This window comes from Salicola sp. Rm-C-2C1-2, assembly GCF_040196175.1.
Lineage (GTDB): Bacteria > Pseudomonadota > Gammaproteobacteria > Pseudomonadales > Oleiphilaceae > Halospina.
The window spans coordinates 1-56608 of sequence record NZ_JBEFNF010000003.1 but is presented as its reverse complement, the minus strand read 5'-3'; the positions used below and the strand labels follow the sequence as shown (position 1 = coordinate 56608).

The 56608-nt window shown below is 60.0% G+C and carries 54 protein-coding genes (1 of these 54 cut by a window edge); 40 read left to right on the top strand and 14 right to left on the bottom strand.

Annotated features, from left to right (window positions below):
- The 3 genes in view from AAF659_RS07410 to AAF659_RS07400 are tightly spaced (at most 26 nt apart) and all read left to right on the top strand, a layout consistent with a single transcriptional unit that may run on beyond the window.
- Positions 1 to 682: the 3' portion of a hypothetical protein gene (locus tag AAF659_RS07410; protein WP_349751088.1), read on the top strand. 377 nt of this gene lie to the left of the window's left edge; the window shows 682 of its 1059 coding nt (coding positions 378-1059); its start codon lies beyond the left edge, outside the window; the stop codon is at positions 680 to 682.
- Positions 683 to 701: 19 nt separating this feature from the next.
- Positions 702 to 1724: a putative solute-binding protein gene (locus tag AAF659_RS07405; protein ID WP_349751087.1), complete on the top strand. Its 1023-nt coding sequence runs from the start codon at positions 702 to 704 to the stop codon at positions 1722 to 1724.
- Positions 1725 to 1750: 26 nt separating this feature from the next.
- On the top strand, positions 1751 to 3814 hold the full coding sequence (locus tag AAF659_RS07400) for a TRAP transporter large permease subunit (protein WP_349751086.1): 2064 nt from the start codon (positions 1751 to 1753) through the stop codon (positions 3812 to 3814).
- Positions 3815 to 3899: 85 nt separating this feature from the next.
- Here the strand turns inward: AAF659_RS07400 and AAF659_RS07395 are convergent, their stop codons facing one another.
- The gene (locus AAF659_RS07395; protein WP_349751085.1) at positions 3900 to 5438 is read right to left on the bottom strand and encodes a phosphoenolpyruvate carboxykinase; all 1539 of its coding nucleotides are present in this window, start codon (positions 5436 to 5438) and stop codon (positions 3900 to 3902) included.
- A gap of 583 nt (positions 5439 to 6021) precedes the next feature.
- Between AAF659_RS07395 and AAF659_RS07390 the strand changes: the two genes are divergently transcribed.
- The 4 genes from AAF659_RS07390 to AAF659_RS07375 all read left to right on the top strand — a co-directional run bounded on the left by AAF659_RS07390 (position 6022) and on the right by AAF659_RS07375 (position 9516).
- Positions 6022 to 7233 carry an MFS transporter gene (locus AAF659_RS07390; RefSeq protein ID WP_349751084.1) on the top strand — a complete coding sequence of 404 codons (1212 nt, stop codon included), beginning with the start codon at positions 6022 to 6024 and terminating at the stop codon, positions 7231 to 7233.
- A 573-nt stretch (positions 7234 to 7806) separates the two neighbouring features.
- On the top strand, positions 7807 to 7956 hold the full coding sequence (locus tag AAF659_RS07385) for a hypothetical protein (RefSeq protein WP_349751083.1): 150 nt from the start codon (positions 7807 to 7809) through the stop codon (positions 7954 to 7956).
- Positions 7957 to 7963: 7 nt separating this feature from the next.
- Positions 7964 to 8953, top strand: a complete 990-nt coding sequence (locus tag AAF659_RS07380) for an NAD(P)H-dependent flavin oxidoreductase (RefSeq protein WP_349751082.1) — start codon at positions 7964 to 7966, stop codon at positions 8951 to 8953.
- A gap of 89 nt (positions 8954 to 9042) precedes the next feature.
- The gene (locus AAF659_RS07375; protein WP_349751081.1) at positions 9043 to 9516 is read left to right on the top strand and encodes a DUF5615 family PIN-like protein; all 474 of its coding nucleotides are present in this window, start codon (positions 9043 to 9045) and stop codon (positions 9514 to 9516) included.
- Positions 9517 to 9630: 114 nt separating this feature from the next.
- Here the strand turns inward: AAF659_RS07375 and AAF659_RS07370 are convergent, their stop codons facing one another.
- Complete coding sequence (locus tag AAF659_RS07370; RefSeq protein WP_349751080.1) at positions 9631 to 10059, bottom strand: organic hydroperoxide resistance protein; 429 nt, start codon at positions 10057 to 10059, stop codon at positions 9631 to 9633.
- Positions 10060 to 10131: 72 nt separating this feature from the next.
- A complete protein-coding gene (locus AAF659_RS07365) occupies positions 10132 to 10581 on the bottom strand; it encodes a MarR family winged helix-turn-helix transcriptional regulator (protein WP_349751307.1) in 450 nt (149 codons plus the stop codon).
- 118 nt (positions 10582 to 10699) lie between these two features.
- On the opposite strand from AAF659_RS07365, the gene AAF659_RS07360 reads away from it, so the two are divergent.
- Complete coding sequence (locus tag AAF659_RS07360; protein ID WP_349751079.1) at positions 10700 to 11335, top strand: class I SAM-dependent DNA methyltransferase; 636 nt, start codon at positions 10700 to 10702, stop codon at positions 11333 to 11335.
- Positions 11336 to 11352: 17 nt separating this feature from the next.
- Here the strand turns inward: AAF659_RS07360 and AAF659_RS07355 are convergent, their stop codons facing one another.
- From AAF659_RS07355 to rsmD, 9 genes are all read right to left on the bottom strand, one after another.
- On the bottom strand, positions 11353 to 14391 hold the full coding sequence (locus AAF659_RS07355) for an efflux RND transporter permease subunit (protein ID WP_349751078.1): 3039 nt from the start codon (positions 14389 to 14391) through the stop codon (positions 11353 to 11355).
- Positions 14391 to 15518, bottom strand: a complete 1128-nt coding sequence (locus AAF659_RS07350) for an efflux RND transporter periplasmic adaptor subunit (protein ID WP_349751077.1) — start codon at positions 15516 to 15518, stop codon at positions 14391 to 14393. The genes AAF659_RS07355 and AAF659_RS07350 overlap by 1 nt, the downstream gene beginning before the upstream one ends.
- Positions 15519 to 15672: 154 nt before the next feature.
- Entirely contained in the window at positions 15673 to 16329 is a 657-nt protein-coding gene (locus tag AAF659_RS07345; protein WP_349751076.1) for an alpha/beta hydrolase, read from the bottom strand.
- 63 nt (positions 16330 to 16392) lie between these two features.
- Positions 16393 to 17241, bottom strand: coding sequence for an Hsp33 family molecular chaperone HslO (hslO, locus tag AAF659_RS07340; RefSeq protein ID WP_349751075.1), 849 nt, complete (start codon positions 17239 to 17241; stop codon positions 16393 to 16395).
- 9 nt (positions 17242 to 17250) lie between these two features.
- Positions 17251 to 17670: an RNA-binding S4 domain-containing protein gene (locus AAF659_RS07335; RefSeq protein WP_349751074.1), complete on the bottom strand. Its 420-nt coding sequence runs from the start codon at positions 17668 to 17670 to the stop codon at positions 17251 to 17253.
- 4 nt (positions 17671 to 17674) lie between these two features.
- Positions 17675 to 18370, bottom strand: coding sequence for a GMP/IMP nucleotidase (gene yrfG, locus AAF659_RS07330; RefSeq protein ID WP_349751073.1), 696 nt, complete (start codon positions 18368 to 18370; stop codon positions 17675 to 17677).
- Positions 18342 to 18674: a hypothetical protein gene (locus AAF659_RS07325; protein ID WP_349751072.1), complete on the bottom strand. Its 333-nt coding sequence runs from the start codon at positions 18672 to 18674 to the stop codon at positions 18342 to 18344. The genes yrfG and AAF659_RS07325 overlap by 29 nt, the downstream gene beginning before the upstream one ends.
- An 87-nt stretch (positions 18675 to 18761) precedes the next feature.
- On the bottom strand, positions 18762 to 19571 hold the full coding sequence (gene mutM, locus AAF659_RS07320) for a bifunctional DNA-formamidopyrimidine glycosylase/DNA-(apurinic or apyrimidinic site) lyase (RefSeq protein WP_349751071.1): 810 nt from the start codon (positions 19569 to 19571) through the stop codon (positions 18762 to 18764).
- Positions 19572 to 19576: 5 nt separating this feature from the next.
- Positions 19577 to 20167 (bottom strand): 16S rRNA (guanine(966)-N(2))-methyltransferase RsmD, encoded by a 591-nt coding sequence (gene rsmD, locus AAF659_RS07315; protein WP_349751070.1) that lies wholly within the window; start codon positions 20165 to 20167, stop codon positions 19577 to 19579.
- A 124-nt stretch (positions 20168 to 20291) separates the two neighbouring features.
- Here rsmD and ftsY point away from each other — a divergent pair, with 124 nt between their 5' ends.
- The 6 genes from ftsY to AAF659_RS07285 all read left to right on the top strand — a co-directional run bounded on the left by ftsY (position 20292) and on the right by AAF659_RS07285 (position 26346).
- Positions 20292 to 21440 (top strand): signal recognition particle-docking protein FtsY, encoded by a 1149-nt coding sequence (gene ftsY, locus AAF659_RS07310; RefSeq protein WP_349751069.1) that lies wholly within the window; start codon positions 20292 to 20294, stop codon positions 21438 to 21440.
- 24 nt (positions 21441 to 21464) lie between these two features.
- Positions 21465 to 22154 (top strand): cell division ATP-binding protein FtsE, encoded by a 690-nt coding sequence (gene ftsE / locus AAF659_RS07305; protein ID WP_349751068.1) that lies wholly within the window; start codon positions 21465 to 21467, stop codon positions 22152 to 22154.
- Entirely contained in the window at positions 22147 to 23127 is a 981-nt protein-coding gene (gene ftsX / locus AAF659_RS07300) for a permease-like cell division protein FtsX (protein WP_349751067.1), read from the top strand. The genes ftsE and ftsX overlap by 8 nt, the downstream gene beginning before the upstream one ends.
- A 110-nt stretch (positions 23128 to 23237) precedes the next feature.
- On the top strand, positions 23238 to 24092 hold the full coding sequence (rpoH, locus tag AAF659_RS07295) for an RNA polymerase sigma factor RpoH (protein ID WP_349751066.1): 855 nt from the start codon (positions 23238 to 23240) through the stop codon (positions 24090 to 24092).
- A 183-nt stretch (positions 24093 to 24275) separates the two neighbouring features.
- The gene (locus tag AAF659_RS07290) at positions 24276 to 24944 is read left to right on the top strand and encodes a winged helix-turn-helix domain-containing protein (protein WP_349751065.1); all 669 of its coding nucleotides are present in this window, start codon (positions 24276 to 24278) and stop codon (positions 24942 to 24944) included.
- A complete protein-coding gene (locus AAF659_RS07285) occupies positions 24931 to 26346 on the top strand; it encodes a HAMP domain-containing sensor histidine kinase (RefSeq protein ID WP_349751064.1) in 1416 nt (471 codons plus the stop codon). Before AAF659_RS07290 ends, AAF659_RS07285 begins: the two co-directional genes overlap by 14 nt.
- Positions 26347 to 26360: 14 nt before the next feature.
- On the opposite strand, the gene AAF659_RS07280 is transcribed toward AAF659_RS07285, so the two are convergent.
- Positions 26361 to 26636 carry a hypothetical protein gene (locus AAF659_RS07280; RefSeq protein ID WP_349751063.1) on the bottom strand — a complete coding sequence of 92 codons (276 nt, stop codon included), beginning with the start codon at positions 26634 to 26636 and terminating at the stop codon, positions 26361 to 26363.
- A 113-nt stretch (positions 26637 to 26749) separates the two neighbouring features.
- On the opposite strand from AAF659_RS07280, the gene greB reads away from it, so the two are divergent.
- The 3 genes from greB to AAF659_RS07265 all read left to right on the top strand — a co-directional run bounded on the left by greB (position 26750) and on the right by AAF659_RS07265 (position 28072).
- The gene (gene greB / locus AAF659_RS07275) at positions 26750 to 27250 is read left to right on the top strand and encodes a transcription elongation factor GreB (protein ID WP_349751062.1); all 501 of its coding nucleotides are present in this window, start codon (positions 26750 to 26752) and stop codon (positions 27248 to 27250) included.
- Positions 27251 to 27336: 86 nt separating this feature from the next.
- Positions 27337 to 27774 (top strand): hypothetical protein, encoded by a 438-nt coding sequence (locus AAF659_RS07270; RefSeq protein WP_349751061.1) that lies wholly within the window; start codon positions 27337 to 27339, stop codon positions 27772 to 27774.
- Positions 27775 to 27799: 25 nt separating this feature from the next.
- Positions 27800 to 28072, top strand: coding sequence for an acyl-CoA-binding protein (locus AAF659_RS07265; RefSeq protein WP_349751060.1), 273 nt, complete (start codon positions 27800 to 27802; stop codon positions 28070 to 28072).
- Positions 28073 to 28082: 10 nt separating this feature from the next.
- On the opposite strand, the gene AAF659_RS07260 is transcribed toward AAF659_RS07265, so the two are convergent.
- On the bottom strand, positions 28083 to 29990 hold the full coding sequence (locus tag AAF659_RS07260) for a serine/threonine-protein kinase (protein WP_349751059.1): 1908 nt from the start codon (positions 29988 to 29990) through the stop codon (positions 28083 to 28085).
- 200 nt (positions 29991 to 30190) lie between these two features.
- Here AAF659_RS07260 and tagH point away from each other — a divergent pair, with 200 nt between their 5' ends.
- From tagH to AAF659_RS07145, 23 genes are all read left to right on the top strand, one after another.
- The gene (gene tagH / locus AAF659_RS07255) at positions 30191 to 31324 is read left to right on the top strand and encodes a type VI secretion system-associated FHA domain protein TagH (protein ID WP_349751058.1); all 1134 of its coding nucleotides are present in this window, start codon (positions 30191 to 30193) and stop codon (positions 31322 to 31324) included.
- Positions 31321 to 31767, top strand: a complete 447-nt coding sequence (gene tssJ / locus AAF659_RS07250; protein ID WP_349751057.1) for a type VI secretion system lipoprotein TssJ — start codon at positions 31321 to 31323, stop codon at positions 31765 to 31767. The genes tagH and tssJ overlap by 4 nt, the downstream gene beginning before the upstream one ends.
- Positions 31760 to 33103, top strand: coding sequence for a type VI secretion system baseplate subunit TssK (tssK, locus tag AAF659_RS07245; RefSeq protein WP_349751056.1), 1344 nt, complete (start codon positions 31760 to 31762; stop codon positions 33101 to 33103). The genes tssJ and tssK overlap by 8 nt, the downstream gene beginning before the upstream one ends.
- Before the next feature lie 23 nt (positions 33104 to 33126).
- Entirely contained in the window at positions 33127 to 34401 is a 1275-nt protein-coding gene (gene icmH / locus AAF659_RS07240) for a type IVB secretion system protein IcmH/DotU (RefSeq protein WP_349751055.1), read from the top strand.
- 15 nt (positions 34402 to 34416) lie between these two features.
- Entirely contained in the window at positions 34417 to 37914 is a 3498-nt protein-coding gene (gene tssM, locus AAF659_RS07235; RefSeq protein ID WP_349751054.1) for a type VI secretion system membrane subunit TssM, read from the top strand.
- A gap of 12 nt (positions 37915 to 37926) precedes the next feature.
- Positions 37927 to 38598 carry a type VI secretion system-associated protein TagF gene (gene tagF / locus AAF659_RS07230; protein ID WP_349751053.1) on the top strand — a complete coding sequence of 224 codons (672 nt, stop codon included), beginning with the start codon at positions 37927 to 37929 and terminating at the stop codon, positions 38596 to 38598.
- A 3-nt stretch (positions 38599 to 38601) separates the two neighbouring features.
- Complete coding sequence (locus AAF659_RS07225) at positions 38602 to 39408, top strand: PP2C family protein-serine/threonine phosphatase (RefSeq protein ID WP_349751052.1); 807 nt, start codon at positions 38602 to 38604, stop codon at positions 39406 to 39408.
- Between the two features lie 14 nt (positions 39409 to 39422).
- Complete coding sequence (gene tssA, locus AAF659_RS07220; RefSeq protein WP_349751306.1) at positions 39423 to 40553, top strand: type VI secretion system protein TssA; 1131 nt, start codon at positions 39423 to 39425, stop codon at positions 40551 to 40553.
- A 64-nt stretch (positions 40554 to 40617) separates the two neighbouring features.
- Positions 40618 to 41136 carry a type VI secretion system contractile sheath small subunit gene (gene tssB / locus AAF659_RS07215; RefSeq protein ID WP_349751051.1) on the top strand — a complete coding sequence of 173 codons (519 nt, stop codon included), beginning with the start codon at positions 40618 to 40620 and terminating at the stop codon, positions 41134 to 41136.
- Positions 41133 to 42623, top strand: coding sequence for a type VI secretion system contractile sheath large subunit (gene tssC / locus AAF659_RS07210; RefSeq protein ID WP_349751050.1), 1491 nt, complete (start codon positions 41133 to 41135; stop codon positions 42621 to 42623). The genes tssB and tssC (AAF659_RS07210) overlap by 4 nt, the downstream gene beginning before the upstream one ends.
- A gap of 77 nt (positions 42624 to 42700) precedes the next feature.
- Positions 42701 to 44212 carry a type VI secretion system contractile sheath large subunit gene (gene tssC, locus AAF659_RS07205; RefSeq protein WP_349751049.1) on the top strand — a complete coding sequence of 504 codons (1512 nt, stop codon included), beginning with the start codon at positions 42701 to 42703 and terminating at the stop codon, positions 44210 to 44212.
- Between the two features lie 72 nt (positions 44213 to 44284).
- Entirely contained in the window at positions 44285 to 45094 is an 810-nt protein-coding gene (locus tag AAF659_RS07200; RefSeq protein WP_349751048.1) for a type VI secretion system accessory protein TagJ, read from the top strand.
- Complete coding sequence (gene tssE, locus AAF659_RS07195; protein WP_349751047.1) at positions 45081 to 45545, top strand: type VI secretion system baseplate subunit TssE; 465 nt, start codon at positions 45081 to 45083, stop codon at positions 45543 to 45545. Before AAF659_RS07200 ends, tssE begins: the two co-directional genes overlap by 14 nt.
- A gap of 2 nt (positions 45546 to 45547) precedes the next feature.
- Positions 45548 to 47362 carry a type VI secretion system baseplate subunit TssF gene (gene tssF, locus AAF659_RS07190; RefSeq protein WP_349751046.1) on the top strand — a complete coding sequence of 605 codons (1815 nt, stop codon included), beginning with the start codon at positions 45548 to 45550 and terminating at the stop codon, positions 47360 to 47362.
- Entirely contained in the window at positions 47359 to 48357 is a 999-nt protein-coding gene (gene tssG / locus AAF659_RS07185; RefSeq protein WP_349751045.1) for a type VI secretion system baseplate subunit TssG, read from the top strand. The genes tssF and tssG overlap by 4 nt, the downstream gene beginning before the upstream one ends.
- Positions 48345 to 50927 (top strand): type VI secretion system ATPase TssH, encoded by a 2583-nt coding sequence (tssH, locus tag AAF659_RS07180; protein WP_349751044.1) that lies wholly within the window; start codon positions 48345 to 48347, stop codon positions 50925 to 50927. Before tssG ends, tssH begins: the two co-directional genes overlap by 13 nt.
- A 43-nt stretch (positions 50928 to 50970) precedes the next feature.
- The gene (locus tag AAF659_RS07175; RefSeq protein ID WP_349751043.1) at positions 50971 to 51318 is read left to right on the top strand and encodes a hypothetical protein; all 348 of its coding nucleotides are present in this window, start codon (positions 50971 to 50973) and stop codon (positions 51316 to 51318) included.
- Positions 51311 to 51766 carry a hypothetical protein gene (locus AAF659_RS07170; protein ID WP_349751042.1) on the top strand — a complete coding sequence of 152 codons (456 nt, stop codon included), beginning with the start codon at positions 51311 to 51313 and terminating at the stop codon, positions 51764 to 51766. The genes AAF659_RS07175 and AAF659_RS07170 overlap by 8 nt, the downstream gene beginning before the upstream one ends.
- A 113-nt stretch (positions 51767 to 51879) precedes the next feature.
- Positions 51880 to 52359, top strand: coding sequence for an Hcp family type VI secretion system effector (locus AAF659_RS07165; protein WP_349751041.1), 480 nt, complete (start codon positions 51880 to 51882; stop codon positions 52357 to 52359).
- Between the two features lie 81 nt (positions 52360 to 52440).
- Complete coding sequence (locus AAF659_RS07160; protein ID WP_349751040.1) at positions 52441 to 54288, top strand: type VI secretion system Vgr family protein; 1848 nt, start codon at positions 52441 to 52443, stop codon at positions 54286 to 54288.
- Positions 54289 to 54319: 31 nt separating this feature from the next.
- Positions 54320 to 55381: a TNT domain-containing protein gene (locus tag AAF659_RS07155; protein WP_349751039.1), complete on the top strand. Its 1062-nt coding sequence runs from the start codon at positions 54320 to 54322 to the stop codon at positions 55379 to 55381.
- Between the two features lie 2 nt (positions 55382 to 55383).
- On the top strand, positions 55384 to 55731 hold the full coding sequence (locus tag AAF659_RS07150) for a hypothetical protein (RefSeq protein ID WP_349751038.1): 348 nt from the start codon (positions 55384 to 55386) through the stop codon (positions 55729 to 55731).
- 357 nt (positions 55732 to 56088) lie between these two features.
- The gene (locus AAF659_RS07145; RefSeq protein ID WP_349751037.1) at positions 56089 to 56457 is read left to right on the top strand and encodes a hypothetical protein; all 369 of its coding nucleotides are present in this window, start codon (positions 56089 to 56091) and stop codon (positions 56455 to 56457) included.
- The last annotated feature ends 151 nt before the right edge of the window (positions 56458 to 56608 follow it).

Genomic DNA, 56608 nt, shown 5'->3' with positions numbered 1-56608 from the left:
GGACGCTCGTTATGCCGCCAGTCGTCATTACCGGGAAGCGGCTCTGCGCTTCCATGAAGCCTGGAAACGCATGAATGAGCATTACGGCCATGTGGGTAACGGCAAGTGCCCCGCAGAACGCCTTGAAACGGAGACGGACCAGTTCATGTTCCTGGCCGGTTTGATTTCCGGCCTGCAGGCCATGAATACCCAGGTGCGCGCGGGCGAACAGCTGGGTATTCCCAACAACATCGGCTCGCGGGTTGCCCGAGCAACGGAGTGTCTGGATGACGATCGCTGGTGGGGCGCTCCGGGTGCTATGCAGGCCGCTGTCTGGGCCATGCTGCCCTCCGCCGCGCCGGATGATGCCGAACCGTTCAAACAGCTGGAAAAAGCCAGCCGCAAGGGCGAAGAAGCCGGCGTGCGGCTTGCCCACGTCTTCCACGCGGTCGCCGCTGAGAATGCGGGTGACCGCGCCATGATGCGGGACGTGATCCGTCGCCATGCGTCGGCCATTGAAGCCAAGCCCGCCGCTGAGGACTGGGTGATGATTGACGAGACGGCGACGCGCCATATTCAGGCCCTTTCAGATCGGCTCTGGACGCGAGCCCAGGGCCATCGTACGCCCACTGGCCAGCTGGGCGAGTTCTGGGATGATCCGGACCCGGAATCCGAAACCATTGACCTGAATGAACTGATGTAACGGGCGTGGAGGAATAGAGATGACAACCCTGAAACGCACACTCATGATCGCGCTGGCTGCCGTAACGCTGGGTACCCCCCTGAGCGCCAGCGCCCAGCAAGACGATGTCATCAAGCGCAGCTTCTGCGTTTTCGATCCCGTGGGCGCCAACGGCCCGCTGTTCGAGTTGATGCAGTCGGCCCGCCCCATGGCGCTGGAACACGGTGTGGAGCTGGATATGCGCGCCTACACCAGCGAGAAGATAGCCGCCGAGGAATTCCGCAACGGCCAGTGCGACTTTGTCCTTCTGACCGGAACCATGGCCCGCGACTTCAACCGCTTTACCGGCTCGCTGGAGGCCATGGGTGCGATTCCGGGCGAGGAGGAGATGCGCATGCTGATGCAGATCCTCAGCCAGGATAATGCCCGCAAGTACCTGCGGACCGACAAGTACGAGGTGGTGGGCGTGCTGCCGGCGGGCGCGGTTTACCTTTTCCTGGATGACCGCGCCATCAATACCGTGGAAGAGCTCCAGGGCAAACGCATCGCCACGCTGGACCACGACAAAGCCTCTATCACCATGGTGCGGCATGTGGGTGCCTCCGTGGTTGGCTCCAGCACCTCCAATTTTTCAGGGCGCTTCAATAACGGCAGTGTGGATGCCGCCTATGCTCCGGCGGTGGCGTATGAGCCGCTGGAGCTCTATAAGGGGCTGGGTGAGAATGGCGCCATTCTTGACTACACCCTGGCGCAGATGAACTTCCAGGTCATTGTGCGGCGCGACGCCTTCCCTGAGGAGTACGTGAGCCAGGTGCGTGACTATGCCTTCAGCCGCGTGGACGAGGCTTATGGGATTATCGAGGACGCTGAGTCCAAGGTTAAGGAAAAGTACTGGATGCAGCCCACGGAACAGCAGCGCCATGAATACGATGCCATGCTCCGTGAGGTGCGTGATCAGTTGCGTGACGAAGGCGAGTTTGACGCGACGGCGCTCAAGCTGATGCGTGGCATCCGCTGTCGGGTGGAGCCTTCACGTGCGGAATGCGCCCGCTCTGAGGGCTGAAGCCACCAACTGACCGGGTCTGCTGTATGGGTCTGCCACGCCGTACCGGCATCGAATGGTTCTCGTCGCTGCCGGCTTGCCTGATTCTTCTTCTGTTTGTGTTCCTGGCCACGACCACGGACTTCCACAATAAGGCACTCCAACTCGGAGAGCATTTCTGGTCCGGCTATTACCAGCTGCGCGAGGACCCGCAGAAGCCGGATTGCAATCCCATGGTGGACGTTGAGTCCAAAGTCGACCGAGTGGCGGAACGCAAACTGGACGACGAGATCGCGGGCCTGCTGGGTGAATCCGAGGTCGACCGCGGGGCCATTCGCCGTTCCGTGATCGCCGCTCAGCGCGCTTGCGAGGCCAGCCATCTCCAGTACCAGGCCACAAAGGAACGGATCACTACGCCGGTAAGGCTGTACCGCAGCATGGAGCAGGGCTTGGCGGAGCTGACGGCGGTCGGCCTCAACTGGCAACGCCCGCTGTTGATCCTGCTGGTCGCCATCTGTGCGGCGACGGCGACGCTGGGGCGCCACCAGATCGCTATCCGGGGCATCGAAACTCGCACGGACTACCGGATCTCCTACAGCGCCCAGACCATTGCCAATGTGATGTTGATGGCCTCTAGCTGGATCTACCGCAACCATGTGCACCAGTCCATGGACGTAGTGCCACCGGCCCGGGATATGCTGAACCTGCTCTGGGTGTTCTGCTTCGCGGTGCTGACGGTAGCCAGTATCTACCGGCTGCTGCGGGAGCCGTTGGGCCTGCGCAGCGGCGGCCGCCTCCTGCCGGCACTGGCAACAATCCCGCTGTATGCGGTGATGTGCTTCATCTCTGGCGCCTACTTCCTGAGCTTTGGTTACATGCAGGGCATCGGCGTCTATCTGGGTGCGCTTATGGAGCACTCGGAGATCTTCGTGAACGTGGCGCTTTACGTCTGGGCGGGTATGATGCTCAAACAGACCCGAGTGGCGACCCTGGTGTTTGACGTCTTCCGGCCCCTGGGCATGCCACCGGAACTACTGGCCACTGTGGCCGTGGTGGTGGCGGCCATTCCCACCGCTTATACCGGTGCCTCGGGTATTTTCGTGATTGCCGCCGGGGCCGTCATCTACCACGAGCTGCGCGCCGCCGGTGCCCGCCGTCAGCTGGCCCTGGCCGCTACTGCGATGTCCGGATCCATGGGCGTGGTGCTGCGACCTTGCCTGCTGGTGGTGGTTATTGCCATGCTTAATCGTGAGGTCACGACGGATGAGCTCTTCAGTTGGGGCGCCATTGTCTTTATGCTCTCGGCGGTGCTGTTCTTAGTGGTGACCATGCTGGTTAACCGCCAAAGCCGGGTGAAGCTGGCACCGCCGGGGCAGGCCATCCCGGAGATGCTCCAGGCCCTGCGGCCGCTGATTCCGTACGCGCTGGTCGTGGCCGGTGTCGTCCTGGTCTACAGTTGGGGGCTGGGCGTGACTCTGGATGAATTCTCCGCACCACGTATCCTGCCGGTGATGTTGCTAAGTGTGCTGGTTTTTGAGGCTATCCGCTTCCGGGGTCGGGAGCTGCTGCAGACCGCTGGTGGCCAGGCCAACAGTGGCTTCGAGGCCAGCCTGCGCCACGCTACCAGTGATACCACTGCTGAAATCGGTGCGCTGTTGTTGCTGTTCGGGCTCTCCATCAGTCTGGGCGGTGTGATCGAGCGCGCCGAGCTTATGGCATTGTTCCCGGACAGCGTGGCGAGCCCCTGGCTGGCTATGGGCCTGATGGTGCTGTTGTTGGTGGGTCTGGGGATGATCATGGACGCCTTTGGTGCAGTCATCCTGGTGAGTGCCACCGTGGCCACCTTCGCCTACCAGAGCGGCATTGACCCGGTGCACTTCTGGATGGTGACGCTGGTGGCGTTCGAGCTGGGCTACCTGACGCCGCCCGTTTCCCTGAACCACCTCCTTACGCGGCAGGTTGTGGGGGATCAGGAAGTGCGCCTGGCGCAGACGGAGGCCAGTGGCGGCAGCTTTTATCAACGCCATGAGCGGATTCTGATGCCCATGCTAGTGATGGGAGCGGCGCTCGTGCTGGTTGCTTTTGTGCCGCTTCTTTTGTACGCCCTTTAACCAAGCCCCAACGCAAAAAAGCCCCGGCGTGATCACACCACCGGGGCCTTTCAGGGTAAGCGCCCCGACGGGCGCTTGAGCCGGTTCAGCGGTTCAGCTTCGGGCCGGCATTGATGATTGAATCCGGTACATCGAATTTGCTGAAGTTTTCCACGAATTGGGCGATCAGCTCCTGAGCCTTGGCGTCGTACTCGGCCGGATCGTCCCAGGTTTGGCGCGGGTTCAGAAGCTTGGTCTCAACGCCGGGCACTGAAGTCGGTACGTCCAGATTAAGGTTCTCCAGATGCTGGGTTTCGGTATCGTCCAGCTCGCCATCCTGGATGGCGTTGATGATGGCCCTCGTGGTGGGGATTGAGAAGCGCTTACCCACGCCATAGGGTCCGCCGGTCCAGCCGGTATTCACCAGGAAGACCTTGCTGTCGAACGCATCCACGCGTTTCATCAGAAGCTCAGCATAGACGCCGGCTGGTCGCGGGAAGAAGGGGGCACCAAAGCAGGTGGAGAAAGTGGACTTCAATCCCTCGTCGGAGCCCATCTCTGTGGAGCCCACCAGCGCGGTGTAGCCGCTGAGAAAGTGGTAGGCGGCGGACTCGCGTGAAAGAATGGACACGGGCGGCAATACGCCGGTCATGTCACAGGTCAGGAAGATGATGTGCTTGGGCTCGCCAGCACGGTTCTCGACCACCCGTTTCTCGACGTGCTCCAGCGGGTAAGCGCAGCGTCCGTTCTCAGTGAGGGAGGTGTCGGTGTAGTCCGGTTCCCGGGTCTGCTCATCCACGACCACATTCTCGACAAGGGCGCCGAACTTGATCGCATCCCAGATAATGGGCTCGTTCTTGCGCGACAGATCGATGGTTTTGGCGTAGCAGCCGCCCTCCAGGTTGAAGACGGTGTTCTCACCCCAGCCGTGCTCGTCGTCACCGATCAGGTAACGGCTTTGATCGGCGGAAAGAGTGGTCTTACCAGTACCGGAAAGGCCGAAGAACAGGCACACATCACCGTCATCGCCCACGTTGGCGGAGCAGTGCATGGGCAGTACATCATGGTCCGGTAACAGGAAGTTCTGTACTGAGAACATGGCCTTTTTCATCTCACCGGCGTAATGCATGCCCGCGATCAGCACGCGTTTACGCGCAAAGTTGATGATGACGCTGGCGTTGCTGTTGGTGCCGTCCCGCTCGGGCACGCATTCAAAGTCAGCCGCGTTCAGGATCTCCCATTCCGGGTTGTCGATGGGATTGTACTGATCCGGGCGGATGAACAGATTCAGACCGAACAGGTTCTGCCAGGCCAGCTCAGTCGTCATCTTCACCGGCAGGTAGACGTTCGGGTCGGCGCCTACGTGTACATGGGATGTGAAGTGTTCACGCTCACCCAGATAGGCCTGGACGCGCTCCCACAGTGCATCGAACCTGTCAGGGTCGAAGGGGTGATTGATCTTGCCCCAGTCGATCTGGTTAACGGTGCTGGGCTCCTCCACGATGAAGCGGTCAACGGGGGAGCGCCCAGTGCGCTCGCCGGTTGTTACCACCAGTGAGCCATTGGAGGCGAGTTTGCCCTCATTCCTTTCCAGTGACAGCTCGATCAGCTGGGCCGGGCACGGATCCGTGTAAGTTTTACTCACGATGACCTCACTTTCAGATGTTTCAAAATCGGTTACGGCGCGCGGCTGCCAGGATGAAGGGCAGCGCGGCGGCCCCGGGGTGCGGATGGTTGTTCGGGGCGCACCCCTCTAAGCGGTAGCACCCCGCCAGGCTCGCGGCGTGACGGGGTGCGGGAAAGCATTGCTGTTATCTACAGGCGCGGAGTATGCCAGAACCTTTCGGTAATTACGACCATCGGGCGGGGTGTGGGGTGGTGCATGAGATGGTGTTGGGGTCTTGTGTGTCGTTGGCTGGAAGATTACTTTTAGGGCGGAAATCAACCTCAAGAGAGGCGTATGAGCGGAGACTGTCGCGCTGAATGAAAAACTTACGGCGTACTGCGTAAGCGCGGCATTCCCGGACACGGTTTTTGACCACTTTCCCTGCGTTCAAGATAGTTTCCGACAACGATCGACGCTGGATGCCGTGCCTCGTCATCTCGCTCGCCTGCTCCATGGCTTCACACCAGGAACTCGGCAGCTCTATTCCAGTACCTGATTCAATCCAATTATCTTTTCTATAGTTGTAGCTATGGCGTCAGAAAGCCAGTTCATTGGCGGTCGAATGGTCACGATCTCATTTGTGGTGATGATGGGGGCGTTTGGCCTGAATCTTTCGGCGGGACAATTCTTTGCTGAGCTGCACGCCGTTCACGGCTGGTCGCTAGCAACGCTCAGTACTGCTGTCTCCGTGAACATGGTTGTATGGGGTGTGTTACAGCCGTTCCTTGGGCGAGTTATTGACCGGATTGGGCCTCGCCCCGTCATTACCACATCCGCTGCATTGATGGGGCTTGCGTTCCTGATGTCCGCGACCATTGAGTACCAGTGGGAGTTCTTCCTGTATTATGGGGTTGTTACCGCAATCGGGTTTGCCGGCTGTGGCTCTATGGCAAACGCAGTGCTGGTATCCCGCTGGTATGTGAAAGGAAGGGGCAGGATGCTTGCCCGCAGCTCAATGGGGATTAATGTCGGTCAGTTGCTGCTCCTTCCTCTTGCAGGTTGGTTGATCTATCTTGGAGGGGTTCAAACGGCGTTTGCTGTACTCGGTGCAGGGATGCTGTTCCTTGTGGCGCCCATGGTGTTCCTGGGAGTTCGAAATAACCCGCGCGAGGTTGGGCAGCTCCCTGATGGCGATACCATCCCAGCAGGTTTTGGAACGGAATCGAAAAGTGCCACCTTTTCAGAGGCGATCCGATCATTTGATTTCTATTGTGCAATGATCGGGTACGTGAGCTGCGGCTATTCACTGTACATGGTCGCGATGCACCTGCCCGGCTTCGCCGTTGATCTGGGGGGCACCAAAGCATTGGGGGGCAACCTGCTGGGAATAGCCGCCTGTGCAAGTGCTCTGAGCATGTGGGCTCTTGGGCAGGTGGCCCCTCGGATCGGTAAGAAGCCTATTTTGGTTGGGCTTTACCTGGTCCGTGCGCTCTCGCTGAGCTGCTTGGCTGTCTTGGGGCAGATCTGGCAGCTCTACGTCTTCGCAGTGGTCTATGGCGTGTCCTCGTTCCCTATCATACCGCTTAAAACGGGGCTGATCAGTGACAGGTTTGGGGCAGGCGGTCTTGGCGCCATTCTTGGCTGCACCTTGTTCGCGCATCAGATCTTCGCCGCTACGGGTGTCTACATAGGTGGGGCTGTCAGGGAGGCGACAGGTACCTACCAACCTGCCTTTCTATCGGCTGCGGTTCTGCTGGCGATTGGGGCGCTTACTACTGCCGCTTTCAGGGGAATCGAAGAACATGAGCCTGCTCCTGTATCTCAACAGGACTAGCCCGAGTTGCCTATGAGTGCTAATTGGTGTCGGACGGTCAGGGGAATGGTTTAAATGGCATTACGCATTGCTGAGAAATCAGATCTTCTAACGGCTCTTGGTTGGATCAATGGGGAACATGAATGCCGTATGTGGGCGTGGCCCAATATACGGTATCCCGCGACGCCAGAGACCGCATAGTTGGAAAGACGGGAACGCGTACGCTCTGGTTGATGCCGTGTCCAGAGTTGTTGGTTTTGATCAGGTGCTGTCCAGGGAGAGCAGGGCCCTTCATCTGGCACGCTGAATCTGCATGAATCGAACAGAGCGGCGGTTTTGAGGCCGGTGAGACGCCAGATGCTCGCTATGCCAAGGCCATAGACCGTGTCCCCCCCGCTACTCCAGAATTTGCATGGGTTCGGTCACAGTTGGCGTACACATGGCGTAACCCGGTAACAGATATTGGATCTTAATGCACGGATTGGGCTGGGAAGCACCGAGCTGTGGCGAGTTATTCGAAAGCAACTGGAGGATGCGTTCGAGTAAGGCACTTTCAACGATCCTGAGTGACGCCCAGCTGATTAGTAGGAGGCAATGAATTCCCTGCAGGTCGGGGTGGCCACTGAGGATATTGGATTCGTGGCCTCCGAGGTGTTCTCCATGGATGGCTCGCGCAGTGAAAGCGGTGTCGGGACCCAGCATACTGATGTCGCGTTAAGGTTGGTTAAATCCACTGATGACTGAAATGGCTATGAACGAAAAAAACCTAGAAACACCGCTTACGCGCCTACTGGGCATCCGCCACCCGGTCCTGTCTGCCCCCATGGCCTGGGTCGCAGGTGGGCATCTGGCTTCGGCGGTCTCGGAGGCAGGCGGGCTGGGCCTGATCGGGGGGGGCTACGGTGATGCGGAATGGCTTGAGCGGGAACTGGCCAGCGCGGCTGATACGCCCGTTGGCGTTGGCTTCATCACCTGGAGCCTGAAACAGAAGCCGGATCTGCTCGACCAGGTGCTGGCGCATCAGCCCAGTGCCATGATGCTCTCGTTCGGGGAACTGGCCGGGTTTGCCCAGAAGATCAGAAAGGCCGATTGTTGCCTGCTGGCACAGGTCCAGACTGTGGAGCAGGCAAAGAAGGCCGTGGATGAAGGCGCGGACGTCATCATCGCCCAGGGCACCGAGGCCGGCGGGCATGGCGCGAACCGGGCCACGCTGCCCCTGGTACCTGCCGTGGTGGACGCCGTTGGTTCTGTCCCCGTGGTTGCGGCCGGCGGTATCGCGGACGGACGCGGCGCGGCGGCGGCCATGATGCTCGGAGCAAGCGGGGTCCTGATGGGCAGCCGCTTCTACGCCACCGAGGAATCCCTCGCGCATCCGACTGCCAAGGCGGGTGCAGCCAGCGCCGTTGGCGACGACACGGTTCGCAGCTCGGTATTTGACAGGTTAAGGGGCTACGGTTGGCCGGAGCCCTACACGTCACGCAGTCTGCGCAACCGCATGACCGACCGATGGCACGACCACCTGCCTGAGCTCGAGGAAAACCTTACCGATGAGCGGGAACGGTTCCAGGCTGGTATAGAGGAGGGGGATTTCAACCTTGCCCCGCTCATTGTGGGTGAGGCGGTGGATCTGATCGATCGTGTGCGATCGGCTCGTGACGTTGTTGAGGATGTGGTTGCTGAAGCGGTTGAGTTGCTGGGGCAGGGAGCACCCAATGTCTCACTGGGTTCCGGACCTGCCTAAAGGGTAGCGCTTGCAATTGGTGATCAGCGCTTGCCGGCAGCACGCTGCTAACAGAGTGTCTGTTCGATTCATGGCGGGAGCCGACAGCAGTGCGAATACTCTGCGACGAAATGCTAAGCGGCATTGCCCAGTGGCTGCGCGTTGCGGGGTATGATACGGAGGTGCCCACTCAGGGTCTGCCGGACGATGAGCTGATGGCTCAGGCGCGTGCCGAGGGGCGCTGGCTGCTTAGCGCTGATTCCGATCTTCTGGCGTTCGCCGACGCGCCCCGCTATGTCATCTATCTCCAGGGCCAGGATGACGAGGCACGGCTGCGGGATCTGACCCAAAGGCTGGATCTGGACTGGTGTTGGGCGCCGTTCACACGCTGCAAGAACTGCAATACTTTGTTGCACGAGGCGAGCGAGTGGGAGGTGGCGCACTACTACCCCGGTTCCATCTGGTTGGATGGGCAGAGTGTCTGGGCCTGCGCAATCTGTTGCCAGCTTTTCTGGGAGGGCAGCCATGTCCGGCGAATGCGGGCGAAGCTAGAGGCCATGAACCGCTGGCGTCAACGCCGGTGAACAAGGAGGCTTGTTGGCGCCTGGGGTGGCGCTGGACGGGCCAGATCTAAACGCGGATGGCGAAGTGGATAAGGCCGCCTCCTGGACGGCCCCATCTATGCGCCATGGCTGTCTTCAGACCGTCACCACCAGCTCCACCGGCACGTTATTCCGGGTGGCGTTGGAATACGGGCATACTTGGTGCGCCTTGTGCACCAATTCCTCGGCCTGCTGCTGATCAAGGTCAGGTAGATGGATGTGCAGCGTGACGGCAATACCAAAGCCGTCGCCTTCCGGCCCGATGCCGACCTGGCCGGTGATGGTGGTTTCCTCGGGCAGATTGACCTTGGCCTTGCCTGCCACAAGCTTCAATGCGCCCTGAAAACAAGCGGAATAGCCGGCCGCGAAGAGCTGCTCGGGATTGGTGCCTTCCCCGCCGGCGCCACCCAGCTCCTTGGGGGTGGTCAGGTTCACGTTGAGCTGGCCGTCGTCACTTGCGGCTTTGCCGTCACGGCCGCCGGTGGCGGTTGCCTGGGCCTGGTAAAGGATCTTTTCTGCACCCATGGTCTTCCTCCTCTCGGGTTTTCGGTGGTTCGCTATTAAATAGCGCGCGATTTAAATGATTAAAAACGAACGTTAATCGGTAAGCCGCTGGCGCAGCTTATGCAGGTCGTCACGCAGCCGTTCCAGTTCTTCCGGGCTGCACTGCGTGGCACACATCACCGATTCCGGTACGGCCTCGGCCCGTTCCCGTAGTGCCTGCCCCTGTTCCGTGAGAACCACCTCGACCTGTCGCTCGTCCTCCTGGCTGCGCTGGCGCCGCAGAAGGCCGGCGGTCTCCAGTCGCTTGAGAAGCGGCGTGAGGGTGGCCGAATCCAGGAACAGCCTTTCTCCGATCCCAGAGACGGTCTGGCCGTCTTCTTCCCACAGGACCAGCATCACCAGGTACTGGGGATAGGTCAGATCCAGCTCTTTCAGCAGCTTGCGGTAGACCTTGCTCATTGCCAGCTGGGCCGAATACAGGGCGAAGCAGACTTGCCGGTCCAGCGCGAGCAGGCTTTCCTGGGAATTACCGTTATCGTTCATGCTGGGCATTTTAAATTGTGCGCGATTTAATAGCAAGCATGGTTTCCGGTGTTCCATGCTCAGGCTGCTAAGGTAGCCGATTGGATAGCGTTGCTGGATTATTGATGAGGAGCCGGTCATGACGGACAAGACCATTACCAAGACTGAAATCCTGAACAAGGTATACACAGCGGACGATCATGAGCAGCTGATGGACGCCTACAAGGCGTGGGCAGCGGATTACGACAGCGACCTGGCGGAGCTCGGCTATGTGGCGCATGTTACCAGCGCCAAGGCCCTGGACCAGGCGCTTGTTGGCAACCACGACGCGCTCATCCTGGATGCCGGCAGCGGCACCGGGTTGGTGGGAGAGGAACTGGCCAGGCTGGGCTACCACACCCTGGACGCACTGGACTATTCCCGGGACATGCTGGACCAGGCGGAGACCAAGAACGTCTACCGCCAGCTGATCCAGGCGGACATGAAAGAACGCCTGCCGCTGGACGACAATGCCTACGATGCTGTGGTCTGCACCGGCACCTTTACCTACGGCCACATCACGGCTGATGGCTTTGATGAGCTGATCCGCGTTACCCGCCCGGGTGGGATGATCGTGTTCACCGTGCGCGAGGGGGCCTACGAGGAATACGGTTACCGCAAGCGGATGCTGGATCTGGAAGTGCAGGGCGTGTGGGAGCTGGTCAGCTTCTACGACACGCCCTACCAGATCGAGGAGGGCAATACCTGCAAGATGGCCACCTACCGGGTGCTTTGAGGGGCCATTGAGGCCCCTTACTTTCCGGGTCGGATCCCCAGAAGGCGCACATAGCCCGCCGGCAGCACCAGGATGGTCAGGATGGCGGCGAAGGCCAGCCCGAACATGATGGCCAGCGCCATGGGCGCCCAGAAGGGGCCGGAAACCGCCAGTGGCAGCATGCCGAGCATGGTGGTTGCGGCGGTCAGCAGGATGGGGCGCACGCGGCTGGTGGCTGCCTCGCCAATGCCCTCCAGCGTTCCGCTTTCAGCCAGCGCCATGTCCATTTTCTGGACCATGACCACGGCGTTGCGGATGATCATGCCGGAGAGGCTCATGGTGCCCAGAAGGGCCATGAAGCCGAAGGGCTGCTGGAACAGCAGAAGCCCGACGCTGACGCCCACCAGCCCCAGCGGCACCATCAGCATGACCAGCAGGGTGCGCCGGAACGAGTTGAACTGGGCCATGAGCACCAGCACCATTAGGCCCAGAATGACCGGCACGGGCTTCAGAACACCCGCGCGGGCTTCGTCTGACTGGTGAACCTGGCCGTCCCACTGGGTGTCGTAACCGGAGGGAAGGTTGACCTTCTGGATCTTGGGGGCCAGGGCGGCGCGCACCTCGGATGCGGTATAACCCTTCGCCAGGTCCGCTTGCAGTGTGATCGCCCGCTCACGGTTGTGGCGCCAGATCACGGGGCGCTCCCAGTCGAGCTCGATATCGGCGACCTGTGTGAGCGGGACGGGTTTGCCGCCGCTTTCCGGCCAGACCACCATGGTTTCAAGCTCGGAGGGGTCAGTCCGCTCGGGCAGCGGGAAGCGCCAGACAATGGGAATGCGCTCATCGTCCTCACGGAACACGCCCACGCCTTGCCCGGCAAAGGCGGTGTTCAGGGCCTGGTTGATGCTGTTGGTGGTGATCCCGGCGCGACGGGCCCGGTCCTGGTCCACATCAATGGTGACTCGGGGCTGGGTCTGGCGCCAGTTATGCCGCAGGTTCGTGACGCTCGGGTGCTCGGCCATGACGGCCTGCAGTTTTCCGGCCGTATCCACCAGTTCCTCCCGTTCCGGCCCGGTAACCCGCAGTTGGAGCGGGAAGCGTACGGGTTCGCCCAGTTGCATTGGCCGCACCCGGGGTTCGGCTTCCGGGTAACCATCTTCCAGGTGCTCCCGGATTTTGGCCATCACAGGGTCGACGTCTTCCTTGGTCTCCACGTTGACCAGGATCTGCCCGAAGGCGGGGTTGGGAGTTCTCGGAATCATGGGCAGATAGAACCGTGGCGCGCCTTCACCGATGAAGGCGGTGATGTCCGTCACCGATTCCATCGCCATCAGCCGTTGCTCAATCCGGGCCATGTCTTCGCTGGTCTGCTCGATGCGGCTGCCTTCCGGGAGCCAGTAATCCACCATGAACTGGGAGCGTTCGGCCGGTGGGAAAAAGGTCTGTGGCACAAAGCTGAATGCCACGGCACTGGCGGCCACGATGAGGATGGCACTGGTTGTCAGGATCCAGGGGCGGCGGAGTGTGGCGCTGATCAAGCGGTGCACCCACTGGTAAAAGGCGCGGTCCTCGGGGTTTCCAAGCCCGCTCTTACTGTCCAGCAGCCAGTAGTTCATCAGCGGGGTGCCAACGATCGCCAGCAACCAGGAAATGGCCAGGCTGATGGCCACCACCCAGAACAGCGAACGGGTGAACTCGCCCGTGGCGGTGTTGGTCAGGGCGATGGGCGCGAAGGCGAGAACCGCGATGGCGGTGGCTGCCAGCAGGGGCCAGGCGGTTTCCTGCACAGATTCCGCAGCTGCTTTGAGGCGCTGGGTTCCGCGCTGCATCTTCACCTGCATCAGCTCGGAAATCACGATGGCATTGTCCACGATCATACCGAGTACGATCACCAGGGCCCCGAGTGATACGCGATGGAGCTCAAAGCCCATCAGGTACATGCCCACAAAGGTGCCGAGGATGGTCAGGGGCACCCCAAGCCCGACGACGAAGCCGGTGCGCAGGCCCAGCGAGATCATCAGGACCGCCAGAACAATGGCCACTGCCGTGACCAGGTTGATCAGGAAGTCGCCAACAGCCTGCTCGACTTCCTCGGACTGCAGCGCGATGCCACCGAACTCGATACCGACCGGCATCTTGGCCTCGATCCGGTCCAGCTCGGCCTGGACCCTTTCGGTGAGCTCGACCACATTGGCCCCTTCAGCCGGCACCACGCCCAGGGCGAGGGCGGATTCGCCCTGGTGGCGCAGGCTGGCATCGGGCGGGTTGGCGTAACCGCGCCTGACTTGCGCGAAGTCACGCAGTTGCACAAGCTCACCGGTCACGGGGCTGCGGATGTTGAGTCTGGCCAGCTCCTCCACGGACTCAAAGGTGCCGGTGGTGTTGATCCGCAACCGGCGTGATCCCATTTCGGTGAAACCACTGGGCGCGACCACGTTCTGCTTGTTGAGAGCGTTGACCACCAACGCTGGGGTCAGGCCCAGCTCGGCAATCTTCGAGCGGCTGGTTTCAATGAAAACCCGTTCGCCCTGGTCGCCGAACAGGTCGACCTTGGCCACATCATCAACCCGCAGCAGCCGTTGCTGGAGATGGTCCGCGATGTCATTGAGCTCGGCGTAGCTGTAGTCGGCGCCTTCCACGGACAACAGCATGCTGTAGACGTCGCCGTAGTCGTCATTAACGCGCGGGCCGCGCACGGCGTCGGGGAGTTTGGCGCGGGCCGTGATGACCTTCTTGTTGAGTTCATCCCAGATCTGGCGCAGTTGCTGGCCGCCGTACTGCTCCTTGACCTCCACGTAAATGATGGAGGTGCCATTGCGGCTCAACGATTCAATGCTCTCTAGCTCACCAAGCTGCTGGATCTGCTTTTCAAGCGGTTCGGTCACCTGCTGCTCCACCCGCTCCGCGTCTGCGCCGGGGTAGCCGGTCATCACGATGGCGGTACGGATGGTGAACTCGGGGTCCTCCAGCTGCCCAAGCCGGGTGAAGGCGATGACCCCGAGCAGAGTCACCAGAAGGATCAGGAACCCCACAAAGCGATTGCGGCTGATCGCGCCGCGCACCAGTTGCGCCAACATCACTGAACCACCCCGCCCTCAAGCCGCTTGACCTTCTGGCCTTCCTTCAGGTGTTGGGCGCCGGCCACCACGATCTGCTCACCGGATTCAATCTCACCGGTGATCCGGACGCTGTCGGTTTCCAGTGACTCGGTGGTGACCGGGCGTGACGCGACCTGCCCGGAGTCCGGGTTCCAGACCCAGACATGGGGCTGGTCCTGTTTTTGGAAAATGGCTTCCACCGGGACCAGGAAGCTGTCATCCCAGGAGGTATCCCTGAGACTGGCCTTGAAGGAGACTTCAGCGGTCATCCCTGGGAGGAGCTCTCGCTCAGGGTTGTCTACCGCAACCCGCACCGGGTACGCCTGGGTGGCTGGTGAGACATCAAGGCGGACATTGTCCACTCGTGCATCGAGGCGCCGGTTATCCAGAACTGGCATGTAAACGTGCACGTCCTCAAGACGGTCGCGGAACTGCATCAGCCGTTCCGGAATGCTGACCTCGACTTCCACGGTTTCGATGTTGTCGATCGAGAACACCGGGCGTTGCGGGCTGACCTGCTCGAACGGCTCCGCCATGCGGCGGTTGATTACGCCATCAAAAGGTGCCTCAAGAACGGTGTCATCAAGTGCTGAGCGGGCTGTTTCAAGGGCTTCACGGGTGGCGTTGCGCTTGGCGCGGGCCTGCTCATAGGCGCTTTCGAGGCGGTCGAACCTGGCGTCGCTGATGGCATCGGAGTCCACCAGTTTTTTGCCCCGCTCCCAGTTCTTGCGCGCTTCGTTCAGGGTGGCCTGGATGGATTCCAGCTTGCTCTCGGTTTCGTTCACCTTGAGGCGGAAATCCCGCTGGTCCAGTTTCCCCAGCACCTCGCCCTCGGTAACCTCATCACCCACGTCCGCGTTGAGTGTTTCGATCTTGCCAGGCACCCGGAAACTCAGGGTGGTGGTCTCGGCGGGTTCCATACGCCCGCTGAACCGGCGCGAGGCCAGGCCGGTGGGCGTTTCAAGCGTCATCATCCGCGCGGGCCGCAAGGGCTGGTCTTTAGCGGTTTCGGAGCTCTTGCCGGGATCCCCGTTACAACCGCTCATCAACAGGGCGATGGCTGGGATCCAGAGGTAACGCCTGAGGTAGGCACGTGGCTGAGTCATGGAACAGGTCCCTGTTGTAGGAAAAGTGGCTGGTGTTGGTGTCCATTCTGCGGCTGGTGAGCGCAGGCGGCAAGAAAAAGACCATGCCTGAATTCAGACGCGGTGGAGGGCACCGGGATCTGCATTTCCGCAATCCATAGCGGAAGCTTGCCGCTCAGATCAGCGATCGCAGCCAGGCGCCGATGGCCTGGATCTCTTCCAGGCATACTTCGTGCTCCATGGGGTAGGTGCGGTATTCCGGCTCGTAGCCGAGCTTGCGCAGGTGTTGTACTGCTTCCTGGCCCAGGAATTCGGGCAGCATGGCATCGTTTGTGCCGTGGGCGACGAAGACGGGCAGCTGATTGTTGGCTTCTGCGGGCGTGGTCAGGTTGATGCTGGCGAAGTAGCCGGAAAGTACCATGAGCCCGGCCAGGGGCTGCTCAAAGGTGAGGGCGGTGTGGTAGGCCACGGCGCCGCCCTGGGAGAAGCCGGCGATGACGATGCGGTTACTGGGTACGCCGCGGTCCATTTCACGGTGGATCAGGTCGCGGGTGCGGCCGGCGGAGGCGAGGATGCCCTGTTCGTCGGTATCGTTGTGGCGATCCAGTGAACGGATGTCGTACCAGGCGGGCATGACCATGCCGCCATTGAGGGTGACCGGGATCTGCGGGGCGTGCGGGAAGATAAAGCGCACGCTGGCATCTTCCGGCAGGCCCAGGTGCGGGATGACGGGTTCGAAGTCATGCCCGCTGGCGCCCAGGCCGTGCAGCCAGATGACGCTGGTTTCCGGATTGTCACCGGTGGTCTTTTCCACGCAGTCTAAGTATTCCATGAGTGCCCTCCGCTGTTCGGTGAGGGCGTTACTCTAGCGTGCCGAGCGGTCTCCGGGCCAGTGTCAGTGGCGTTGATGGGGCCCGAACAGGGCTTCGATGTCCTCCTGGCCGAAGCGGTACTGCTGGTTGCAGAACTGGCAGTCCACACTGATCTCGCCCTGTTCCGCCAGCAGGTCGTAGCATTCCTTGGCACCCAGGGTTTCCAGCGCGTTGGCCGTGCGCTCGCGGGTGCAATGGCAATGGAAGAACACTGGCTCGGCCGGATAGAGGCTCAGGGACTCCTCGTGGAAGAGCCGGTGGAGCAGTGTCTCGGGGGCTACGGAGAGCAGTTCTTCCTGGGAGGTGGTGCGCGCGAGCTGCGTCAGCCGGTTCCAGAGGTCATCGTCTTCGGTGGTCTCGTAGCCGGGCATTTTCTGCAGCATCAGGCCGCCGGCTCGCTCGGTGTTGGCGAAAAGCAGGATCAGGGTATCGAGCTGTTCCGAGCGGGTAAAGTAATCCTGGAGGCACTCCTGAAGGGTGTCGGATTCCAGCGGGACAATGCCCTGATAGCGCTGGCCCTGTGCTGGCTCTATGGTGATCACGAGCTGGCCGTGACCGAGTTGTTCGCCAAGGGAGCCGCTCTGGATGCTGTCATCCGTATGTATGAGCCCGCGAGCGCCGCGCTCATTGCTGCAGTCCGCCATCAGCAGTGTAACCGGGCCCTGTCCTTTGGCTTGCAGGCTGATGCGCCCCTCCATCTTGAGCACACCGCCCAGCAGCACTGCCGCACTCAGGCTTTCAGCCAGAAGCCGCTGGGCGGGCTCGGGGTAGTCGCGCTTTTCAACGGCGCTCGTGAGGGTATCCTCGATCAGAACGAGCTCGCCACGGACCTCGCCCTCATTGAACACAAAACGCTGCAGGGTATCAGTCATGGGAACTCGCTAGTGGGACATCTGATTTTTGACGCGCTGCAGTTCGCGGCGCTGCTTCTTGTTTGGTCGGCGCGCGGGCGGATGCTCAGCGGCAACCATCATGCGTCGCCGCCAGGCGTTTTCCTCGCGTTTTTCTTTGCTGGCCTCAGTCTCGGTATAGAGCATTTCAGCCTGGGTCGCGCTGCCGCGCTTATCGCTGAGCCTATCGATGATGACTTCAAAGGTGGTAGAGCCTTTATGCACTTCGACCCTGGCTCCTTGAATGACAAACTTGCCTGCCTTGGGCCGCTGGCCTTCATAGCGGACTTTGCCTCCCTCAATAGCCTCGCGGGCCAGGTTGCGGGTCTTGAAAAAACGCGCGGCGCAGAGCCACTTGTCGAGACGCACGCGTTCGGCGCTGGAGTCGGATTGGTCGCCCTTTTTGCTCATGTGGTCATTGTACCGGCTGCGGCGGTGTGATCGGAAGGAGCGTCTCGAATCGCTCCAGAACCGGCCAGCGGCCCGCCGGGATCGGCTCATGCTGGCTGTCGGGCTGGTGGATGCTCAGCAGGTGCCTGATACCAAAGCCCTCGGCGGCATTCAGAGCCGCATGGTTGTCGTCGATAAGAACCGCTGTCGCCGGGTCAAAGGAGTCACAGGCATGTAGCGCTGGCCAGAAGGCTGGGTCTTCCTTGGGGCGGCCGAAGCTGTGGGTGCTGTGGATAGCGTCCACCCAGTGGTCAAGACCGGTGCGCTGGCGCTTGAGATCCAACCCGCCCTCGTGCGCATTGGTGACGATCACGGTGCGGCAGTGAGAACTTTTGAGAGCGCGCAGGAAAGCCATCGCACCCGTGCGGTAGCGGATGCGGTCGCCTACTTCATGCTTGAGCCCGCTCACATCCATACCCAGGCGGTCGCTCCAGAAATCCAGGCAGTACCAGTCCAGGGAGCCTTTCAGGTTCTGGATGGTATCCTGGATCTCCTGGCTGGCCTTTTCCGGGTCCACGCCCCGCGCCTGCGCGTAGCGCGCCGGGAGGTGGGTGAGCCAGAAATGCGTGTCGTAATGCAGGTCCAGAAGGGTGCCGTCCATATCCAGAAGGACGGTCTGGATCTGTCCCCAGTCAATCATCGGTCGCGTTGATGACTTCACCTTTATTGCGTCCGGATTCGGTGCAACCAAGACAGCGTACGAAGGTCGCCTTGGCCGGGCCGACCACCAGCGTCTCGCCCACTTCGTCCGCGTTGCCGCCCAGTGCTGAGAAGGGCAGGGCTACAGTATGAACGACGCTGCCGACCACAGTAGCGCCGAGCAGCAGCGGACGCGCAATGAGGGCGTCCCCGACCATGGCCATGGCGGAGGGTTGTTCCTCGACGCGCTGGGCCTGTGCCGGACCGGCAAACGCCATGAAAGCGCTTAGAGAGGCAACGGTGACCAGTGTGCTCAGCTTTTTCATCGGGTGTCTCCGGAGCGTTGTGATTTTGACCCCACTATGGCCCAGATACGCGTTTTTTCAAGCCCCATGTTCACAGGCGCCCGGCGCTCAGCGTTGGCAGCGTGCACAGAACACCGTACTGCGCTGCCCGATGACACGGTGGCGCAGCGGCTGGCCGCAGCGGTGGCAGGGCTCGCTCTCACGGCCGTAGACGGCCAGCGACTGGCGGAAGTAGCCGGGGTTGCCCTGGCTGTCCGTGAAGTCACGCAGAGTGGTACCGCCGAGCTCGATGGCATTCATCAGCACTTGCTGTATCGCATCCGCCAACCGTCGGTAGCGCGTGCGGCCCACGCGACCGGCCGGGCGCTGAGGGTGGATGCCGGCCATGAACAGGGCCTCGGCAGCGTAGATATTGCCCACACCCACCACGATCTTTGCATCCATGATGAAAGCTTTGACTGAAGCACGGCGGCCCCGGCTCCGGTGGTACAGGTGGTCGCCGTCAAAAGCCGTGCCCAGTGGTTCCGGTCCCAGTGGGGCCAGCAATGGATGCTGTGGCGGGTCCGTGCTCCAGAGCCAGGCCCCGAAGCGGCGTGGGTCGTTGAACCGTAGAATGCGCTCCGCCAGCGGGATCTCCACATGGTCGTGAGTACGGCGGGCTTCGTCCGGCTGGCTCAGCCGCAGGCTGCCGGACATGCCCAGGTGCACCAGAGCGGTGCCGCGCTCGTTATGCAGCAACAGGTACTTGGCACGGCGGCCCACGTTGGTTATGGGCCTTCCGATCAGACGCTGGGGCAGTTCCGGAGGGATGGGCCAACGCAGGGACGGGTTGTGAATCCGTACCTCAGAGGGTGTCACGCCTTCCAGCCAGGCGGCGATACCGCGCCGCGTGGTTTCGACTTCGGGCAGTTCCGGCATAGGGTTCAGGTGACCTCGAAAAGACTGTAGGCGACCTGGCCGGCCTGCTTGCGCCGGACCAGTGCCCATTCCGGTGGCACCGAGGGGGCATGCTCACTTTCGTGCTCGATGTAGATGCGGGCGTTATCCGCGAGCAGTCCGGACGCGGCCAGTGTGCTGCAGACGGGATCGATCAGGTCCGCGCGGAAGGGCGGGTCCATGAGCACGATCCGGACCGATTCTTGGAACTCTGGTGCCCGGAGCCATTTCAGAACGTCCTGGTTAACCACATAACCGCTACGCGTGTTGAGCGTGCTAAGGTTCTGCGACAGAGCGCTGGCCAGTCGGGGGCTGTGCTCCACAAAAGTGACGCTCGCGGCCCCGCGCGACAGTGCCTCCAGCCCCAGGGCCCCGCTACCAGAGAACAGATCCAGACAGTGGCTGCCCGCAAGGAAGGGCATCACCCAGTTGAACAGGGTTTCACGCACCCGGTCCGGTGTGGGGCGCACACCGTCCACGACCGGGAAGGACAGTGTCCGGCGGCGCCAGTCACCGCCGATCAGGCGGACTTGGCCCTGCTCATTGCGCCGGTTTCGGCGCTGGCTGTGTGATGCCATGCTGTTTTCGCTTTTTGGACGGCCCTGCTGAGGGCGGGTAGAATAACGTGCCTTGACCGCGCCCGGCCAGTTTCCCCGATGGTCGGCCAATGGCACCGACGATATATGGGCAGGATTGATCGCCATGAATGCAGAATTGATTTTCAACGCCCTCCTTGTACTTCTTGTCGCCTGGTTTGTAGTGGACCTGATCCGGGGCCGGCAGCAAATTCCGAAGCCACCGCAACCGCCCGAGCGCCAGCATCGGGAACCGGCATCAGCGCCGGAGGCGGAGGCGTCCGCTGAGCAGACTCCCGCCAAACCGGAACCGCAACCGATCCCGGAACCGGAACCGGAGACCGAGGAGCCGGTCAGTTTTTTTCAGCGCATGCGCGAGGGCCTGGGGCGCACGAGGGAGCAGCTGGCGGATGGTCTGGCGAATCTGTTTGCAGCCAACAAGCAGATTGACCGGGACCTGCTGGAGGAGATTGAAAACCTGCTACTGACTGCCGATGTGGGCATGACGGCGACCACCGAGATCATTGACAGCCTGACGGCGAAGCTTGAGCGCAGTGAGCTCAGGGACTCGGATGCGCTGTTCCGGGCCCTGCGCGAGGAACTGCACGGAATTCTGGAGCCCTGCACCACGCCGTTGGAGCCAAAGACCGAGAACAAGCCTTTTGTGATCCTGATGATTGGCGTCAACGGTGTTGGCAAGACCACGACCATCGGCAAGCTGGCCAAGCGTTTCCAGAATGATGGCCAGAGCGTGATGCTGGCCGCCGGTGATACATTCCGCGCCGCGGCGGTGGAACAGCTTCAGGTCTGGGGTGAGCGCAATAGCGTGCCGGTAGTGGCCCAGCACACGGGGTCCGACAGTGCGTCCGTTATCTATGACGCTATGGAATCAGCCCAGGCGAAGGGTACGGACGTTCTCATCGCTGACACCGCCGGCCGGCTCCAGAACAAGGACAATCTGATGAACGAGTTGGCCAAGGTGGTGCGGGTGATGAAGAAACTTGACCCCGAGGCGCCGCACGAAGTCATGCTGGTTCTGGATGCGGGCACTGGTCAGAACGCGCTGAGTCAGGCCCAGACTTTCCAGGAGGCGGTCGGTGTGAGTGGCGTAACCCTGACGAAACTCGATGGTACCGCCAAGGGTGGCATCATCTTCGCCGTTGCACGCCAGTTGGGGCTGCCGATACGCTACATTGGCGTGGGCGAGACGGCTGACGACCTGCGCCCCTTCGCCGCGGATGAATTCGTGCAGGCCCTTTTTGACGGCCGGGAATGATCTGGTGCCCAGAGATGAGGCGTGATGATTGAATTCCGCCAGGTAACCAAGCGCTACGAGCAACAGTTCACAGCCCTGCGTGGCGTGAGCTTTGCGCTCGGGCGCGGTGACATGGCGTTTCTGACCGGCCACTCAGGCGCCGGCAAGAGTACCCTCCTCAAGCTCATCATGTTGATGGAGCGCGCTACCGCTGGCCAGGTGCTGGTGGGGGGGCAGGCGCTGGAAAAGACCCCGCGTCGGCGCATTCCCTATCTCCGTCGTCATGTCGGCGTTGTGTTCCAGAATCACCAGCTGCTGTTTGATCGTACCGTATTTGATAATGTCGCCATGCCGCTGGAAGTTACCGGGGTGGCGCCGAGCGAAACTGGGCGCCGGGTAAGAGCAGCGCTGGATAAAGTCGGTCTGCTGAAAAAAGAGCAGCTTAATCCCATCAGTCTGTCCGGTGGGGAGCAGCAGCGGGTGGGCATCGCCCGCGCAGTGGTGAACAAGCCGCCGCTGCTGTTGGCGGATGAGCCCACCGGGAACCTGGACCCGACGCTGTCCTCCGAGATCATGGATCTGTTCCAGGAGTTCAGTCGGGTTGGCGTCTGCGTGTTGGTTGCAACCCACGACATTGGGCTGATCGAAACCATGGGGCAGCGGACTCTGGAGCTGGCCCAGGGGGAGCTGATCCATGATGGCCTGCCGGTGGCGCTGGAGACCGGTCATGGCTGAACCCCGCCAGCAGACCTCCCGTGGCGCGGGCAGCGCACGGACGCCCTTGCGGGATCAGTTTCACAGCTGGTTCAGTCACCATCGCCGTTCCGCCCGTGATAGCGCTCAGCGTCTCCGTAATACGCCGCTCTCAAGCCTGATGACAGGCCTGGTGATGGGGATCGCACTGGCTCTGCCAACGGCCCTTTTTCTGATCATGGGCAGCATCCAGCAGATCGGTGGCGGCTGGGAGCAGGCCGGGCGCCTGAGTGTCTATTTAACGCCAGAGACTGGTATGGAACGGGCTGCGGAGCTGGCTGGACGCTGGAGCGGGAACGCCGCGGTGGGCGACGTCACGGTTATCTCCCGGGATGAGGCCATGGAAACCATGCGCTCGAATGAAACGCTCAGCGGAACTCTGGGCTTTCTAGAGGATAACCCGCTGCCTCATACGCTGGTTCTGACACCGGATCGGTCCTATCGGGAAGCCGCAGCTCTGGAGGATTTGGCAGAGCGGCTGCGCCAGGCAACAGGTGTGGATCAGGTGAAGCTTGACCTGGCCTGGTTGCAGCGTCTTAACGCCATGGCCGACGTGCTGGGACGGGCCACTCAGGTACTGTCGCTGCTGCTGGTGGCGGGGGTGGTGCTGGTTATTTCCAACACGGTACGGCTTGCCATAGAGAGCCGTCGGCGCGAAATCATCGTAGCGCGCCTTGTGGGCGGCACTGACAGTTTTGTTCGTCGGCCCTTTCTCTACACTGGCGTTTGGTACGGAGCCCTGGGTGGCGTGCTGGCGTGGTGGCTGGTAGAAGTGGCATTCTGGTGGTTGAGCGGTCCGGTTGGCCGCTTGGCTGAACTCTACAACAGTGGTTTCAAACTCCAGAGACCTGGGCCTGATGAAGTGGTTCTACTGCTTGGTAGTGCCCTTGTTCTGGGGTGGCTCGGGGCCTGGTGGGCGGTGCATCGCCACCTGCGGGCTGTGGAGCCGGATTAAACGTTCATACGGGGTAGTCCGTATGGACGCAATGGGCTTGAAAGCGTAAGAAAGGTCCATATGTTAATGGCAGTATCGTTGTCGGGAGACAATGAACAGGGGGGAGCACCATGGGTACACAACTTCAGCTCAGCCAGAACCTGGTACCGGGTGCCAATCTGGAGAGCTACATTCAGACCGTCAACCAGATTCCGATACTGGGTTCCGATGAAGAACAATCGTTGGCCCAGCGTTATCAGGAGCATGGGGACATTGAAGCAGCGCGGCAGATGGTTCTGTCGCACCTACGGTTTGTTGTGCATATCGCGCGCAGCTATGCAGGCTATGGCCTGAATCAGGCGGACCTGATTCAGGAAGGTAACGTTGGTCTCATGAAGGCGGTTAAGCGCTTTGACCCGGGCTATGGGGTGCGGCTGGTTTCCTTCGCCGTGCATTGGATCAAGGCTGAGATCCACGAGTTTATTCTGCGTAACTGGCGCATCGTGAAAGTAGCTACGACCAAGGCCCAGCGTAAGCTGTTCTTCAATCTGCGCAGCTCCAAGAAGCGTCTGGCTTGGCTTAATAATGACGAAACCGAGGCGGTGGCGAAGGACCTGGGCGTGGAGCCGAAAGTGGTCCGTGAGATGGAAGGCCGCATGACGTCTCATGATATGGCTTTTGATGCACCCACCGATGACGATGATGAGACCGGCTGGCAGGCGCCCGTTCACTATCTGGACGACAAACGCTATGATCCGGCCAGCCAGCTGGAGCACGCGGACTGGAGCCAGGACTCCAGCGCACGGCTCGGCCATGCTTTGGCGGGACTGGACGAACGCAGTCAGGACATTCTTCGCCGGCGCTGGCTCAGTGAGAATAAGGCAACGCTACATGAGCTGGCCGACGAGTATGGCGTTTCCGCCGAGCGCATCCGCCAGCTTGAGAAAAACGCAATGAAGAAAATCCGCACCAGCATGGTGGCCTGAGCACCACCGCCAGTGAAGCATCTGGAAGGCCGCTCCCCCGGGAGCGGCCTTTTTATTTGGAGCGTCATCAGCCTTAATACATGGTAACTTTGCCGGTAATGCACCTCGCCCGTAACCTGCCGGCGATCTGTTAATGTTTTTCGAGGGCTTACGTAAAAGGGGGATTTCAGGGTGCGTGTATTGGTGATTGAAGATGATCAGGATGTGGCCGACTACCTGAACAAGGGACTGCGCGAGAGCGATTACGTGGTTGATCATGCCACTGATGGCAAGGAAGGCATGACCATGGCGGCGTCGGGTGATTACGATGTGATGATCATCGACCGCATGCTGCCGGGCATGGATGGACTCAACATCATCAAAACCATCCGTGCCACCGGCAATCAGACCCCGGTTCTGATCCTGAGCGCACTGGGTGATGTGGATGCTCGTGTGGAAGGACTGCGCGGCGGGGGGGATGATTATCTCACCAAGCCATTTTCCTTCACTGAGCTGTTGGCGCGGCTGGATGTGCTTGCGCGGCGTGCGCGCAGTGGTGGTGATACCGAGACGGTGCTGAAGGTGGCGGATCTGGAGATGGACCTGCTGGCGCGTACCGTTAAGCGCAACGGCATGAACATTGATGTGCAGCCCCGTGAGTTCCGGCTTCTGGAATACCTGATGCGCCATGCCGATCAGGTGGTAACCCGTACCATGTTGCTGGAGAAAGTATGGGACTACCATTTCGATCCGCAGACCAACGTCATCGACGTTCATATCAGTCGGCTGCGCTCCAAGATCGACAAAGGGTTTGAAAAGCCGTTGCTGCAGACCATCCGTGGCGCCGGGTACATGCTTCGTGACGATTCTTAGCCAGCTACGAACCTCCACGTTCCAGGTCGCGATGCTCTACATGGTGGTGTTCGCTACCTCTGTGTTCATACTGCTGGCGTTCATTTACTGGCGTACTGCCGGGTTCATGATGGAGCAGACTGACCAAACCATTGAAGCGGAAATCGCCGGCCTTGCGGAGCAGTATCGTTCGCGGGGCATCAATGGCCTTATGAACGTGGTGCGCGAACGGGTGTCCCGGGATCCAGAAGGGGACTCTCTATACCTGTTCGCCACCGAGGACTACCTCAAGCTCGCCGGCAACCTTCCCAAGTGGCCCGAGGAAGCCAGGACCAGCAACGGCTGGATCGACTTCTCTCTCAATGAATCCATGGGCTTTGAAGGCGAGCCCCGACGGGCGCGGGCGCGTGTGTTCGAGGTTCAGGGCGGGCTGAGGTTGCTGGTGGGGCAGGATATCAGTGAGCTCAGCCGGGTTAAGAGCCTCATTGAGGCGGCTATGAACTGGGGGATGGGGATTTCGCTGGGGCTGGCTGTGATCGGCGGCTTTTTCATGAGCCGGAGCACAACCCGGCGGATCGAGGTTATCAATCAGACGGCCTACCGGATCATGCATGGGGATCTGTCCCAGCGCGTGCCCACCCGGGGTACGCAGGATGACTTTGATCAGCTGGCGGATAACCTCAACCAGATGCTCGATCGCATCGAATACCTGATGGAAGGCATCCGTCATGTGTCAGACAGCATTGCCCACGACCTGCGCACGCCACTGACCCGGCTCCGAACCCAGCTCGAGAACACCCTGATCAACCTGAAAGATCCGGATGCCCAGGAACAGGTGGGTGAGGCAGTAGCTGAAGCGGATCAGCTTCTGGGTACCTTCAATGCCCTGTTGCGTATTGCCCGCCTCGAAACGGGAGGCAAGACGCTGCAAAGCAAACCGCTGGAGCTGAGCACTCTGGTAACGGACGCGGTTGAGCTCTACGAGGCAGTGGCCGAAGAGAAAGATCAGGTTCTTGGCTACGAAGCAGACGAGGAAGTAGCGCTGCTTGGCGACCGGGATCTATTGTTCCAGGCGGTCAGTAACCTGATCGACAACGCCATCAAATACACCGACGAAGGCGGTCGCATTGGCGTGGCGGTTCGCCGTGAAGGAGACCAGGCGGTGCTGGAGGTGGCGGACAGTGGCGATGGCGTACCGGACCACGAGAAGGAAAACATCTTCGGCCGCTTCTATCGCGTTGGCAAGAGCCGGTCACAGCCTGGCAATGGGTTGGGTCTAAGTCTGGTGAGTGCTGTGGTGGAGTTGCACGAGGGGCGTATTGATCTCTCGGATGCCGACCCCGGCGCCGATAGGCCTGGCCTGAAGGTCACACTCTACCTTCCAGCCCAGGCTTCGGCGGCGGATAACGGCGAACGCGAATAGCGTGCGGGACCGCTTCAGGCGCTTTTGCCGCCGACCAGACCGCGCACCGTCTCAGTTGCAGTGCGAGCCGGGCGGAAGGCCAGCTCGGCCGCATTCTCGGCTATCGCCCGATAGCGTGCTGTGCGCGCGTTAAGACTGTCGATTTCGCCTTCAAACCGGTTCTTTTCGGCCATCATGAAAGCAGCCAGAGTGTGACGGTTGACCCGGTTGGTGACACCAAAGTTTTCAAGTTCATAGCCGATACGATCAAGGCCATTCAGTGCCACTGCAGTCAGTTTTTTGGTATTCATAGGGCTCACCTCTGATTGGGTTCCGGATTCAATCTGGCATGAGACTACTGCGAATGATTAGAGTGCACAACCTAACAACCGCCGTTACGGATCAATGATCCACGGGAGAAGCTATGGGACGCTATCGACCACCACGCCAGCACGGTTCCCGCTACATTACGCCCGAGGGTGAGCGGGCGCTGCGCGAAGAGCTGCGCTATCTGTGGAAGGAGAAACGCCCGGCGGTAACCCAGGCTGTGAAGGAGGCGGCGGCTCAGGGGGATCGTTCCGAGAACGCCGAGTACATTTACGGCAAGAAGCAGCTGCGGGAGATTGACAGCCGTGTGCGCTTTCTCAGCAAGCGGCTGGATGAGCTTACGGTCGTCCGTGAATCGCCCCAGGATACCAGCCGTGTCTTCTTCGGCGCTTGGGTGACGTTGGAGGAAGAGGAGAGCGGTGAGCAAGTGCGTTATCGCCTTGTCGGACCGGATGAGTTCGATGTGAGCGAGGGCCTGTTGAGTGTCGATGCGCCCTTCGCCAGAGCCATGCTACGCAAGCGTGTGGACGATGAAGTGGTCCAGAAGACCAGTGAGAGAGATCGCGTATGGATCATTACGGAGATTCATTACGCCTGAATGCCAGGAATGCGAGTGCGTTGGCGATTTTCTGAACGCGCACGCGCTATCATCGGACTGAATCCGCTGGATAGGGAGAATCCGGTATGCCAGCCCGATACTGGCGTTGCGCTTACGCGCTCAGCGCCCTTTTGGTTGCGTTTGCGTCACCGCTGCAGGCGCAGGAGGCCAGCAATGACGGGGATGAAGGCTTCCCATCGCAGAGTGAACGCTCCACTCTGGAAAGTATTCAGTTCGCCCCGGTGGGCGAGGAACAGCTGAGCGAAACGAGCATCCAAGGGGCCCTGGGACCCCCCACTACAGGGCTGGTGGGTGCGGATACCCAGCTTTTGGTTGAGCCAGTGTACCTCAGTGATGATTTGCGCCGGGCTCTGAATATGGAGCGGAATCAGCTGGAGCGTCAGCGGGAACAGCTGATCGGACCAACCATGGATAGGTCTGCAACGCCCCAGGTTCAGTATCCCGGTTTTCAGAACCGGACTTATGCGCCCGGGTCCACCACTAACACGCAGGTACGGGAGTAACAGCCAGTGTTCAAAGAGGTAGCTTATGAGTGACCTGAAACAGCAATTCGATGAAGCCGTTAACTACGTGCAGAGTGCGGAAGGTGACTTCAAACCTTCCAATGACCTCAAGCTCCAGTTTTATGCGCTCTACAAACAGGCCACCGAGGGCGATGTGAAGGGCAAGAAGCCCGGTATGCTGGACCAGGTGGGGCGTGCTAAATACAGCGCCTGGGAAGAACTCAAGGGCACCAGCTCCGATGATGCCATGCAGCAGTATGTGGATCTGCTGGAGAGTATGAAGCAGAAGCACGGCTGAACGGCCGACCTCAGGGCGATGCCTGGGCTCTACGGGTTAGGTCTGTCGCCCGCTCGAGCAGCGGCCCAGCAGATTCCAGTCGTTGCTCGCCCAGCCTCTGCCTGGCCTGCTGCATGTAGCGGTTGGCCAGAGCCTGCTGCAAGCTCTCCAGCTTTGCTGCATGGTCTGTCGATGCCTGGGGTAGTTCCTGCAAAGTCTCGAAAACCGCATTCAGCTCCGCCACAGTTTCAGCCCCGGCAACTGCCTTTTCCAGACGCATGAGCTTGTGCTCGACAGAATTCCCGGAAGCGCTTGTCACCGAGAAACCAGCCTGGACCCGTGCCCACGCCAGAGCTGGACCGATGTCGGAGTCATGGCCGAATGCCAGGTCGCCCAGAGCAACCAGATTCCTGAGGGCACCCGTGTCAGAGTCCGTCATGGCATCTTGCAGCGCTGTGCTGTAGGCGCTTCGGACCTCTGCCTCTGGGGCCGGGGGTTGCTCACCAAGCAGGCTGAGCTGGTTGTGACGTTTGGTGAGCATCGCCAATGTGTCTGCCTCCTTAAATCGGGTGGCAGCCAGCTTTTGCTGCCACTGCTCTCGCAGTGCGTCTGCAAGGGAAACGCGCCGTTGCTGGAACTGGTTCCGTGCTTTGCTGATGGCTGAATGGTTTGGGTAGTACCTTTGCGCCTGCTGAGCCAGTGTCAGAGCCTTTGGAACCGGCGCAAGCTTACCCTTCTGGAGCGCTCGGGTGGCCTCTGTGAGTCTACTGATATAGTGCTTGCTCAACAGCGGTTCACGGTGTCTCAGGATGGCGCCCCGCTCCAGGTCCGATAGCGCGGGCAGGGCCGTAATAATTTGCCGTGGGGTGGCACCCTGAGAAAGCAGGTCGAGTCCATCCAACTTGTTTTTCAGGGAAGGGGCTGTGTCATGGCTCATGTCCAGCCCGGCCTGTGCGCCAGCTAGAGTCAGGCTGGTGAGCAGTCCGCCTATGGCCGCTGCGGCGGGGATCCGCCATTGGCGGGGCGCCAGGGCTTTTTCCCAGCGCTCGGTTGAGGGTTGCGGTTGATTCTGGCGCAGCAGAGGGCGTATGACGCGCCAGACGCGCCAGGGAAGATGTTTCGGGCGTTTCAGGGGGTAACTGGCCCTCTCGGCATCAGTGAGCTCACGGCGCTCAAACGGGTGGCGGCTGCTGACAAGTTCGTAGGCGATACAGGCCAGGGCATAGAGGTCATCGTGGGGCCGGGATTCGTTGCCCGCCCTCAATGAGGGCGAGGCATAGGCTGGCGTATAGCCGAACATCCGGGTTTCGTCTTTCTGACGGGGTGCGAGATAGTCCTCTACCTGCTGTTGGGATCGCAGGGCACGGGCAACCCCGAAATCGAGCAGCTTCACCTGGCCGTCGTGGGTAAGAAAGACGTTGGATGGTTTGAGATCAGCATGCACGATGCCTTGGCCGTGGGCGTAGCGCAGCGTCTCCAGTACCTGCCGGATGATCCAGCGGCATCCTTTCCAGGGTAATCCCCGGGGGCGGTGGCGCTGGATCAACCTGGATAGCGGCTCTCCCTCGAGCAACTCCATGACGATGAACCAGGTATCGCCGTCCTGCTCCAGATCCTTGACCCGGATGATGCCGGGGTGAGCAAGCCGCATGGAGCGAGCGGCTTCCCTTGCCAGCATTGAGACGGCATCCGGATCGTGGGTCAGCGACTGGCGCAGGATTTTGACTGCAACCTGGCAGTCGTTTGAGCCGGCGCGCTCAAGATGTTCATCCACAGCCCGGTAGACGTCATTCATGCCGCCGGAGGCGACCAGCGCTTCAACGCGGTATCGTCCCGCAAGGCACTGGTCCAGTCGCGGATGGCGTGAGTGGTTGAGTGAGAGAGGCTGTTCGTCCGTTTCGGTCTGCTCTGTTCGAGGCCGAATCCGTGTTGCATCCATGCCGGAATTCCTTTCCCTGTCAATAGCGCCAGAGTCTAGCTAAGCGTGCTTGGCTGGGTCAATGTGTGGTCAGTTGGGTGTGAAGCAGGTCATTGACAGTCCCATGGATTGGCAATAGGATTTAAACGCGTCGGTACAGGACTCAAACCGACTCAAGGAAAAGAAAAAGTTATCAGGACTCCCAGGGACAGGAGAAGCCAATGGAATTGGCGCTTGCCATCACGAGCTATCAGCGACTCTCGCCCAATGTGACCAGCCAGTACCAGGTTAGTCCTGACCGGCGCTATACCTTTGGACGCTCTCAGGACTGCGACTGGCATCTGCCTGATCCGGAACGAGTTGTTTCCTCTGTTCACGGAGAGATTGTCTACCGGGATGGCGCCTTCCACCTGCTTGATCGTTCCACCAATGGTCTCTTTCTCAACCGTGCGGATACCCCGTTGGGCCAAGGCGGTGAAGCGGTTCTGAGTGATGGCGATCAGATCATGCTGGGGGATTATGAGATCAGCGTGACGGCTAAGCAGCCAGTCACGGAGAAAACTGAGGTTCCCGCCGCTGCGTCACAGCCGAATCCGGGCGCGCACACTTCGCCCCAGCAGCAAGCGACGGCTATTGCGAATCCCATGGCAGGTCTTGAGGAGGCTTCTGAGCCTATGGACAGCCACGTCACACTCCCGGAGGTGGCGATTCCTTCGGATTGGCAGTGGCAGGAGGGGCCCGCATCCGAAGCGCAAGCCGAGGCAGTGTCAACGCAGGACCCTGCCAGTGGCATCCAGCCCTTCGTTGAGGCCCTTGGGATGGATGCGGTGGCTAGCAGTTCGCTGTCCGATGAGGCGCTGAGTGAGCTGGGTGGTTTGACCCGTATCCTTCTGGATCAACTGATGAGTCTGCTTCGCCAAAGGGCCCGCGAGAAGCAGTCCCTGAGGGTGGAACAGACGCTGTTCGGGCGCCAAGGCAACAATCCCCTCAAGTTCTCCGCCACGTCCCAGGACGCTGTTGAAGCTCTGGTGTTGCGGCGCAATCCAGCTTTCATGCAGCCGCAGCAGGCCGTATCGGATGCCTTTTCCGATATACGCGGCCATGACCGAGCCATGCTGCGGGGGGTCGAGGCTGTGGTGAGTGAGCTGCTTTCAGATACTCCTGAGGATTCCGCGGCAATGTGCCTACCGAAGTGGGATCTGGTTCGCCGGGCGCGGGCTTATGGAGAGCTGAAGGCACGGCGTGACTGGCAGCGTGAGGAATGGGGCGATACCGAGCGCATGATGCGCAGCCCTGTGTTTGCGGAGGCCTATGAGGCTGCTATTCGGGAACAGGAAGCGGAGGGATACGAATGATGCGTTTGCTTGGCGCTCTGGCGATGGGGCTGATGCTGGGCGGGTGCGCCTTCTTCCGCCCGGTTGTTGATGTTCAGGTCACCGCTGGTGACTCGCTCAACCCGGACTCCGGAGACCGCGCTTCGCCGGTATTGGTTCGGCTGTATGAGCTCAGGAAGGCGGATACGTTCCAGGATGCCGGATTCGAAGCGCTCCATGGGAATCCTGAGGCGATGCTGGGCGATGAACTTCTGGGCGTGACGGAAACAATGCTGCGCCCCGGGGGGGATTGGTCCACGCAAAGAGCGCTTTCCGCCGAGACCCGATATATCGGCGTGACGGCCGCCTTCCGCAACATTGACGACGCACGCTGGCGCGTGGTCAAACCAGCGGATGGCATCTTCTTCGTGCCCGGTATTGACCTCCGGGTGGACGGCGTTGAGATCAGCAACAGGGATGACTGACGAGGTAACCATGACGGATACGATGGCCAGGGTGGCCTGGTCGGAGGGGATGCTTCTCCGGCCGCAGCACTTCCAGCAACAGGACCGGTTTCTTTACCACACGGCCCGGCTCCGGCATTTCCATCTAAGCCCTTATGGTTACGGAGTGAGCGAGCTAAACCAGGATGAGCAGCAGCTGCACCTCGGTCAGTTCGGGTTGGTCAATGCCAGTGGTGTCTTTCCAGACGGCATGCCTTTCAGCCTGGATGGTAATGATGGCCTCATTATTGAGGTTCCGGCGGATGCCCGCGACGAGCTGGTGTATCTCGCGCTGCCCTGTGAGCGCCAGAGTGGTGCTAATATCGCCGGGGAAGGAGAGGGCTCAGTGGCTCGGTTTGTGCTCCGGGATGCCCCACTGCCTGACGAATCCCTTGCGGAACATGATCCGGAATCGGTCGGACTGGCCCGGCTTAATCCGTGCCTGCGGTTGGGGCGTGAAGATATGGCTGGCTATGTGGCGATTCCGGTCGCACGCATCATTGAGGTGGCGAACGAAAAGGAGATTCGCCTGGATCGCCACTTCATACCGCCCTGCCTGGATGTGGGGCGCATGTCGGCACTGACTTCACTGTTGAACGAAACGCTGGCGATGATCCGTCAGCGTGGTGAGGCGCTCGCTGGTCGTATGCAGAAGGACAACCAGCAATCCAAGACGCTGTTCGATATCATGATGCTGCAGACTCTGAATCGCTGGCAGCCGGCATTGGAGCACTACGCCCAGAGCCCTGGGGTTCATCCGGAAGAACTCTATCGTTCTCTGGTTACGCTGGCGGGTGAGCTTGCCACCTTTACCCGCAATGAAAAACGGCCCCCTGAACTCCCACGCTACCAGCATGAGTCCCTGACCGGCACCTTCGGTGACTTGGGCGCCATATTGAGCCAGTCCCTGAGCACAGTGCTTGAGGAAACGGCGGTGGCGCTGAAGCTGGAAGAGGCCGATTATGGCATCAAGGTGGCACCGCTGAATGACAAGTCGTTGCTCAAGAATGCTCAGCTGGTACTGGCGGTGCGTACGGATCTCAGCACCGAAGAGGTGCGGCGTCGACTGCCGGCGCAGATCAAGCTCGGGCCCGTGGAGCATATCCGCGAACTGGTGAACAGTCACCTGCCCGGCATTCCGGTGAGTGCGCTGCCGGTAGCACCGCGCCAGATCCCGTATCACGCGGGCTATCATTATTTCATGCTGGAAAGCGGTGGGGAGCGCTGGCGCCAGCTCCAGCAAAGTGGTGGCCTGGCGGTGCACGTGTCCGGCCACTATCCGGGCCTGGAACTGGAGCTCTGGGCTATCCGCCGCTAATCACGTATTGAGGAAACAGGGTCATGACGGATCAGACCATTGTGAAACCCCGGCCCGGAGGCAGGAGCCAGCCCCAGCCGGAGAGCGCGGATGAGGGCACCCAGGTGGCAGCACCCCGGCCCAGCGCGGGGGCGTCCGATCTGCGTCTGCCCTCAACTCGGCTGGACCCGGTCTGCGATGAGGCCTCTCGGTTATTGTCGCTGGCGGACAGGCTGGGCCGGGCAGGCAGTGTGGCCGACGTTAGAGCGCTCAAACGCCAGTGCACCGGTCTTGTTACCGAGTACCAGCGGTCTCTCGCGAAGGAGGAAGTCAGTCCGGACACTGTGGACACCGCTTCCTACTGTCTGTGCGCACTGATCGATGAACTGGTACTCCACAGTGAGTGGGGGCAGGCCAGTGACTGGGCGGCCAGGTCGCTGCTTTCCGAATTCCATTCCCAGACCTGGGCCGGAACCCATTTTTTTGAACGCGTGGATCAGGCCAGGCGTGAGGGCAACCGGCCCTTGATACGGCTTCAGTACCTGTGCCTGGCATTGGGGTTCCGTGGGCGGTTCCGTGTGGAAGAGCGTGGTTCCGAACAGCTGGAGGTACTGCGCAACAGTCTTTACCGGGAAATGGCTCAGGATGGCGAAGGCCAGAGACAGCCTTTTGAAACTGAGTGGGAAAAGCGCGTCTTTAACGGCATCAGCCCTGTCCACCGTATTCCGTTGTGGTCACTTGGAGCCATTGCCGGTGGGTTGCTGCTGGTAGTCTACCTGGGGCTGACTCAGGTCCTGGGGGGGTATGCTGAACCGGTGGCCGAGCGGCTTACCGCTGTTGGCGTACCGCCTGCTCCCGCCTCTGGTGACTTTCAGGGTGATGGGCCGGATACCGACTATCTGGAACAGGTTCTGGGGACCGAAATAGAGCGGGGGCTTGTCAAGCTTGAGTCCGAAGATAGTCGCGCGAGCCTGATTCTGGGTAACGAGGGGCTTTTTGCGCCGGGGTCTGCAGCCATTCGTGAGGCCAGTAAGCCATTGCTGAGCAAGATAGCGCAGGCTTTGGAAGGGACTGGCAGTCTGGTCCAGGTGACCGGCCATACCGACGGCACGCCGATCAACAGTGAAGCGTATCCCTCCAACTGGCACCTGTCTTTGGCGCGGGCCACAGCAGTAGCGGATTTCCTCGGTCAGCGGGGCGAGCTGGAGGGCCGGCTGTGGCCCGAAGGGCGTGGTGCGGCGGAACCCCGTTTCAGTAATGACTCGCCCGAAAGCCGGGCAGGGAACCGACGGGTGGTCATCACCCTGACACCAAGGTAGGTGAGTATGCGCTTGATGGCATGGATGCGTTCGTTTGGAAAATGGATCACGCTGCGGGGGTTGCTTATCGGCCTCGCAGTAGTGGCGCTGGTACTGCTGATATGGTTTGGCGGTCCTCTGGTGGCGGTTGCAGGTTGGACACCCTTGGGCTCTGTTGCAGCGCGTCTGGTATTCCTGTTGTGTCTGCTGGTAGCGGGTTTGGGGATCGCTTTGTGGCGGGCACGCCGCCAGCGTTCGGATAACGAAAAAGTAGTCAGCGAGATGATCGCTGATGATGAAGGTGATGAACAACTTCAGGAGGAAGTTAACGAACAGCGCGAGCGCCTGCGGGAAGCATTGGCACTGGTGCGGCGCTGGCGGCCGGGACGCTTCCGTTCGGTGTACGATCTGCCCTGGTACATTCTGATCGGGGCACCGGGTTCCGGAAAGTCCACTGCTCTTCTCAACTCCGGGCTGGATTTTCCGCTGCGGGACCGACTGGGCGTTGAATCGGTGCGGGGAGTCGGGGGCACCCGTAATTGCGACTGGTGGTTTACCAACCGCGCTGTTGTGATTGATACGGCAGGGCGCTATACCGCTCAGGAAAGCGGGGACCGGAGAGATGCCGGGGGCTGGGAGTCCTTTCTGGGCCTGCTGCGTCGCTATCGCCCCCGCCAGCCGATCAACGGCGCTATCCTATCGGTCAGTGTGGCCGACCTGCTGCAGCAGACCCCGACCGAGAGAGGCCTGCATGCACGCGCGCTCAAGCAGCGGGTGCAGGAGCTCAGGAACCGCCTGGGCGTGGTCTTCCCGGTCTATGTGGTCCTGACCAAAACGGATCTTCTTGAGGGGTTTAGCGAAACCTTCGGCATGCTCACTGGAGCTGAGCGTCAAGAGGTCCTGGGCATGACCTTCGAGTTGGAGCCGGCGGCGGACAGCGAGGCACTGGCCGTCCGCTTCAGCGCGGCGTTTGATGAGCTGATTGAACGTCTCAGCCATTTCGCGCTTCACCGCGTTCAGCAGGAACGCACCACCGAGGCTACCCGTCGTCTTTACCATTTTCCCAAGCAGGTGGCCCTGCTGCGTGCTCCGGTTTGGACCCTGATCAATGAGGTATTCTGTCCGTCTGCCTATGAGGACACGGCGCAGCTGCGCGGGGTCTATCTGGTCTCCGCGGAACAGACCGAACATGGCTATGATAGGGTTTCGCAGCTGGTGGATGACGAGTTCGGGCTCACGCCCATGCGGGCAGAGCCCGAAGCCGTCGGCGTTTCCAGTGAAGGATTCTTTCTACGGCGTCTTTTCGACAGTATTGTCTTTTCCGAACAGGGTCTGGTTCGCCCTGATGGCCAGCACCGTTGGCGCCTGCGGTGGGTACAGCGTGGCGTTATTGCTTGCCTTGTGCTGGTTATGACCGGTAGTGGTATGGCCTGGGCTTTCAGCTATCAGTGGAACAGGGAACTGATCGCTGCCTATGATCAGGATCTGGCGACTGTAGAAAAAGCCGACCAGGCTGGGCCGGATAACTGGGTGCAGCTGGAACAGCTGCTTTCCCGCTCAGCTTCCTTGCCGGGAGTCGCTGGCACTGATTTTCCGGCGGGTGGGCCCCGCCATGTGGGGCTTGATCAGGGAGCAATGCTCAGCCAACTGGGTGAGGGTGCTTATGGGCGGCTGCTTCAGTATCATTTCAGCAGCCATCTTCGTGAAGCCCTTGAACAGGCGCTTGCGGACAATTCCGATAATACCGAATACCTCTACGAAACGCTCAAGACCTATCTGATGCTGAACCAGCACCAGCATCTTGAACTACAGCAGGTTCGTGACTGGTTTGAGGCCTGGTTGAGCCAGGAGTTGGGCGGTTCTGCGAATGAATCAACCCGTAAGCGGCTGCGCGCGCACCTCGATCGTTACCTGGCCCTCGGCCACAGAATGACGTTGGACGGTAAGCGGGTTGATGAGGCCAGGGAGCAGCTAGCACGCTTGCCCGTGGATGAGCGGGCCTATGAACGGATCAGGCTTGGTGCCAGGGAATCCGGATTTCCTGATTTCCGCTTGCCTTTGGTTCTCGGGTCAGTCGCGGACAGGGTTTTTGAACGCCGCTCCGGCAAGCCCCTGGATGAGTCCATACCTGCTCTCTACACCCGGAATGGATTTAAGGGGCTGTTCCTACCCGAACTTGAACGGGTCTCTCAGCGCCTAATGGAGGAATCCTGGGTTTACGGTGAGGATAGCGCACCATTTCGCAACCTGGATGAGGCAGCTCTGAAACAGGGGGTGCGGAATCGCTATTTCAGAGATTACGTGTACCGTTGGCGGGATTTACTGATGGATCTGCGTATCCGGTCCTTTGAGGCGCAGCGAGAAGGAGGCCGTATTGCCGCGGCACTGGCGGGCCCGGAGGCGCCCGTCGAGCGTTTGATGAAGGCGGTTACCCACAATACCCGGCTGGCGCCGGTACTCGAGGAAAAGGGTGGCAAGCTGGCCGATGCCGCTTCTGAGCAGGCCGGGCGCATGGCGGATCGGGCCAGTGGTCGCGGTCCGCGTCTCAGCAGCCTGATGCCGTCGGGAGACGACCGGGATGAGGCTTCCTCGACACCGGTGGACAATGCTTTCAGTGCCCTGCATGGGGTCTCTTCAGAGACCTATCAGTCATTGCGTGATAAGGCCGGTACTATTGCGGACTACCTTGCAAATGAGGATGTCGGGCTCGCGCAGGGTGATTTCCGCAAGGCCGTTTCAGGACTCCATGAAACCGTTGATGGAACAGACTCGGATAGCCTTGGCGCTTTGTTTAGTGGTTTTCTGCAGGACGGGCGCCGTCTCGACCGGGCCTCGCGTACCCGCAGCCTCAACGAACTCTGGCAGAGCGACGTTTATAAAGAATACCGCGAGGCCATTTCCGGCCACTACCCGATTGATCTCGAGGCGTCTGAGTCGATTGCGCTTCAGGACTTTGTGCGCTTTTTCGATTATGGCGGCACCCTCGATGCTTTTGTGGAGGAGCATCTCGCCGGGCGGATTGACCGCTCTGGTTCGCCCTGGGAGGTGACCGGCGATCTCGATATCCAGCGCCGTACTCTGCGTCTTCTGGAACACGCAGAAAGGCTGCGTAGCGCTTTCTTCAGTCCTGATGGTGAGGGTCTGGCGGTCAGTTTCAGTCTGCGTCCCAGCCAGCTGGATGCCAATGTGACCCGTCTGGATCTGACGCTGGGTGAACAGACACTGGTGTACCGTCATGGGCCGGAACGCGATCAGGGCTTCCGGTGGCCTCTGGAGGCGGATGACGGCGTCTCGGTGGTGTCCCTGAAACCTGCTGGTGACAATTTGGAACCGCTGCGCCGGCGCTACCAGGGCGAGTGGTCGGTTTTCCGTTTTCTCCAGTCCGGTGGTGCTCTCAAGGGCAATGGTCGGAGTCGGGATGTAACCGTGGAGATGGATGGCTACAGCGCTGGGTTTGAATTGACCGCTGATTCCGTCCGCCATCCATTCAGCCGGGATCTGTTCAAGCCATTCTGGCTGCCGCCAAACCTGTAAAGGAGAGTGACCATGGAGTGGGGTTATATGGGCAAGGTCCCCAGCCGCGGTGATTTCGTTGCGCAAGGGGTGTCTGGCGAGCTGCGTGAGCGCTGGTTTGAGTGGTGCCAGTCAGCCCTTGCGGTCAGCCGCGAGCAGCTCGGTGATCAGTGGCTGGACGCCTACCTGACCTGTCCCATCTGGCATTTCGCGGCGGGACCGGGCGCTCTTGGCGAAGGCGGCATGATTGGAACCCTGATTCCTTCGGTGGATCGGGTCGGGCGGCATTTCCCGTTTCTGGTCGTCGGCGGCCACGAGGGCACGCTGCTGGATGCCTGGCGCCAGCCCGAGTGGTTCAGCGCTATGGAAGAGCGCGTCCTGGCCGTGCTTGAAGACGACTGGGAGGAAACTCTCTGGTCTCAGGGGCTGGCAGTCATCAATGGACCTGAAGCCGAAGTGGGTCGTCTGCAGTGGCCAGAGGGTGATGGCAACCTGATGCTGCCAGGAGAGGCGCGTGAAGAGGACTGGTTGGCGGCCGTGTTCGGGGCGCGTCGCGCGCGGATGCTGTGGTGGACCCAGGGGTCCGCCTTTGTGGCGCCCGCCACCCTTCTGACCGAGGGCCTCCCCCAGGTGGGCCAGTTTGCGGCTATGCTCGCTGGCCAATGGCGCGAACATGGCTGGCGACAGGGCGTGATGACGGAGTAGGCCATGGAATTGCATTCGGTGGGCTTCACGCATCAGGGCGGGACCCGGGAACACAATGAAGACGCGTGGCGAGCCTGGCCCGAGGCTGGTCTCTGGCTCGTGGTTGATGGTATGGGTGGACACAGCGCCGGTGACGTGGCAAGCCGCATCATCTGCGACACTGTTGCCCATGATTTGGCCCAGGCCGGTGCCTCTGCCTATGATGGCGACTGTCTCGCGCGCTCCCTCCAGGCTGCCAATCAGGCGATCAGGGATTACGGCTCGCGGTCACTTAATGGCGGCACACTGGGGGCGACCGTGGTGGCACTGAAGATCCGGGATGGCCGGTATCAGTTGCTCTGGGCGGGCGACAGCCGTTGCTATCGCCTGCGATCCCAACGCCTGGAACAGCTTACGCAAGACCACAGCCAGGTCAATGACATGATTCGTGCCGGCGTGCTCGCACCGGAAGAAGCGCGAGGGCATCCGCTGGCGCATGTGGTTACCTGTGCCCTGGGCGTTGAGCCGCAGATTGAGCTGGAGCGGATCCAGGGGGAGGCCAGGCCAGGGGATCTGTTCATGCTGTGCAGTGATGGGATCAGTGACGAGTTTGTGGATGGGCAGTTGCATGGCTTTCTGGCCAATACCAGTCTCCAGGATGCGAACGACGCCATCCTTTATTCGGCATTGGTTAACAGATGCAGCGATAATATTACCTGCCTTCTGGTCAAAGCCGAAACGAGCAGTTACCATTCAGAACAGATAAGGAAAGCGCGGGATCCGGACGCCACTATACCGGTACGGGTGCCGCCAAGAACGACACAGGGATAACGTGCGTGCGGTTTATGGACGATACAGCGACACCTTTCTTCGACTTCAAAGCCCTCATCAAACCGATTTCCGAAGCGGATCCCTGCGGTGATGACATCCGTGAGGATGACACGCCGGAAGCCCCTTATTTCCATCTCAAAGACCTTCGAAGCCAGGCTCGTGCTGTTGAACGAGAACACCAGGTTGATGGCGATACGGTTACCCCCGCCCAATGGTTTGAGCTGATGGAGCGCATTCCGGGTATCCTCGCCAGCCGCAGCAAGGATGTCGAGCTGGTAGCCTGGTACATTGAAGCCCTGTGCCGCCAGCATGGTTTCGAAGGACTGGCCCAGGGCTTTGAGCTTGCCTGTTCCATGCTGGAGCATCACTGGGAGCAGCTGCATCCCTTCCCTGATGAGGAGGGCATGACCACTCGAATCGCCCCGCTGGTCGGTCTCAACGGAGGCGATGCCGAAGGAACCCTGATTCAGCCGGTTCTCGCGATTCCGCTTCTGGCCCACCCTGAATCCGGGTGGATTGCGGCCTGGCAGCTTGAGCAGGCGGCCGAAATGGCCCGGCTGGATGAGCAAAAGGCGCAGCAGCGCATAGCCGCCGGTGTGCCTTCCGAGGAGGAAGTCGCCCGCGCTGTAAGAGAGACCCCCTTGAGTGATCTGCAGGCGCTCTACGATGCCATGGAGCGGGCGCAGTCAACCTTCACCGCTCTGAGCGAGGCTATGGACCGGGCTATGGAAGGCGAACCTCAGCCCACCAGCCACATCCGTTCGGTACTGCAGCGTTGCCGCAGTATCTTTAACCATTATGCTGGCGAACGTCTGCAACGGGCCCAGGCCGCTCCGGCTGCGGAGACAGGGGAACAAGATCCAGCATCGGAGGGCGGCACCGGTCAGGTAGCGGGCACAGGCGCTCAGGACCCGGTCCGCATTGCTATCGACAGCCGTGCGCGGGCGCTTGAGCAGCTGCGTGAGCTGGCAGCTTTCTTCCGGCAGACGGAGCCGCATTCGCCGGTTTCCTATGCGATTGATCAGGCCGTGCGCTGGAGCGAGATGCCATTACCGGAACTGATGCAGGAACTGATTGAGGACAGAAGCGTTCGTGACGGTTTTGCCCGGGTGACCGGGGTGCCGTTACCGAATGCTGGTAGCTGAACCTGAGCAGGCCTGACGAGGGAGTCAGGCTGTTATTCCTGAAGGACGACAAGGAGAAACTGACATGGAAAGCGTCCACGATAAGCTCTCACGAGTCCGCAAGCCGCGGGTCCACATCACTTATGACGTCGAAACTGAAGGCGCCATGGTCAAGAAAGAACTGCCTTTTGTGGTTGGTGTCATGGGTGATTTTTCGGGTAACAGCAATACCGACCCCAAGCCCCTGAAGGATCGCCGGTTTATCCAGATCGACCGGGACAACTGCGACGATGTCATGCGGCGCATGAGCCCGAAGCTGTCAATGAAAGTTGCCAATAAGCTCACTGGCTCCGATGACGACTCAGAGATGGCGGTGGATCTCGAATTCAACCGGATGGAGGATTTTGAACCTTCGGCCATCGTGAATCAGGTGGAGCCACTTCGGGAGCTCATGGAGACGCGCAACAGGCTGCGTGATCTTATGACCAAGGTAGACCGTTCGGAAGAGCTTGAAGGGCTGCTGGAGCGGGTTCTCAGTAACTCTGAAGACCTGAACAGTCTGAAAGAGCAACTGGGCACCACGGAAGGGGAGGACTCGCAATGAGTACGGAAGAGCAGACACAGGAAGCGCTAGCGGAACAGGCTGACGAGCTGAGTCTTTTGGATCAGGCGATCGGGGCGACCAAACAGACGGAAAGTGACCGTGCGCGGGAGCTGATCCGCACGCTCACCGATGAGGCCATGAAGGGCACGGTGACTTGGAACAAGAACCTGAATGTCACGTTTAATCAGGCGATTGCGGCGATTGATGAGGCGATCTCCAGTCAGCTTTCCGAGATTATGCACAAGGAGGATTTCCAGAAGCTGGAAGGGTCCTGGCGCGGGCTTCAGCATCTGGTGATGAACTCGGAGACAGGCTCCACACTCAAGATCCGCGTGCTCAATGTGAGTAAGAAGGAGCTGCACCGGGATCTGTCCAAGGCGGTGGAGTTTGATCAGAGCCAGACGTTCAAGAAGGTCTACGAGTCTGAATTCGGTACCCCTGGGGGGGAGCCCTATGGGGCGCTGATCGGCGACTACGAGTTCAGTAACCACCCCACGGATATGGAGACCCTGAGCCTGATGTCCAACGTCGCGGCGTCGGGGTTCTGTCCGTTCATCGCGTCTTCGGGGCCGGGACTCTTCGGCTTTGATGACTGGACTGAGTTAGCCAAGCCGCGTGATCTGGAGAAGGTCTTTGAATCCGTTGAGTACGCCAAGTGGCGCTCTTTCCGCGAGAGTGATGACGCCCGGTTCGTTACCCTGACGATGCCACGGGTTCTGGCGCGCCTGCCGTATGGCTCGGCCACGCAGCCCGTAGAGGCCTTCAACTTCGAGGAATTCAGTCGGGATCCGGAGTCCGGAATGTCTATGGCGGCTGATCACAACGACTACTGCTGGATGAATGCGGCCTACGTCATGGGCACCCGCCTGACCCAGGCGTTCGCCAAATACGGTTTCTGCACCGCCATCCGGGGCGCCGAGGGTGGTGGCAAGGTGGAAGGTCTGCCTACCCATGTCTTCCAGAGTGATGACGGCGACCCGGATCTGAAATGCCCCACTGAAATCGGCATCACCGATCGGCGCGAGGCGGAGCTGAGCAAGCTCGGTTTCCTGCCATTGTGCCATTACAAGAACACGGATTACGCAGTTTTCTTTGGGGCCCAGACCTGTCAGAAACCGAAAGTCTTTGATAACCCGGATGCCACTGCCAACGCGGCCATCTCCGCGCGCCTGCCTTACCTGATGGCAACCTCGCGGTTTGCGCACTATCTGAAGGTCATGGCGCGGGACAAGATCGGTTCCTTCATGGAAGCTGAAGACGTGGAAAACTGGCTTAACCGGTGGATCCTCAACTACGTGAACGGATCTGAAGGAGGTGGGCAGGATATCCGCGCACGCTATCCGCTGGCGGATGCGAAAGTGGAGGTGCGCGAGATTCCGGGGCGGCCTGGTTCCTATAACGCCGTCGCCTGGCTCCAGCCCTGGCTGCAGCTTGAGGAACTGTCCACCTCGCTGCGTATGGTGGCGAAGATACCGGAGGCTGGTTAACCCGGCTCCCGGCCTAACGGCAAAACAGCAGATGGAATGACGGGGCTTGGGCTCCGTCCCCGTTGCAGGGACGCGCTATGAACACCGCTCTTCGGTTTGTGCACAGTGATTATCTGCAAAGACCGGCCTCGCAAAAACCGTACGTGGTGCCTGAATCAGGCTTTTCGGCCCGTTTCGTCGCGGAGGCGGATGATGTTTTTGCGTTACTGATGGAGTTGAGCCGGCATAACTCCGGAGGTTCATGGGAGGGCTCCAGAATCCGGTTGCTGCTCGCACAGGCATTGGATGATGTGGATCGCCGGATCAACGAACAGCTTAATGCGATCCTCCATCATCCGGACCTGAAGGCGCTTGAAGCCAACTGGCGTGGTGTCTGGCTGCTGACTGAACAGGCGGCTCATGATGATGGTGAGGGTCGGGTCCGGGTGAAAATCCTGGACCAGAGCTGGCGGGAACTGTCGAGGGACCTGTCGCGTGCCATCGAATTCGACCAGTCCTGGATGTTTTCGCACATATACTCGCAAGAGTTCGGGAGCCCGGGCGGCGAGCCTTTTGGGCTGCTGCTCGGAACCTACAGTGTCAGTCATCGGATGCCTGGCGGCCAATCCAACCTGGACACGCTGCAGGAATTGACAAAGGTGGCTGCTGTTGCCTTTGCGCCCCTCATACTGGATGCGGCGCCGAGTTTCTTCGGCGTGGATCAGTTTGCGGAGCTGGCGAGTGTTACGGATCTGGAGAATCATTTCAATCAGCCCGAGTTGACGAAGTGGCGATCATTACGACAGACAGCAGATGCACGGTTTCTGGGGCTGGCGATGCCACGGATGCTAATGCGTCAACCGTATCCGGATGCCGGCTGCGGGCCAGAAGGTTTCCGTTTCCAGGAAGAGCGCGCTGATTCGGAGACAGACTACTTGTGGGGGAACGCCTGCTTTTCCGTGGGAACCGTGGCGATCCGTGCGTTCTGCCAGTCCGGTTGGTTTGCGCAGATCCGTGGTTACCGCGAAGGGCGCATTGCCCACGGAACCGTGGACAATATGCCGGCGATTCAGGCGCTGTCCTCTGCCGGGCGGCTTTTCCCAACACGCAGCCCGGTGGAATGGCAGGTCAGCGACCGCATGGAGCGGGTTCTGTCCGAGGAGGGATTCATTCCCCTGATGCCGTTGGCGAATACAGAGATGCTGGTGCTGCAATCAGTGCCCTCGGTGCAAGAGCCTGCGCACTATGACAGCGGTGAGGCGCAGGTCAGTGCCCGTCTGGCAGCGATGCTGCACTACACGCTCTGTGTCTCGCGCTTCGCCCATTATCTGAAGGTGATGGGTCGCGATCGAGTCGGTGGCTATCGCTCCCCCGAGGAGTGTGAAACCCACCTCCAGAAGTGGCTCCACAGCTATACCATGGCCACTGAAGGCGCATCCGACGAGATGCGTGCGCGCTTTCCTCTGCGCAGCGCCAGTGTCTCGGTGAAGCAGAAAGTGGGGGACCCTGGACGCTATTACTCAGTGATCCGTCTGCAGCCCCACTTCCAGCTGGATCAGCTGGTCACCAGCATGCGGTTGATTACAGAGCTCACGCCGATTCAGACATAACGGCGGCAAAAAGGAAGAAGGCGGACTCAATGTGGGTCGTCGAAAATGCACGGATTAACAGGGAAAGTCGATATGGACGTTATCAAGCAGTATCTTTCTGCGGGGCAGCTTCAGGAAGCGATCGAGCATCTCCAGCAGGCGCTGCGTCAGTCTCCCGGAGCCGGCGACCTGCGTGCCTGTCTGGTGGAACTGCTGTGCATTGCCGGTGACCTTGAGCGTGCCGATGAAGTTCTGGCACATCTGGCTAAACATCATCAGGACTGGCTTGCCGGTGCTGCCAATCTCAGACAGCTGCTTCGCGCCCAGCAGGCTCGTCTTGCCCTGCGTGAAGGCAAGCTTGCGGATGATGTGGTCGCAACCCCCGGAGAGTCACTAGAAGCACTCCTGGAATTGAACCTGCATTTTTCCAGCGGTGATATCGAAAAGGCGCGTGAGGCCGCCGCCACACTTGAGGCGGTTCGTGGTGGTGATGTTTTCCAGACCGGTGAAGTCCAGGGCGAGATCCGCGATTGTGACGATACCTTGAATGGCTATGTCGAGGGTTTGGGAACGGATGGGTACTACTACCTCTGGCAGTGGAACGAAATCGATGCCCTGCGCTTTCAGAAGCCCTCCTCACCTATTGAATTGATCTGGCGCCGGGCTCTGATTGAGCTTGTGGATGGCCGTCAGGGTGAGGCGTTCCTGCCACTTACCTATGCCACCAGTGGCACTGATGCCCAGAAGCTCGGTCGGGAGACGGATTGGGTTGAACATGCTCTCCAGTTTGTAACTGGCCTTGGCCTAAAAATGTTTTTGGTGGGCGATGAGGCGGTTTCGCTGGAAGACGTGCAGGAGGTTGAACGCGTGAATCCGGCCGAGGCGTACGATGAAGCACTCTGATGCCCGCAGTGGCCTGCAGCTGAGCCTGCTGGACCGGTTGCTGGAGGATGGCTCAATGCGCCCGGGTCTGGCACAGATCCGCCAGTCCGTGCGGCGTGATCTGGAGTGGCTGCTCAATGCGCGTCGCTGCTGGCTTCCGCGATCCTCTGACTATCGGGAGCTGAGTCGTTCGGTGCTGGCCTATGGGCTGCCGGACTTCACCGTGATGGAGCTCAGCACCGAGGAAGGTCGCCAGTGGCTCTGTGACGAAGTCCGACGCACTATCGTCCAGTTCGAGCCGCGCCTGACCCGAGTTGAGGTGATCATGAAGGATACCGAGGCGCCTCTGGACCGGTTCCTGCGGTTGCGGATCGAAGGGATTCTGCTGGTGGAACCAGTGCCGCAGCAGGTGGCATTTGATTCGGAACTGGAACCCGTGAGTCTGTCCGTCACCCTCAAGGAGTGTGCCTGACCATGAGTGACGAACTGCTTCAGTATTACAATCGCGAACTGGCCTATCTGCGTCGCCAGGGCGCCGAGTTCGCTGAGGCTTATCCCAGGGTGGCAGGCTATCTCCGGATGAGTGAAGAAGCCGTGGAAGACCCTCATGTTTCCCGGCTTCTGGAAGGCGTAGCGTTTCTCACCTCCCAGATCCGTCAGAGGCTGGACAGCCATTTCCCGGAGCTCACCGATGTGCTCATGGGGACACTGTGCCCGGATTACCAGGCCCCGGTGCCATCCATGACGATCCTTCAGCTTGAGCCTGCCTCAGCCCAGACCCATGCGGCGCCGCTGGAAGTGGGACAGGCCTTTGAAACTGTGGCTGACGAGGTTCCCACGTGCCGCTTTGCAGCCCGGGGCGAGCAATGGATCGCACCAATCCAGGTCGAAGATGCGGTCTTTGAGAACAGCCCCTTTGAGGCGCCCCGGCCTGTGGGTGTGGAGAAGGCCCGGAGTGTCATCCGGCTGCGCCTGAACAGCCCGGTCACCATGAGTGAAACCAATGCGCCCTGGTTGCGGTTCTACCTGCACGGTCAGCCTCACCAGAGCCATGAGTTGTACGATCTGATCCTGCGCACGGGGCTTGGTTTTGCCATGGTGCCGGTTAACGACCGTCGCCAGGTCCGATTTTTCCCCGCCGAACGGATCAAGTCCGTGGGCTTCTCGGAGGAGGATGCCATGGTGCCCTACGGTCAGCGCAGCTTTGAGGGCTATCGGCTGCTGGTGGAGCATTTTTTGTTTCCCGAAAAGTTCCTGTTTGCCCAGTTGGACGGGCTCGCGGATCAGTGGCCGAATGACAGTGAAGTGGACCTCTACATCTATCTCGGTGAAGGCTCCCCCGAACAGGAAAAGAGTTTCGTGGCCGACCATATGCGGCTCTGGTGTTTGCCTGCAATCAATCTTTTCGAGGAAAACCTGGAGCCGGTCCGTCGGGACGAAACCGATTACGCGTATCACCTCGTGCCGCGTTACCGCAACAGCGATGCCTACGAGGTGGTAGGCGTCAACCGGGTTGATCTGGTGAACAACGACCGCGTCCGGGAACTGGCCCCATATTACGGCCTCGGCCATCCACGCTGGCAGAACGACATCAACGTCTACTGGCACCTGCATCGCCAGAGCGCGGGCTGGGCGGGAGGCGAGTATGAGCCCGGCACCGAGTCCTACCTGAGCCTGGTGGACCAGCGGTTTGAGCATCAGGGGATGGCAGCCCTGCCCAAGAACGAAATGCTGATGGTACGAGCCCAGTGCTGTAACCGGAACGTGCCTTCCAGTTTGCCCTTTGGCGGGGGCGAGCCACGCTTCAAGGCGGTGACCGAGCCCTTGGTCAAGCGCGCCAATGCCCTGGTTGCGCCAACGGCTACGGTGCGTCCGGAGCTGGACGGTGCCAGCCGGTGGCAGTTCATACAGCACCTGACTTTGGACCACTTTGCCGGTGATGATGCGCGCGATCGCCTAACGACGGTGCTGCAGCTTCACGATTTCCGTAAAACGCCCGAGTCCCAGGCCCTGATCGACGGCATCGAGGATGTGACCATCAAGCCGGCGGTCGCGCGTGTGGGCAGTGGCGTCCAGCGTGGTGTCTGCCGGGGCAGCGAGATCGTTATTACCTTCTCCAAGCCTCGCTATGCCGGTACCAGTATCTATCTCTTCTCGGCGGTGCTTGATCGCTTTTTTGCCCATTTCGCCCAGATCAACAGCTTTACGCGGCTGCGCATCCGGCTCAGTGGGCAGAATCAGGATTATCACGTCTGGCCGGCTCGCACGGGAGAGAAACCGTTGCTATGAGCACCGAATCTTGTGCCGGCAATCAGGACTTCTTTCGAACCGTCTGGCGCATCGAACGCCAGATCCGGGATGAGCGTTCCCCCTATCACCGGGTTGGGCATGACGGCTGGCCGAGCCAGGAGCTGGTGTGTTTCCGCACGAGTCAGCACATGGGCTTTGCTGGGCAGGATCTGGTTGAGGCACGGGAGGAACGACGGTCAGAGGGCTCGTTGAGTGCGGAACTGACGGTGGACAGTCTGGGACTGACCGGAGCCCGGGGTGCACTACCCGCCCACTACACCGAGATGGTACTGTCACAGCTCAAGGCCCGGTCTCCGGCACTGAGGGATTTTCTGGACCTGTTCAACCACCGGCTGCTGTCACTGTTCTATCGCAGCTGGGAGAAGACTCAGCCAGCCGTGCATCAGGAGCGTGCGGAAGGGGATATTTTCACCACCATTCTCCGCTCCCTGACAGGCAGCGAGTCGGACTGGGAAATCCACTACGGCGCGGCTCTGGCACGCGGCCCGCGCTCCGCCACTACCGTCCGCACGATGCTGGAGGACGTGGCGGACATGCCGGTGGAAGTGCAGTCGCTGCAGGGCGGTTGGGAATCAATATCCCCTGGTGACCAGACCCGACTGCCCACCCGGGACATGCCGCAAGGCCAGCACGCTCATCTGGGTGAGGCCATGCTGGGATCCAGGGCATGGATTGCGGACAAGGGAGCGGACATCGTCTTCCATCCGCGGGACAACGGGCAGCTTGAATCCCTGTTGCCCGGGGGCCGAGTCAGTGCAGCTGTAGCAAAACTGACAAAACGGCTCGTTGGTCATCAGATTCAGCTGCGCTATCGAGCTGAAACCAATCCCGCAGGTCTCAAGGGAACACGTCTTGGACAGCGGGGGCAATTGGGTAGCGACAGTTTTATCAGTGCCTACCGGACAGAGAGCCGGCGGGTGAATATCAGTCTCAAGCCAAGCCAGGGAAAGGATAAGCAGTCATGTCATCAATGACGTTGAAATCGCTCGTAGAGAAGATGAACGATTCAGCCCGCCAGGCCATGGAGCGCGCAGTCGGGCTCTGCCATCAACGCAGTCATTACAGTGTTGAAGTTGAGCACCTGCTCAAGTCGCTATTCATGGCGCAGGATCAGGATCTGGTGCGCATTCTCGATCATTACGGGCTCGACCGGGGGCGGCTGGAAGGCCAGCTGGATCAGGCTCTGGAAGCCTTCAAGACTGGTAACGGAGCGACCCCCAGCCTGTCTCCAAGGTTGGTGGACCTGTTGCGCCAGTGCTGGCTGGATACTTCCATTGAATTCGCTGAACCACTGATGCGCGGCGCCACGCTGTTGTTCAGCCTGTTGAATGATCCGGCGATGACCGCGTTGTCCACCCGCTACGCCAGGGAGCTGGAACAGCTGGACGCGCAGCGACTGCTCAGTGACTGGCCCAGCCTGAGGGACAACCTAGGGCAGGAGGAGCATTCCGATCCCGCAAAGGGCCCGGGCAAGGAGCAGCATCTGGCCCAGTATACCATCGACCTGACGGCCCAGGCCGCCGACGGCAGTATCGATCCAGTTCTGGGGCGGGATGATGAGATCCGCCAGATGATCGACATTCTTACCCGCCGGCGCCAGAACAATCCCATCCTCACGGGTGAGGCCGGCGTCGGCAAGACGGCCGTGGTGGAAGGTCTGGCCCGTCGCATTGCCGAAGGCCAGGTGCCGGAAGCCCTGAAGAACGCGCGCCTGCTGACCCTGGACCTGGCACTGCTCCAGGCCGGCGCGGGCATGAAGGGCGAGTTCGAGAACCGGCTCAAGGGCGTGATCGACGAAGTCAAGGCGGCTACCCAGCCGATCCTCCTGTTCATCGACGAAGCTCACAACATGATTGGTGCCGGCAACCAGGCCGGCCAGAATGACGCGGCGAACCTCCTGAAGCCGGCGTTGGCCCGGGGTGAGCTGCGCACCATCGCCGCCACCACCTGGGCCGAGTACAAGAAGTACTTTGAGAAGGACGCGGCCCTGACCCGCCGCTTCCAGGTGGTGAAGGTGGACGAGCCCGATGAGGAGACCGCTGTCCAGATCCTGCGCGGCCTCGCGCCCACACTGGAAGAGCACCACGGCGTGGGCATTACCGATGCCGCCCTGCGCGCGGGCGTTCACCTTTCGACCCGCTACCTGGCCGGTCGCCAGCTCCCGGACAAGGCCGTGGCACTGCTGGATACCGCCTGCGCCCGGGTGGCGATGAGCCAGGCCAGCCTCCCCTCCGCACTGGAGGAAACCCGCGCCCGCTACAACGGCCTTCAGGCCGAAGCGGACCGGCTCGCGGCCGAGAGTCGCATGGGTGTCGAACACGGCCGTCGCCAGGACGAGGTGGCTACTCAGCTGCACACACTTGAGAGTTCCCTTGAGGAGCTGGAAAGCGCCTGGGCGGACGAGAAGGAAAAGGTCCAGTCCGCTCGTGAGCTTGGCCGCCAGCTGAGCCAGGAAGAAGACGGCGCCCTGCTTGAGGAACTCAACGCCCTCCGGGCCCAGCTCTCGGAACGGGTCGAGCCCATGGTCCACTGGCAGGTGGACGAGCAGTTGGTGGCGGAAGTGCTGGCCGACTGGACCGGCATTCCCATGGGCCGCATGCAGTCCGATGAAGTGGCCAATGTACTGGCACTGGATGAACAGCTGCGCGAACGGGTTCGAGGCCAGGACCATGCCATTGAGGACATTGCGCGTACCATCCGCATCGCCCGGGCCGACCTTGCGGACGAGAAGAAGCCCCTGGGTGTCTACCTGCTGGTGGGCCCCAGCGGCGTGGGCAAGACCGAGACGGCCCTGGCGCTGGCGGAACAGGTCTACGGCAGCGAAGACAACATGACCGTCATCAACATGTCCGAGTTCAAGGAAGAGCACAAGCTCGCCCAGCTGGTGGGCTCGCCTCCCGGCTACGTGGGATACGGCGAAGGCGGTGTACTGACCGAAGCCGTACGGCGCAAGCCCTACAGCGTCATCCTGCTGGATGAAATGGAAAAGGCCCATCCGGGTGTGCAGGACATCTTCTATCAGGTCTTCGACAAGGGCCAGCTGCGCGATGGCGAGGGCCGGGATGTGGACTTCCGCAACACTGTCATCCTAATGACCTCCAACGCGGGCTCCGGCATGATCACGGACCTCTATGCCGACGAACTCACGGCCCCGGAACCCACGGCGCTGAAAGAAGCGATCTGGGATGAGCTCCTGGCCATCTTCAAGCCGGCCTTCCTGGGCCGCACCTCGGTGTTGCCCTACAAGCCGCTGGAGCGGACCCAACTCGGGGAAATCGCGCGCATCCAGCTGGGCCGGGTCGCCGAGCGTGTCCAGCGCCACCACGACTCGACGCTCAACTACACCGACGACGTCATCGAGGCCATCGTGGACCGCTGCACGGAGAGCACTTCCGGCGCGCGTAACATCCAGCGCATTCTGCAGCAGGAAGTCCTGCCCGTGATGTCGCGCCGGGTGCTTGAGTGCCTGGGTGACGAGAAGAAACCGGGGCCGGTGAGCCTGTCGGTAGCCGGTGATGAACTGAAGGTTGAAGTTGCTCAGTAAAGGGATTTTCGAATGTTCACAAGAGCAAAGATAAAGGTTTCGATTGGTAGAATTCTGGAGCTTTAAGAACTTCAAGGTAAAAGTCACTGAGAATGGCAAGGTCAAGGTTGAAGGGGCAGCAGGTGTGGTGACCTTTAACGGTGACCCTGCCCTCCAGCGGCTGGGAGCAAAGCTCAAGGCAGCCTCCATTACCTTCCGGGAAGCTGAGAATGGTGATATTGCCTATGATGCTTCTTATCACTTCTACGGAGCGGGAAGTATAACCCTGTCCGGAAGCTTCGATTCGTTTGAGCTGATCCAGGCGTGTTCAGGATTGTTGTGTAGGGCGGCAAGGGCCCTTAATACAGACAGACGGAAAAATAGAATAATGAAGGAGGTTATGGTTGATTAAAGCAATGCGGAACAGTGTTCTTTTGCTTCTTCTTTTTGTTGTCTCCTGTGCCGCTGTTGGTGAGCGGGAGGTGCTTCATGAGCGGTTCAAGGAGTACGCCAGGCTAGTGGCTGCGAAGGAATATGACGCGATAGTGGAGAGCAGTATCCCAGCGGATAACAGGACCGAGTTCCGTAAAGGCACAGGATCCTTCGGAGAGCAGTTCCCTGTTCTGGCCGCGCTCCCCGAAACGCTTTCAAAGCGCATGGGTCAGCATGAACGGATTATCAACGGGAAGAAGGGTTGCCTCACAATCAATGGCCTTGATGAAAGCGGGGGTCCCACTTCACTTCACATTGAGTATGTCAGAGAGGAAGGGAGCTGGCGTCTTAATTATGCCGAGATTGCATACCTTGAATCGGAAAAGGAATTCAGCAGGACCGGAAAGTGTCCGGTCAAGCCTGAGTAGTATTCTGGGGCCCTTGGATAAGGGCCCGGAATGTATGCCCGGCGCTTCGGCAATGGGCACAATCGCCATGTCCTAGTTACAGGACGTAACGGAAAAAAGAAAGGAGCTAATCAATGCAAACCAATACTTACCTCGACTTTGGTGGCCTCAAGGGTGAAGCGACTGCTGAGGAATATAAGGATCTGATCACCGTGGACACCCTGGACTTCAACGTCCATCGGGACATTGCGGCGCCCACGGGGACCGCTATGGATCGAGAAGCCTCGGCAACCCGCCTGGGTGACATCACCATTACCAAGAAGCAGGACAAGGCTACCCCTGATCTGTTCAAGGAAGCGACCATCGGGAAAGGCAAATCTGCCACCTTCTACCTGACCAAGCAAGGCGACAAGATCGAGGAGATCATGAAGATCGAGCTCTCGGACGCCATGATCTCCAACTACAGCGTTTCCGCTGAAGGCGATCGCCCGACTGAGTCCATCACCATCAGCTATACCGAGATGACCATGTCCGTCACTCCGACTGACGACACCAACGCGGCAACTGCGCCGCTGGTCTACGGCTACAGCGGCGTGAAGGGCCAGCAGCTCTAAGAATGGCGCAAGCCATTGTTTACTGGAGAGGGCTCTGCCCTCTCCGTACCTGTTTGACCGACCAGGATGGCGCAGAGGTTCATGGCAACGGAACAGCAGCATCACCATCTCAAGATTCAGAGCTCACTGGGCAGAGACGCCCTGGCGCTTGAAAGCCTCAGAATCAGCGAGGGCATGTCCCGGTTTTTCGAGATCACAGCCCGGTTCGTCGCTAATGAGCGAATCACTGACATGCAGGGCCAGGTGGGCGAAGAGGTAACAATCGGCGTCACGCTCAGTGGCCAGGCGGATGCTGAGGAGCGTTTCTTTCATGGCCACATCCGCACTATCTGTGAGCTGGGCAAGCCATTGCATAACAAGGAGGGGCAGCGCTATGAAGCGGTGATTGTACCCCGCGCCTGGTCCGCTCAGAATCGCACCAACTGCCGTATTTTTCAGGACGAGACCGCGGTGGACATCGTGGAGACCGTGCTGAGCGAACATGACGTTGATCTCACCAGGAAGATCGACGGCGAACGTCATACCTACAAATACTGCGTCCAGTACAACGAAACCGACTGGGCGTTCGTGTGCCGGCTCCTGGCCCAGGAAGGCCTGTTCTTTTACTTCGAACACAGCAAGTCCGGCCATAAAATGGTGATCGCGGATAACGTGAACGCCTATCAGCCCGCCGAGGAGAACAAGGTTGTTTTCCGATCAGGGAGCACCGGCGATTGCCGCATTGGCAGCTGGTACACAGGGCACCGGGCCACGCCCAACGCCATGGTGGAGCAGGGTTTTGACTTCACCAAGCCCAAGGAAAACATCGAGGACCCGACAGAGGAAAAGGTCCCGGGCAAGGCATTCGGCGGACGGGAACTGTTCCGTTACATCGGCGAAGACGCGCCGCTGAACGAGAACACCAAACTGGCGGAGACGCATCTCCAGGGGCTGACCCAGGAAGCGAATCTTTTCCAGGGGACGGCCAATTACCCGTCCTTTGGCGTGGGCCTGACCTTCGAATTCGAAGAGCACGAGGATGGCATTCCATCCCATAACGAATTCGTGATCACGCAGATGGAACTCACCGCTAGCGCACCCATCAACACCGATGGTGGCTCAAGTGGTTCAGGCGTCAACTTCAACACCACGTTTGAGTGCATCCCCACCGATAACGTCTATGTTCCGGCTCGAATCAATAAGCCGTCCATTCCCGGCCTCCAGACCGCCACCGTCACGGTTGGCTCCGGTGAAGAGCTCCACGTGGACGAGCACGGCCGGGTGAAAGTCCAGTTCCACTGGGACCGCGAAGGCAAGAACAACCACAAGAGCTCCTGCTGGATCCGCGTGGCCCAGAGCTGGGCCGGTGACGGCTTCGGTGCCCAGTTCCTGCCCCGCGAAGGCCAGGAAGTGCTCGTCGAGTTTGTCAACGGCGACCCGGACCAGCCGCTGATTACCGGTACCGTCTACAACGGCGACAACCGGATGCCCTATTCGCCCAAGAACCAGTTCAACTCCTCCGGCATTCGCTCGCGCTCCACCACCAAGGGCGGCAAGGACAATTACAGCGAGATCCGGTTCGACGACGACAAGGGCGAAGAACTGCTGGCTCTCCATGCGGAAAAGGACCATGAGCTGACCGTCGAGAACGACGAAACCGACGACGTTGGCAATAACCGGAAAACCCAGGTCGGCAATGACGACAACCTGGCGGTCAAGAACAACCAGACGGTGGACATTACCGGGGACCAGAAGACCGACATCGGTGGCAGCGAAACCATCAAGGCGGGCAAAACCGTCACCGTCGATGCCGGTACCAGTATTACGCTCCAGACGGGCGCCGCGAGTATCACGCTGGAAAGTTCCGGGGCCATCTCCATCAAGGGAACCGAACTCAGCCTCGAAGGCACAACCATCGCCCTCAAGGGTGCCAGCATCAGTCTCAACTGAGGCGCAGGGATAGCGAAAAGGGATTCAACGGGTGCTCAGACGCGAACACCAGTTCAGGGCGAACCTCGGGCGCATCTACTCGTTCAGCCGGGGCCTGCGCATGGACGACAACGGCGATTTCCGCCGCCCGGACGTCCTCGCGTGCGAAGCCTATGCCCGCCAGACGCTCGACAACATCGTCACTAGCCCCGACGATCCCTTCGGCTATCGCCTGCTGGACCTATGGCTCGACGTCTTTCAGCGCCCCTGGGACCAGCCCACGGATCTGGATGAACTGCTTGCGGATCTTGCCGAAAAGATCGGGAACGGGGAGCTCAAGGTCTATCTGGAGTATGATCCGAATTTTGAAGCTATGCCCTTGCAGGTTGCGAGTGGAAAAGAAGCTGATGATGGCAACACGGGACCCGGCAACGTTGATGAAGCTCGAGTAAATCAGAGCAACGAAACTACTGCTGAACAACCTTCTGCATCAGATCAACAGTTAGTTGGAATGGCGTCGGCTTCATCAAACGAAGGAGCGAAGATTGCAACTGATGGAGGCGCTCCTCAGGAACTGGAATCAGCTGAGCTGACGGGAAATGAGACAAATGTTGATCTTGATAGCCCAGATAGCGTTCAGTATGAGGATTTCTGCGATTCGGTAGAAGAATTTGAAGAACAAGATGAATTGGCCAAGGAATCGTTTGCTCTGTTCAAGAAGAAAAAATGGGATGTGTTGGAATCCCTCTTTAAAGAGCATGAATTGAATGGTGGATGGCCACCCAATCGAGGAGCGATCAATTCCGTTGAGGTGACCCTCAAACTCGGGGCAGAAATTGATCGTTACGGTGGGTTTATAGACAAGGAAACCGGTCAGTTCAGAGACAAAGGGAAATTTACCGCTAAAGCGGGAGAGTCGTTTGAAAATCGGGCCTTGCCGGACAGCACGAAGGAAAAAACGTACAAGCAATATAAGGTTGCTAAGAGCATCCCTGAGGTTGAGGCAAGCAAAGCAATACCTTGGTTCGGGAAGTCTGGTAAGGGCATCCAATATGAACTCCCCACGTCGATTGAGAATCTCGTGTCCAAGGGTTATCTCAAGGAGATCGTTTGATAATGAAGACTGTTTCAAAAAGGCAGGAGAAGATCTTTGACGGTCAATACGAGGAGATGGAGAGGAAACCGCCAGAGATTGAGGTAGACGGAGTTGAGGTAACCGTTAGGCCGGGTGAATTGAAATCTATTGAGAATATTCAACAGGGTACCACCACCTATAGACCAGAAGATGTCTCTGCGATGCTTGGTCTTAAGGTAGGCAGTTTCGACGGAGTGAACATCTATAAGGGCAGTAAGCCGGGTCTCGAGCTTCATTATCAGTGCGTTGGTGACCGGATCTTAGTGTTTTCCTTTGGAGAGTTTCAGCCGGATCGATTCGTTTGCAGGCTTGAGGCAGTTTTAGACTAAATTCAAAAAAATAACCCCTTAAAACCAAGGGTGTATCACCTGGAACCTGCCAGCTATGGAAGACGACTAGTGCTTTACCTGAGTCAGAGAGCTGAGCTGATCACCAGTGATGACGCGGACCTAGCCCAGCTCAGAAAACAGGATCGCAGGCTTCTTTCCGCCATGGACCGCGGGGCGCTGGATTCACCCCTGGCCCAGCGCGACGGCGCGATGAGGCGTTGCTGGAGGCGCTGGAAACGGACCCTGAGCAGAATGCCCTGTGGCTCGAAGCGCGAGATCGCATTTGGCCCGGGGAGCTGGGTCGGGTGCAGCACCTGGTGATCGCCCGGGCAGGGATAGCGAAAAGGGATTCAACGGATGCTCAGACGCGAACACCAGTTCCGGGCGAACCTCGGGCGCATCTACTCGTTCAGCCGGGGCCTGCGCATGGATGACAATGGCGATTTCCGCCGCCCGGACGTCCTCGCGTGCGAAGCCTATGCCCGCCAGACGCTCGACAACATCGTCACTAGCCCTGACGATCCCTTCGGCTATCGCCTGCTGGACCTATGGCTCGATGTCTTTCAGCGCCCCTGGGACAAGCCCACGGACCTGGATGAACTGCTCGGGGATCTTGCGGAGAAGATCGGGAGTGGGGAGCTCAAGGGGTATCTGGAGTACGATCCGAACTGGGAAGCACTTGGATCTATGGCATTCGGGGGTAGCAAGCGGTGTCTGTCAACGTAGATGTCGCTTTTAAGTCATCAGCTTTTTAACAATTGACCGCCGTTTCCGGATTCAGAGTCACTGATTCCGGCAAGCTGAGTTTTCGAATATCACCGGACCAGCGGCGCGGGTTTTCAGCTTTCGCAGCCTCGATAACCCGTTGACGCTGGAA

Excerpts from the sequence above, each read along its gene's own strand:
- AAF659_RS07405 (WP_349751087.1), top strand. The coding sequence starts at position 702 with ATGACAACCCTGAAACGCACACTCATGATCGCGCTGGCTGCCGTAACG.
- AAF659_RS07400 (WP_349751086.1), top strand. The coding sequence starts at position 1,751 with ATGGGTCTGCCACGCCGTACCGGCATCGAATGGTTCTCGTCGCTGCCG.
- AAF659_RS07390 (WP_349751084.1), top strand. The coding sequence starts at position 6,022 with ATGGTCACGATCTCATTTGTGGTGATGATGGGGGCGTTTGGCCTGAAT.
- AAF659_RS07385 (WP_349751083.1), top strand. The coding sequence starts at position 7,807 with ATGAATTCCCTGCAGGTCGGGGTGGCCACTGAGGATATTGGATTCGTG.
- AAF659_RS07380 (WP_349751082.1), top strand. The coding sequence starts at position 7,964 with ATGAACGAAAAAAACCTAGAAACACCGCTTACGCGCCTACTGGGCATC.
- AAF659_RS07370 (WP_349751080.1), bottom strand. The coding sequence starts at position 10,059 with ATGGGTGCAGAAAAGATCCTTTACCAGGCCCAGGCAACCGCCACCGGC.
- AAF659_RS07365 (WP_349751307.1), bottom strand. The coding sequence starts at position 10,581 with ATGAACGATAACGGTAATTCCCAGGAAAGCCTGCTCGCGCTGGACCGG.
- AAF659_RS07360 (WP_349751079.1), top strand. The coding sequence starts at position 10,700 with ATGACGGACAAGACCATTACCAAGACTGAAATCCTGAACAAGGTATAC.
- AAF659_RS07355 (WP_349751078.1), bottom strand. The coding sequence starts at position 14,391 with ATGTTGGCGCAACTGGTGCGCGGCGCGATCAGCCGCAATCGCTTTGTG.
- AAF659_RS07350 (WP_349751077.1), bottom strand. The coding sequence starts at position 15,518 with ATGACTCAGCCACGTGCCTACCTCAGGCGTTACCTCTGGATCCCAGCC.
- AAF659_RS07345 (WP_349751076.1), bottom strand. The coding sequence starts at position 16,329 with ATGGAATACTTAGACTGCGTGGAAAAGACCACCGGTGACAATCCGGAA.
- hslO (WP_349751075.1), bottom strand. The coding sequence starts at position 17,241 with ATGACTGATACCCTGCAGCGTTTTGTGTTCAATGAGGGCGAGGTCCGT.
- AAF659_RS07335 (WP_349751074.1), bottom strand. The coding sequence starts at position 17,670 with ATGAGCAAAAAGGGCGACCAATCCGACTCCAGCGCCGAACGCGTGCGT.
- AAF659_RS07325 (WP_349751072.1), bottom strand. The coding sequence starts at position 18,674 with ATGAAAAAGCTGAGCACACTGGTCACCGTTGCCTCTCTAAGCGCTTTC.
- mutM (WP_349751071.1), bottom strand. The coding sequence starts at position 19,571 with ATGCCGGAACTGCCCGAAGTCGAAACCACGCGGCGCGGTATCGCCGCC.
- rsmD (WP_349751070.1), bottom strand. The coding sequence starts at position 20,167 with ATGGCATCACACAGCCAGCGCCGAAACCGGCGCAATGAGCAGGGCCAA.
- ftsY (WP_349751069.1), top strand. The coding sequence starts at position 20,292 with ATGAATGCAGAATTGATTTTCAACGCCCTCCTTGTACTTCTTGTCGCC.
- ftsE (WP_349751068.1), top strand. The coding sequence starts at position 21,465 with ATGATTGAATTCCGCCAGGTAACCAAGCGCTACGAGCAACAGTTCACA.
- ftsX (WP_349751067.1), top strand. The coding sequence starts at position 22,147 with ATGGCTGAACCCCGCCAGCAGACCTCCCGTGGCGCGGGCAGCGCACGG.
- rpoH (WP_349751066.1), top strand. The coding sequence starts at position 23,238 with ATGGGTACACAACTTCAGCTCAGCCAGAACCTGGTACCGGGTGCCAAT.
- AAF659_RS07280 (WP_349751063.1), bottom strand. The coding sequence starts at position 26,636 with ATGAATACCAAAAAACTGACTGCAGTGGCACTGAATGGCCTTGATCGT.
- greB (WP_349751062.1), top strand. The coding sequence starts at position 26,750 with ATGGGACGCTATCGACCACCACGCCAGCACGGTTCCCGCTACATTACG.
- AAF659_RS07270 (WP_349751061.1), top strand. The coding sequence starts at position 27,337 with ATGCCAGCCCGATACTGGCGTTGCGCTTACGCGCTCAGCGCCCTTTTG.
- AAF659_RS07265 (WP_349751060.1), top strand. The coding sequence starts at position 27,800 with ATGAGTGACCTGAAACAGCAATTCGATGAAGCCGTTAACTACGTGCAG.
- AAF659_RS07260 (WP_349751059.1), bottom strand. The coding sequence starts at position 29,990 with ATGGATGCAACACGGATTCGGCCTCGAACAGAGCAGACCGAAACGGAC.
- tagH (WP_349751058.1), top strand. The coding sequence starts at position 30,191 with ATGGAATTGGCGCTTGCCATCACGAGCTATCAGCGACTCTCGCCCAAT.
- tssJ (WP_349751057.1), top strand. The coding sequence starts at position 31,321 with ATGATGCGTTTGCTTGGCGCTCTGGCGATGGGGCTGATGCTGGGCGGG.
- tssK (WP_349751056.1), top strand. The coding sequence starts at position 31,760 with ATGACTGACGAGGTAACCATGACGGATACGATGGCCAGGGTGGCCTGG.
- icmH (WP_349751055.1), top strand. The coding sequence starts at position 33,127 with ATGACGGATCAGACCATTGTGAAACCCCGGCCCGGAGGCAGGAGCCAG.
- tssM (WP_349751054.1), top strand. The coding sequence starts at position 34,417 with ATGGCATGGATGCGTTCGTTTGGAAAATGGATCACGCTGCGGGGGTTG.
- tagF (WP_349751053.1), top strand. The coding sequence starts at position 37,927 with ATGGAGTGGGGTTATATGGGCAAGGTCCCCAGCCGCGGTGATTTCGTT.
- AAF659_RS07225 (WP_349751052.1), top strand. The coding sequence starts at position 38,602 with ATGGAATTGCATTCGGTGGGCTTCACGCATCAGGGCGGGACCCGGGAA.
- tssA (WP_349751306.1), top strand. The coding sequence starts at position 39,423 with ATGGACGATACAGCGACACCTTTCTTCGACTTCAAAGCCCTCATCAAA.
- tssB (WP_349751051.1), top strand. The coding sequence starts at position 40,618 with ATGGAAAGCGTCCACGATAAGCTCTCACGAGTCCGCAAGCCGCGGGTC.
- tssC (WP_349751050.1), top strand. The coding sequence starts at position 41,133 with ATGAGTACGGAAGAGCAGACACAGGAAGCGCTAGCGGAACAGGCTGAC.
- tssC (WP_349751049.1), top strand. The coding sequence starts at position 42,701 with ATGAACACCGCTCTTCGGTTTGTGCACAGTGATTATCTGCAAAGACCG.
- AAF659_RS07200 (WP_349751048.1), top strand. The coding sequence starts at position 44,285 with ATGGACGTTATCAAGCAGTATCTTTCTGCGGGGCAGCTTCAGGAAGCG.
- tssE (WP_349751047.1), top strand. The coding sequence starts at position 45,081 with ATGAAGCACTCTGATGCCCGCAGTGGCCTGCAGCTGAGCCTGCTGGAC.
- tssF (WP_349751046.1), top strand. The coding sequence starts at position 45,548 with ATGAGTGACGAACTGCTTCAGTATTACAATCGCGAACTGGCCTATCTG.
- tssG (WP_349751045.1), top strand. The coding sequence starts at position 47,359 with ATGAGCACCGAATCTTGTGCCGGCAATCAGGACTTCTTTCGAACCGTC.
- tssH (WP_349751044.1), top strand. The coding sequence starts at position 48,345 with ATGTCATCAATGACGTTGAAATCGCTCGTAGAGAAGATGAACGATTCA.
- AAF659_RS07165 (WP_349751041.1), top strand. The coding sequence starts at position 51,880 with ATGCAAACCAATACTTACCTCGACTTTGGTGGCCTCAAGGGTGAAGCG.
- AAF659_RS07160 (WP_349751040.1), top strand. The coding sequence starts at position 52,441 with ATGGCAACGGAACAGCAGCATCACCATCTCAAGATTCAGAGCTCACTG.
- AAF659_RS07150 (WP_349751038.1), top strand. The coding sequence starts at position 55,384 with ATGAAGACTGTTTCAAAAAGGCAGGAGAAGATCTTTGACGGTCAATAC.
- AAF659_RS07145 (WP_349751037.1), top strand. The coding sequence starts at position 56,089 with ATGCTCAGACGCGAACACCAGTTCCGGGCGAACCTCGGGCGCATCTAC.